Origin of the sequence: Variovorax sp. 160MFSha2.1, from assembly GCF_048305075.1 — a bacterium.
Taxonomy (GTDB): Bacteria; Pseudomonadota; Gammaproteobacteria; order Burkholderiales; family Burkholderiaceae_C; genus Variovorax; species Variovorax guangxiensis.
The window spans coordinates 507,143-562,359 of sequence record NZ_CP157625.1; the positions used below are offsets into that span (position 1 = coordinate 507,143).

At 66.5% G+C, this 55,217-nt stretch carries 53 protein-coding genes and 1 pseudogene (1 of these 54 cut by a window edge); 21 read left to right on the plus strand and 33 right to left on the minus strand.

Annotation, left to right across the window (positions count from 1 at the left end):
* Window positions 1-14: 14 nt before the first annotated feature.
* Entirely contained in the window at window positions 15-287 is a 273-nt protein-coding gene (locus ABL838_RS33835; RefSeq protein ID WP_418126117.1) for a hypothetical protein, read from the plus strand.
* Between the two features lie 215 nt (window positions 288-502).
* Complete coding sequence (locus ABL838_RS33840; RefSeq protein ID WP_418126118.1) at window positions 503-721, plus strand: hypothetical protein; 219 nt, start codon at window positions 503-505, stop codon at window positions 719-721.
* A gap of 291 nt (window positions 722-1,012) precedes the next feature.
* Here ABL838_RS33840 and ABL838_RS33845 read toward each other — a convergent pair whose 3' ends face one another.
* Entirely contained in the window at window positions 1,013-2,596 is a 1,584-nt protein-coding gene (locus ABL838_RS33845; RefSeq protein WP_418126119.1) for a tannase/feruloyl esterase family alpha/beta hydrolase, read from the minus strand.
* Window positions 2,597-2,698: 102 nt separating this feature from the next.
* On the opposite strand from ABL838_RS33845, the gene ABL838_RS33850 reads away from it, so the two are divergent.
* Both ABL838_RS33850 and ABL838_RS33855 read left to right on the plus strand, forming a co-directional pair.
* The gene (locus ABL838_RS33850) at window positions 2,699-3,394 is read left to right on the plus strand and encodes a Crp/Fnr family transcriptional regulator (RefSeq protein WP_184642476.1); all 696 of its coding nucleotides are present in this window, start codon (window positions 2,699-2,701) and stop codon (window positions 3,392-3,394) included.
* A gap of 253 nt (window positions 3,395-3,647) precedes the next feature.
* Window positions 3,648-4,505, plus strand: coding sequence for a lysostaphin resistance A-like protein (locus ABL838_RS33855; RefSeq protein ID WP_418126120.1), 858 nt, complete (start codon window positions 3,648-3,650; stop codon window positions 4,503-4,505).
* 345 nt (window positions 4,506-4,850) lie between these two features.
* Here ABL838_RS33855 and ABL838_RS33860 read toward each other — a convergent pair whose 3' ends face one another.
* Window positions 4,851-5,363 carry a type II toxin-antitoxin system RelE/ParE family toxin gene (locus ABL838_RS33860; RefSeq protein WP_418126121.1) on the minus strand — a complete coding sequence of 171 codons (513 nt, stop codon included), beginning with the start codon at window positions 5,361-5,363 and terminating at the stop codon, window positions 4,851-4,853.
* Window positions 5,364-5,579: 216 nt separating this feature from the next.
* On the opposite strand from ABL838_RS33860, the gene ABL838_RS33865 reads away from it, so the two are divergent.
* The gene (locus tag ABL838_RS33865; protein WP_184642472.1) at window positions 5,580-5,990 is read left to right on the plus strand and encodes an Imm70 family immunity protein; all 411 of its coding nucleotides are present in this window, start codon (window positions 5,580-5,582) and stop codon (window positions 5,988-5,990) included.
* Between the two features lie 20 nt (window positions 5,991-6,010).
* Here the strand turns inward: ABL838_RS33865 and ABL838_RS33870 are convergent, their stop codons facing one another.
* Window positions 6,011-6,919: a LysR family transcriptional regulator gene (locus ABL838_RS33870; RefSeq protein ID WP_418126122.1), complete on the minus strand. Its 909-nt coding sequence runs from the start codon at window positions 6,917-6,919 to the stop codon at window positions 6,011-6,013.
* A 97-nt stretch (window positions 6,920-7,016) separates the two neighbouring features.
* On the opposite strand from ABL838_RS33870, the gene ABL838_RS33875 reads away from it, so the two are divergent.
* Together ABL838_RS33875 and ABL838_RS33880 are read left to right on the plus strand one after the other, a co-directional pair.
* Window positions 7,017-7,904, plus strand: a complete 888-nt coding sequence (locus ABL838_RS33875; RefSeq protein WP_418126123.1) for an aldo/keto reductase family oxidoreductase — start codon at window positions 7,017-7,019, stop codon at window positions 7,902-7,904.
* 974 nt (window positions 7,905-8,878) lie between these two features.
* Window positions 8,879-9,859, plus strand: coding sequence for a response regulator (locus tag ABL838_RS33880; protein ID WP_418126124.1), 981 nt, complete (start codon window positions 8,879-8,881; stop codon window positions 9,857-9,859).
* Here the strand turns inward: ABL838_RS33880 and ABL838_RS33885 are convergent.
* The gene (locus ABL838_RS33885; protein ID WP_418126125.1) at window positions 9,808-10,107 is read right to left on the minus strand and encodes a hypothetical protein; all 300 of its coding nucleotides are present in this window, start codon (window positions 10,105-10,107) and stop codon (window positions 9,808-9,810) included. The two genes, ABL838_RS33880 and ABL838_RS33885, sit on opposite strands and share 52 nt — an antisense overlap.
* Before the next feature lie 327 nt (window positions 10,108-10,434).
* On the opposite strand from ABL838_RS33885, the gene ABL838_RS33890 reads away from it, so the two are divergent.
* Entirely contained in the window at window positions 10,435-10,986 is a 552-nt protein-coding gene (locus ABL838_RS33890; protein ID WP_184642469.1) for a DUF6714 family protein, read from the plus strand.
* A 172-nt stretch (window positions 10,987-11,158) separates the two neighbouring features.
* Here ABL838_RS33890 and ABL838_RS33895 read toward each other — a convergent pair whose 3' ends face one another.
* Window positions 11,159-11,290 carry a hypothetical protein gene (locus tag ABL838_RS33895; protein ID WP_418126126.1) on the minus strand — a complete coding sequence of 44 codons (132 nt, stop codon included), beginning with the start codon at window positions 11,288-11,290 and terminating at the stop codon, window positions 11,159-11,161.
* Window positions 11,291-11,489: 199 nt separating this feature from the next.
* Here ABL838_RS33895 and ABL838_RS33900 point away from each other — a divergent pair, with 199 nt between their 5' ends.
* Together ABL838_RS33900 and ABL838_RS33905 are read left to right on the plus strand one after the other, a co-directional pair.
* A complete protein-coding gene (locus tag ABL838_RS33900; protein ID WP_418126127.1) occupies window positions 11,490-12,191 on the plus strand; it encodes a DUF6088 family protein in 702 nt (233 codons plus the stop codon).
* A pseudogene (locus tag ABL838_RS33905) lies at window positions 12,188-13,226 on the plus strand (nucleotidyl transferase AbiEii/AbiGii toxin family protein). Before ABL838_RS33900 ends, ABL838_RS33905 begins: the two are co-directional and overlap by 4 nt.
* Before the next feature lie 153 nt (window positions 13,227-13,379).
* On the opposite strand, the gene ABL838_RS33910 reads toward ABL838_RS33905, so the two are convergent.
* Genes ABL838_RS33910 through ABL838_RS33935 form a run of 6 tightly spaced genes read right to left on the minus strand, consistent with a single transcriptional unit; the run spans window position 13,380 to window position 21,495 of the window.
* The gene (locus tag ABL838_RS33910) at window positions 13,380-15,668 is read right to left on the minus strand and encodes a molybdopterin-dependent oxidoreductase (RefSeq protein ID WP_418126128.1); all 2,289 of its coding nucleotides are present in this window, start codon (window positions 15,666-15,668) and stop codon (window positions 13,380-13,382) included.
* 9 nt (window positions 15,669-15,677) lie between these two features.
* Window positions 15,678-16,655 carry a Bug family tripartite tricarboxylate transporter substrate binding protein gene (locus ABL838_RS33915; RefSeq protein ID WP_418126129.1) on the minus strand — a complete coding sequence of 326 codons (978 nt, stop codon included), beginning with the start codon at window positions 16,653-16,655 and terminating at the stop codon, window positions 15,678-15,680.
* A gap of 45 nt (window positions 16,656-16,700) precedes the next feature.
* On the minus strand, window positions 16,701-17,558 hold the full coding sequence (locus tag ABL838_RS33920) for a sulfurtransferase (protein WP_418126130.1): 858 nt from the start codon (window positions 17,556-17,558) through the stop codon (window positions 16,701-16,703).
* Window positions 17,559-17,610: 52 nt separating this feature from the next.
* Window positions 17,611-18,603: a Bug family tripartite tricarboxylate transporter substrate binding protein gene (locus ABL838_RS33925; protein WP_418126131.1), complete on the minus strand. Its 993-nt coding sequence runs from the start codon at window positions 18,601-18,603 to the stop codon at window positions 17,611-17,613.
* Window positions 18,604-18,660: 57 nt separating this feature from the next.
* Complete coding sequence (gene purB, locus ABL838_RS33930; protein WP_418126132.1) at window positions 18,661-20,022, minus strand: adenylosuccinate lyase; 1,362 nt, start codon at window positions 20,020-20,022, stop codon at window positions 18,661-18,663.
* 15 nt (window positions 20,023-20,037) lie between these two features.
* The gene (locus ABL838_RS33935) at window positions 20,038-21,495 is read right to left on the minus strand and encodes an FAD-binding oxidoreductase (protein WP_418126133.1); all 1,458 of its coding nucleotides are present in this window, start codon (window positions 21,493-21,495) and stop codon (window positions 20,038-20,040) included.
* A gap of 157 nt (window positions 21,496-21,652) precedes the next feature.
* Here ABL838_RS33935 and ABL838_RS33940 point away from each other — a divergent pair, with 157 nt between their 5' ends.
* Window positions 21,653-22,399, plus strand: coding sequence for an IclR family transcriptional regulator (locus ABL838_RS33940; protein WP_418126134.1), 747 nt, complete (start codon window positions 21,653-21,655; stop codon window positions 22,397-22,399).
* Window positions 22,400-22,412: 13 nt separating this feature from the next.
* Here ABL838_RS33940 and ABL838_RS33945 read toward each other — a convergent pair whose 3' ends face one another.
* Complete coding sequence (locus ABL838_RS33945) at window positions 22,413-23,783, minus strand: MmgE/PrpD family protein (RefSeq protein WP_418126135.1); 1,371 nt, start codon at window positions 23,781-23,783, stop codon at window positions 22,413-22,415.
* A 36-nt stretch (window positions 23,784-23,819) separates the two neighbouring features.
* On the opposite strand from ABL838_RS33945, the gene ABL838_RS33950 reads away from it, so the two are divergent.
* Window positions 23,820-24,704 (plus strand): MBL fold metallo-hydrolase, encoded by an 885-nt coding sequence (locus tag ABL838_RS33950; protein ID WP_418126136.1) that lies wholly within the window; start codon window positions 23,820-23,822, stop codon window positions 24,702-24,704.
* Between the two features lie 256 nt (window positions 24,705-24,960).
* Here the strand turns inward: ABL838_RS33950 and ABL838_RS33955 are convergent, their stop codons facing one another.
* The 6 genes from ABL838_RS33955 to ABL838_RS33980 all read right to left on the minus strand — a co-directional run bounded on the left by ABL838_RS33955 (window position 24,961) and on the right by ABL838_RS33980 (window position 31,485).
* Window positions 24,961-25,161, minus strand: a complete 201-nt coding sequence (locus ABL838_RS33955) for a hypothetical protein (protein WP_418126137.1) — start codon at window positions 25,159-25,161, stop codon at window positions 24,961-24,963.
* A 672-nt stretch (window positions 25,162-25,833) separates the two neighbouring features.
* Entirely contained in the window at window positions 25,834-26,766 is a 933-nt protein-coding gene (locus tag ABL838_RS33960; RefSeq protein WP_184642440.1) for a LysR family transcriptional regulator, read from the minus strand.
* Between the two features lie 27 nt (window positions 26,767-26,793).
* Entirely contained in the window at window positions 26,794-28,248 is a 1,455-nt protein-coding gene (locus ABL838_RS33965; protein ID WP_418126138.1) for an efflux transporter outer membrane subunit, read from the minus strand.
* Window positions 28,245-29,231 carry a biotin/lipoyl-binding protein gene (locus tag ABL838_RS33970; RefSeq protein WP_418126139.1) on the minus strand — a complete coding sequence of 329 codons (987 nt, stop codon included), beginning with the start codon at window positions 29,229-29,231 and terminating at the stop codon, window positions 28,245-28,247. Before ABL838_RS33970 ends, ABL838_RS33965 begins: the two co-directional genes overlap by 4 nt.
* Window positions 29,232-29,257: 26 nt before the next feature.
* Entirely contained in the window at window positions 29,258-29,464 is a 207-nt protein-coding gene (locus ABL838_RS33975) for a DUF1656 domain-containing protein (protein ID WP_184642437.1), read from the minus strand.
* Window positions 29,461-31,485 carry an FUSC family protein gene (locus ABL838_RS33980; protein ID WP_418126140.1) on the minus strand — a complete coding sequence of 675 codons (2,025 nt, stop codon included), beginning with the start codon at window positions 31,483-31,485 and terminating at the stop codon, window positions 29,461-29,463. Before ABL838_RS33980 ends, ABL838_RS33975 begins: the two co-directional genes overlap by 4 nt.
* Window positions 31,486-31,699: 214 nt before the next feature.
* Between ABL838_RS33980 and ABL838_RS33985 the strand changes: the two genes are divergently transcribed.
* Window positions 31,700-32,482, plus strand: a complete 783-nt coding sequence (locus ABL838_RS33985; protein ID WP_260319639.1) for an AraC family transcriptional regulator — start codon at window positions 31,700-31,702, stop codon at window positions 32,480-32,482.
* 17 nt (window positions 32,483-32,499) lie between these two features.
* Here ABL838_RS33985 and ABL838_RS33990 read toward each other — a convergent pair whose 3' ends face one another.
* Both ABL838_RS33990 and ABL838_RS33995 read right to left on the minus strand, forming a co-directional pair.
* Window positions 32,500-33,279 (minus strand): SDR family oxidoreductase, encoded by a 780-nt coding sequence (locus ABL838_RS33990; protein ID WP_369662764.1) that lies wholly within the window; start codon window positions 33,277-33,279, stop codon window positions 32,500-32,502.
* Window positions 33,276-34,439: a 2-methylaconitate cis-trans isomerase PrpF family protein gene (locus tag ABL838_RS33995; protein WP_184642433.1), complete on the minus strand. Its 1,164-nt coding sequence runs from the start codon at window positions 34,437-34,439 to the stop codon at window positions 33,276-33,278. Before ABL838_RS33995 ends, ABL838_RS33990 begins: the two co-directional genes overlap by 4 nt.
* A 187-nt stretch (window positions 34,440-34,626) precedes the next feature.
* Between ABL838_RS33995 and ABL838_RS34000 the strand changes: the two genes are divergently transcribed.
* The 6 genes from ABL838_RS34000 (at window position 34,627) to ABL838_RS34025 (ending at window position 40,006) form a co-directional block, all read left to right on the plus strand.
* Window positions 34,627-34,983 (plus strand): Zn-ribbon domain-containing OB-fold protein, encoded by a 357-nt coding sequence (locus ABL838_RS34000; protein ID WP_418126141.1) that lies wholly within the window; start codon window positions 34,627-34,629, stop codon window positions 34,981-34,983.
* A gap of 6 nt (window positions 34,984-34,989) precedes the next feature.
* Entirely contained in the window at window positions 34,990-36,126 is a 1,137-nt protein-coding gene (locus tag ABL838_RS34005) for a thiolase family protein (RefSeq protein WP_418120729.1), read from the plus strand.
* A gap of 9 nt (window positions 36,127-36,135) precedes the next feature.
* A complete protein-coding gene (locus tag ABL838_RS34010; protein ID WP_418126142.1) occupies window positions 36,136-36,915 on the plus strand; it encodes an SDR family NAD(P)-dependent oxidoreductase in 780 nt (259 codons plus the stop codon).
* A 13-nt stretch (window positions 36,916-36,928) separates the two neighbouring features.
* Window positions 36,929-38,119: a CaiB/BaiF CoA transferase family protein gene (locus ABL838_RS34015; RefSeq protein WP_418126143.1), complete on the plus strand. Its 1,191-nt coding sequence runs from the start codon at window positions 36,929-36,931 to the stop codon at window positions 38,117-38,119.
* Between the two features lie 13 nt (window positions 38,120-38,132).
* Entirely contained in the window at window positions 38,133-38,909 is a 777-nt protein-coding gene (locus ABL838_RS34020) for an enoyl-CoA hydratase/isomerase family protein (protein ID WP_369662768.1), read from the plus strand.
* A 113-nt stretch (window positions 38,910-39,022) separates the two neighbouring features.
* Window positions 39,023-40,006 (plus strand): Bug family tripartite tricarboxylate transporter substrate binding protein, encoded by a 984-nt coding sequence (locus ABL838_RS34025; RefSeq protein ID WP_418126144.1) that lies wholly within the window; start codon window positions 39,023-39,025, stop codon window positions 40,004-40,006.
* Between the two features lie 19 nt (window positions 40,007-40,025).
* Here the strand turns inward: ABL838_RS34025 and ABL838_RS34030 are convergent, their stop codons facing one another.
* The 13 genes from ABL838_RS34030 to ABL838_RS34090 form a co-directional block, all read right to left on the minus strand.
* On the minus strand, window positions 40,026-40,898 hold the full coding sequence (locus ABL838_RS34030) for a LysR substrate-binding domain-containing protein (RefSeq protein ID WP_418126145.1): 873 nt from the start codon (window positions 40,896-40,898) through the stop codon (window positions 40,026-40,028).
* Between the two features lie 121 nt (window positions 40,899-41,019).
* Window positions 41,020-41,742, minus strand: a complete 723-nt coding sequence (locus ABL838_RS34035) for an ABC transporter ATP-binding protein (protein ID WP_184642426.1) — start codon at window positions 41,740-41,742, stop codon at window positions 41,020-41,022.
* Window positions 41,723-42,490: an ABC transporter ATP-binding protein gene (locus ABL838_RS34040; RefSeq protein ID WP_418126146.1), complete on the minus strand. Its 768-nt coding sequence runs from the start codon at window positions 42,488-42,490 to the stop codon at window positions 41,723-41,725. The genes ABL838_RS34035 and ABL838_RS34040 overlap by 20 nt, the downstream gene beginning before the upstream one ends.
* Window positions 42,487-43,500 carry a branched-chain amino acid ABC transporter permease gene (locus tag ABL838_RS34045; RefSeq protein WP_184642424.1) on the minus strand — a complete coding sequence of 338 codons (1,014 nt, stop codon included), beginning with the start codon at window positions 43,498-43,500 and terminating at the stop codon, window positions 42,487-42,489. The genes ABL838_RS34040 and ABL838_RS34045 overlap by 4 nt, the downstream gene beginning before the upstream one ends.
* Complete coding sequence (locus ABL838_RS34050) at window positions 43,497-44,366, minus strand: branched-chain amino acid ABC transporter permease (protein ID WP_184642423.1); 870 nt, start codon at window positions 44,364-44,366, stop codon at window positions 43,497-43,499. Before ABL838_RS34050 ends, ABL838_RS34045 begins: the two co-directional genes overlap by 4 nt.
* A 15-nt stretch (window positions 44,367-44,381) precedes the next feature.
* Window positions 44,382-45,560 carry an ABC transporter substrate-binding protein gene (locus ABL838_RS34055; protein WP_184642422.1) on the minus strand — a complete coding sequence of 393 codons (1,179 nt, stop codon included), beginning with the start codon at window positions 45,558-45,560 and terminating at the stop codon, window positions 44,382-44,384.
* Between the two features lie 91 nt (window positions 45,561-45,651).
* Window positions 45,652-46,296 carry an isochorismatase family protein gene (locus ABL838_RS34060; protein WP_184642421.1) on the minus strand — a complete coding sequence of 215 codons (645 nt, stop codon included), beginning with the start codon at window positions 46,294-46,296 and terminating at the stop codon, window positions 45,652-45,654.
* Entirely contained in the window at window positions 46,293-47,336 is a 1,044-nt protein-coding gene (locus ABL838_RS34065; protein WP_184642420.1) for a 2,5-dihydroxypyridine 5,6-dioxygenase, read from the minus strand. The genes ABL838_RS34060 and ABL838_RS34065 overlap by 4 nt, the downstream gene beginning before the upstream one ends.
* A gap of 24 nt (window positions 47,337-47,360) precedes the next feature.
* Window positions 47,361-48,356 (minus strand): amidohydrolase family protein, encoded by a 996-nt coding sequence (locus ABL838_RS34070; protein ID WP_184642419.1) that lies wholly within the window; start codon window positions 48,354-48,356, stop codon window positions 47,361-47,363.
* A gap of 17 nt (window positions 48,357-48,373) precedes the next feature.
* Window positions 48,374-48,889 carry an aromatic-ring-hydroxylating dioxygenase subunit beta gene (locus tag ABL838_RS34075; protein WP_184642418.1) on the minus strand — a complete coding sequence of 172 codons (516 nt, stop codon included), beginning with the start codon at window positions 48,887-48,889 and terminating at the stop codon, window positions 48,374-48,376.
* Complete coding sequence (locus tag ABL838_RS34080; protein WP_184642417.1) at window positions 48,886-50,196, minus strand: aromatic ring-hydroxylating oxygenase subunit alpha; 1,311 nt, start codon at window positions 50,194-50,196, stop codon at window positions 48,886-48,888. Before ABL838_RS34080 ends, ABL838_RS34075 begins: the two co-directional genes overlap by 4 nt.
* Before the next feature lie 9 nt (window positions 50,197-50,205).
* Window positions 50,206-51,477 (minus strand): NAD(P)/FAD-dependent oxidoreductase, encoded by a 1,272-nt coding sequence (locus ABL838_RS34085; RefSeq protein ID WP_184642416.1) that lies wholly within the window; start codon window positions 51,475-51,477, stop codon window positions 50,206-50,208.
* The gene (locus ABL838_RS34090) at window positions 51,474-51,791 is read right to left on the minus strand and encodes a non-heme iron oxygenase ferredoxin subunit (RefSeq protein ID WP_184642415.1); all 318 of its coding nucleotides are present in this window, start codon (window positions 51,789-51,791) and stop codon (window positions 51,474-51,476) included. Before ABL838_RS34090 ends, ABL838_RS34085 begins: the two co-directional genes overlap by 4 nt.
* Window positions 51,792-52,220: 429 nt before the next feature.
* On the opposite strand from ABL838_RS34090, the gene ABL838_RS34095 reads away from it, so the two are divergent.
* On the plus strand, window positions 52,221-54,602 hold the full coding sequence (locus ABL838_RS34095; RefSeq protein WP_184642414.1) for a xanthine dehydrogenase family protein molybdopterin-binding subunit: 2,382 nt from the start codon (window positions 52,221-52,223) through the stop codon (window positions 54,600-54,602).
* Window positions 54,599-55,217 carry the 5' portion of an FAD binding domain-containing protein gene (locus ABL838_RS34100; RefSeq protein WP_418126147.1) on the plus strand. It continues 233 nt past the right edge of the window, so only the first 619 of its 852 coding nucleotides appear in the window; the start codon lies at window positions 54,599-54,601; its stop codon lies off the right edge, out of view. Before ABL838_RS34095 ends, ABL838_RS34100 begins: the two co-directional genes overlap by 4 nt.

Sequence of the window (55,217 nt, forward strand, 5' to 3'; positions counted from 1 at the left end):
GTACTGGAGGAGCCATGGAAGGCGAGACTTTTGCCTATGACGGCATATCGGGACAGTGGCTCTGTTCCCTGAGTTTCTCAAAGGGACCTGAGGGCACTTTCTGCGCCGTGGCGGATATTGCTTTTTGCGGCGAGCCACGTTGCAAGCTGGTGCTCAGCGCGCCGCATGTCGACCATGGCGAGGGCATCGAAGCATTGAAGCGCAAGTGCATCGAATGGATCGACAAGGCCGAGGACGAAGCCGTGCGCGAGATCTCCTCCAAAAGAAAATCCCCCGAAGCGGGCTGAAGGGACAGCCGGTGGAGGGAGGAAGGAGAGAAGTGGCTGCCCTGACTAAAAGTGTAGTAGTTTGGGATTCAAGGTAAAGCAATCTGCGGAGAGTGGGGAGTGCGACTGACCACGTTCCCTTCGATATGTCGGTCCATCGAACGGCTCAGTGCTTGAGGCCGCAGGAATCTATCCTTGTATGGGTAGCCCTTCGGACGAACTGTGGAGGAATTGCAATGCCCATGGACTTCCTGCGAAGCATCGAGGAGGCCTCTTTCCCTCTGGCCATCCATGACGAGGCCGATGTGCAGCGTGCCGCCGTTCTGGTGGCCGCCAAGCTGATCGAGGCGAACCTGCCTGAGCCGGACGACGACATGGGGCGGTCCGGCGTGATTCTGCGCATCACGCCGCTCGGACGGGCTGAGCTCGCACGATTGCGACAGCCGCGCGTATGAAAAATCCGAGGCCGTAGCTGCTTGCAGCTATGCGAGTCGGCCGTCGCGGTTCTGCTGCCCGAGAGACACCGAGGAAAGCGCATCTGCCCGGGTCACAAACCAGAAGAGGATGTTTGATCATCGGGATGTGGCGCAGAGGCCTTGAAGGCATTGCGCAGCCGGTTCAAGAACTCCGTCGCATCACAGTGCGCGATAGGCAGCAAGCGCCAGCGAAACATCGCTTCACGCTCGGCCGATGTCCGTCGAGCCCTTGCCACGGCGGCTCCGACCGACTCCAGGTTGCCAAGTCGCTCAAGAACTCTGGCAGCTGTAGCTGTCCGCCGAATTGATGTCGCCGCTGCCTTTGAATTTCGGGAAGCTCGGGTACTTGCACAGGGGCCGCGCCAGCACGGGCGCCTTGGTCGTTGGATCGAGCTTCGTTGCCACGACATTCTGCGTGGAAGGCTTTGCGCCGCCTTCTCGCCACTTTGCGACAGCATCCACGAGGTCGACCGTGTCGGGGCCGACGCCCCCAGCGCAATGTTGAACGCCGGGCTGGAGGAAGAACTCCATCGAGGCATCGCGCGTGGATGCACCGCCGACCGCAGTCGCGACGTCCTTGAAGTATTTGACCGAGCCCTTGTAGCTGATCGCCCAGTCGTTCGTTCCATGAGCAAGGATCATCTTGCCGCCTTGTCCGAAGAAGGAGCGCAGGTCCGGCGTCGCATCGAGCGTGGTGGCGGCCAGGCGCAGTCCTGCGGAGTAGAACTCCGGGTCGAAACCAAGCACGTTGAAGGACGGATCGCCGGTGACCCAGTACTTCACCAAGCCGCTGCCGAACTGGAACTGCAGGCCCGTGCCGCCGATGGCCGAGCCGGTCACCCAAACCGGCCAGCCCAGGTCTTCACCGCCGGGCCCCCAGCCCGGATAGACGGTGGTTCCGTCCGCACGCTTGAGCTCGGAGTAGATCGTCTTGGCGGTTGTGATCTGCGGGTCGGTCAGGCAGGTATCGGCATCGCCTGCGGTGCAGCGCAGCACCGAAGGGGCGAAGGTGCAGGTGTCCTGATTGCTCACGATGCCGTCGGCAACACCATCCAGGTTGTCGCATTGCGCAGTGACGGCCTTGCCGATGAGCGAGACCTTCGCATCGCTGAGTTGCCCGCCCGGCGCGGCGAGCGCCTTCCCGTTCGCCACGAAAGCCTGGAACAGTTCGGTAAACGAGTAGGCGGGCGCACGCACGACGATCCCGTCGAAGTCGTTCGGAAAGCGCGTGGCCTGGATCAATGCCTCCCTCCCGCCATTGGAGCAACCCTCGAAATAGCTGAACTCGGCATCCGAGCCATAGCGCTTGCGAACGATCTCCTTGGCGATCTCATTGACCGAATGGATTGACAGGTAGCCAAAGTCCGCCTGGGTTGTGGGATTGTTCAGGAAGACCGATGCATCCAGGGCGTCCCCTTGGCGACCACCGTCCGAGGCGACGAGCACGTAGCCGGCGGTTGAACCGCTTGGCGAGATGGGGGTGATGTTGATGCTGCCGTCCCAACCGCCGCCGCCGGCGTACAAGAGCCTGTTGTTCCATTCGGTGGGTAGATGCACCTCGAAGTTGAGCGTGCCATGAAGGGTGCCCGTGACCTTGCAGTGCTCCGCGGCTGCTGCGGCAGCGGGGACGAGCGTGGCCTCCTTCAGCGTCGCACCGGCGAGCGAAACGCCGGCGAAGACGGCGCACTTCTCCTGCGCCGACGCGACCGGCGAGGGCGTCGGCGATGGCGGAGTTTGCGTGGGCGTGGATGTCGGAAACAGCATTGGCAAGCTGCTTCCACCACCGCCCCCGCCGCAGGCCACCAGCAGGCTGATGGACAGTGCGCAGGTTGTCATCGAGAGAGGGTTTTTCATGATTTGTCTCCTGTTCGTGCTGCCACATAAACTCGGGCGCCCCAGGCATGTCGCCTGCGCAGCGCATGCTAGGCAGTAAGGCCGAGGAAGAAAGTCTTTCCAATGACAAAGCACGTGCAGACCATCTCGACGTTGCGCGCGGCTGCCTGGGCTCGCGGACTGACGCAGGAGCAACTTCAACGTGTCGAACTGGAGACGCAGGACCGGTTCTATTCAGCCGGCGAGATCGTCTGCCACAAGTCAAGTCCTGCGACGCACTGGATCGGCGTTGTCGATGGGATGGTCAAGGTCGACGTCCTGGCGGCGGACGGCAGAAGCACCACCTTGACGGGGGTTTCCAATGGTGGCTGGCTTGGGGAGGGTTCTGTGCTCAAGGGCGAATTGCGTCCCTATGGCGTTGTCGCCTTGCACGACAGCCGCATCGCGCTGATGCCCAGCCAGACCTTCCATTACCTGGTCGCCCATAGCTTGAGCTTCTGCCATTTCATGATGCACCAGCTCAACGCGCGGCTTGGTCAGTTCATTGCGCTTGCCGAGAGCTATCGGATGCACGACATCAACTCGCGCGTGGCGAGTTGCCTGGCTGAGCTCTTCAATCCTCAACTCAACCCGCAGACCCATCCGGTGCTTCACATATCGCAGGAGGAGATTGGCCGGCTCGCCGGCATTTCTCGTCAGGTCGCCCACCGTGCGCTGCACGAACTGGAGGAGGCGGGTCTGCTTCGCATCCGCTACGGCAGCATCGACGTGCTCAACGTCGAGGGTCTTCGGTCATACGTGCGCGAACACGCGGAGTGAGCGCGTCGTGCGGTCCGATCGTCGTCACCTCCAAGGCGGCACGGAAAATGGTCGCGACAGCGAATCTGGTCGGAGCAGTTCCGGCACGCTGGTCCCGGCTGATGTAAGTCCTTGGGCCCGACACCTTTAACCGCCCGTCAGGCACCAGGCAAACCACTCTCCAATCGGCGGGGGCAGGGGAGGCAGGTTGAACCGTGCTGCGAGCGAGGTTCGTACGGCTGCCCGGCGGGGCCAGTTGTCGCGTGTCAGTGCCTTGAATGTTCAAGATTTTCTGCGCGTCGCTTCGGCAAGCTGGGAGGTCGATCAAGCCGCCTCGATCGATGTACGCAGCCACGGAAGTCGTTCGCCCTCAGGCGGAATCGGCGTGGAAGACATATGCTCCATCCCGATGGCCTCATCGTCTTCTCTACTCTTCGACTATCTCATTTCGATTCTGCCGCCGGGGCTGCTCGCGCTGACTCTGCTGCTGGCCATTCCGCGCACTTTGGTTGCGGCACGGCTTGGCGTCCACATCCTGTTTTTCATCTTCGCGCGAGATGCGATGAGCCCTGCAGGCTTCTGGCAGCTGGGTCCGGGCTCCATGCGGCTGGCAGCGCCGACGCCTGTGCTGTTCGCATTGGCGGGCATGTCGGCCGTGTTGTTCACGAGCGTGGCCTGGCTCGAGCACCTGACATGGTGGAGGGGCGTGCGTCCGGCGGCCTCGGTCCTGTATGGCGTACTTGGCGCGTTGGTCATCACTGGGGTGGCTGCCGCGTTGAAAACGGCCCTGGGTCTGTCCTCTCTGCCGAAGCCTGATCCGGCATTGCTCGGCCCGATCCTTGTCTTCGCACTGCTGGGTAATGCCTATGAGGAGTTGCTGTTCCGGGGCATGCTTCAGCAGCGACTGAGGCAGCACATGGCACCGATGCGTGCAGTCGTCGTGGCAGCCATACTCTTCAGCCTGTGCCATGTGTGGCTGGCGGTGATCGTCACGCGTGTGGGCCTGCCAGTGTTGGTCTTCACGTTGATCGAAGGGCTGGTCGCGGGCCTCGTGTACCAGCGTGCCGGACTGCCCGCTGCCGCGCTGACGCATGGCTTGGCAATCGCTGCACTCGCGAGTGGACTGTATTGAGCTTTTAAGGAAGATCTAAATGGGCGCCTCCCGGATCACAAACAGCTCATGGCGTGAAGAAGCAGGAGGCGGCAGGGCTGCAGTTTTATATCCGGCCTGTTGTGCAGGCTGATACGCCCGCTGGCCCTGATGGTTTTCGCTGACAAGGTTCCCATCTGAACATCGAGCTTGGTGCCCTCATTCCCTATCGGGGCGTCCTCGTCCCGGTCCGATCTGTCTGGCCCATCACACACGTGGTCGCTTGCTCTCCTTCAAACTTGTTGTTGCGTACGCTTTATCGTGACCGCACAGCCTGCCACGCCTCGGGCCGCCAGCCTTGTCCGCATGGGTTCAGACCAGATCGATTCAAAAGCAGCGGCACAGGGCCACGTAGCCACGGCTGCCCTTGCCGACGACCAATTCTCGCTTTCCGTCCCTCACGGGGCGGCCGATGAGGGGGCTGCGTGAAAGAATCTGGATGGCTTCGAGAATTTCCTGGACTCGAGCCGCCGCATCGACGATCTTGTGCCGTGCCAAATGGTCGATGAAGCGATCGATGTCATCCAGAGTTTCCGGCGCCAATTCGATGCGAATCATCAAACGCTCGACCCCCTGGCTTGCGTGCCGAGGGTCGCGCAACCTTCTTGCCGGCTGCACGTGCCTGGATGTAGGCCTTTGCATCGTCCCAGGCAAGCGATTCACCTGTGCGCTGCAAGGCAGCCCAGCGCCTGTCGGCGATCCCATGCAGTTCCTCGTCCATTTCACTGCGCGCGACCATGTCGGAAAGCGCGTCCAGAATGAACGCATGTGAAGACCTACCGACCGCGCTGCTGCAGCAGCAAAGCGGGCCTTCAGTTCATCTTCAAGGCGGATGGTCATCGTTGACATGCTGATTGACCTTCTGAGATGAGCGGCTGCAGCCGTGTAGCACACTTGTAGCACAGCGAGATTGTTGAGACGATGCGCGGCAACTGGACTTCGCGCGCGAGACCGGCAGTATCTGGGGCAGGAGACGCTTCACTCCCGGGCCATGCCACCCGTCGATAGCAGTCATACGGCGACGCACTGGGCGACGCCAGTTCACGAGGAGCTCTGATGGCGGTGGGAGTGACGGTCGGGTCAATCACGGACGAACTGGGTGCGCCGTCGTTCGTCCACTCGTTCTTCTCGACCGTCAGCGCGCACTGCGAACCCGATGGGTGGGGCAGTCGGTTCCCTCATCTGATGAAAGAACTCTACCAAGGCCGCCTGAAACATCGGAACGCCTTACTGGCACTTGGAGAACTGCGGCAGGCCAAAGCCGCATTGAGCAGCTTGCCTCCCTCGGCGGTGGTGTGGGAGATCGAGAATCGCCAGTCGAAGCCGCCTTGGGGAAACAACGTCGCGGCAGAAGTCACAAACCTCGGCAACTACTTCGTGTCAAGCGCAGGCCGCGACGTGTTCAGCATTCTCGAGGAAGCCCTTACGGCTTCGGCCGCGGAGCAACACGATGCCATTCTTCAGTGAGGTGAGTCGACTGTGATCGGTCAGTCCCTGTACCCGGCGGCTTTGACGAAATCAACGAAGGCCCGCAAAGGAGCGGGAACGAGGCGCCGCCCCGGGTAGTAGAGGAAAGGACCAGGAAAACTGGGCCACCAGGGCCGCAGCACCGGCTCCAGTGCACCGCTTTCGAAGATGGGGCGCAGCCAGTCCTCGAACAGGTAGACGATGCCGGTGCCTGCGACAGCCGCATCGACCGCAAGATCGGCTGCAGCGCCGATGCGCACGAGCAGCGGTCCCGAGGGCTCGACCCGCAATTTCTCCCCATCGCGCTCGAATTCCCACGGTGGCATCGCGCCGCTGGGGAACTGGCCGCGCAAGCAGGCGTGGTTCAGCAGGTCGCGCGGATGCTCTGGCTTGCCGTGCTGTGCGAGGTAGCGCGGCGCGGCGGCGGCCGCGAAGCGCTGGACGCGAGGGCCGATCGGCACAGCGATCATGTCGTTTTCCAGGCGCTCGTCGTAGCGGATGCCCGCGTCGCAGCCGGAGGCGAGCACGTCGACGAAGTCGTCTTCGGCAATCACCTCGAGCCTGATCTCGGGGTAGGCCGCAAGAAAGTGCGGCACGATCGCAGGCAGGACCAGCCGGGCCGCACTGATGGGGACGTTCAGGCGCAACGTGCCTGCCGGGCGATCGCGATAGCCGTTCACCACGTCGAGGGCCGCGTCGACCTCGGCCAAGGCCGGTTGCAGCCGCTCGATCAGCCGCGCGCCCGCTTCGGTGGGTGCAACGCTGCGCGTCGTGCGATTCAGCAGCCTGACGCCGACCTCGCGCTCCAGTCGGCGGACTGCGTCGCTCACTGCGGAGGCGCTGCTGCCGATTGCGCGCGCCCCGCCGCGAAAGCTGCTGGCTTTCGCGACCGCCAGAAACGCTTCCAAGTCCGAGACGTTGGCTCTCATTGTTCGCCCACCCGTACAACCTGTGCCGATTGTGACGGCTTATCAAGCAAGCAGGGTCGGCCTATCTTCCCGTCATCCCCTCCAACTGGAAACGAAGATGAAGACAGGAATTGAGAAATCTGGCTCTTACAAGCTCGGCAGCCGCAGCGTGCGCCGTCTCGGCTATGGCGCGATGCAGCTCGCCGGCCCAGGCGTGTTCGGTCCGCCCAAGGATCCGAAGGCCGCGCTGGCGGTGTTGCGCGAGGCGGTCGAAAGCGGCGTCAACCACATCGACACCGCCGACTTCTACGGGCCCCACATCACCAACCAACTGATCCGCGAAGCCCTGTCGCCTTACCGCGATGACCTCTTGATCGGCACCAAGATCGGTGCGCGTCGTGATGCTGACGGTGCGTGGCTGCCAGCGTCCTCGCCGCTGGAGCTGACCCAGGCCGTCCACGACAACTTGCGCAATCTGGGACGCGACGTGCTCGACGTGGTGAACTTTCGCTGCATGCTGAATGCGCACCACCCCGTCGAAGGCTCCATCGAGGAGGCCATGTCGACCTTGGCCGAACTTCAGCACCAGGGGCTCGTGCGCCACATCGGTGTGAGCAACGTGACGCCGGCGCAGGTCGCGCAGGCGCGACGGATCGCCGAGATCGTCTGCGTACAGAATCAGTTCAACCTGGCGCATCGCGCCGACGACGCGCTTGTCGATGGACTCCTGCGCGACGGCATTGCCTACGTTCCGTTCTTTCCGCTCGGGGGCTTCACCCGACTGCAGTCGGACACCCTCACGGGGATTGCCAGACAGCTCGGAGCTTCACCCATGCAGGTCGCGCTTGCGTGGCTGCTTCACCGTGCGCCCAACATCCTGTTGATCCCGGGGACGTCCTCGACAATCCACCTGCAAGAGAACTTGGCCGCGGGCGAACTGGTGTTGCCGGAGGATGCGCTGGGGGTCTTGGACGCCGTCGGGCAGCAGTCCGAGCTCGGCCACTGAAGGAGCAAAGCGGCCCCCAGCCAGAAGTGATTCAGTTGGCCCTGTGAGGGGAACGGACAAAAACTTGGACCGGTTTATGTCGCAAGTCCTAAGCTACCCGCTATTCGACGCTATTCGGTCGGGCTGATTAAGCCAAGGGAGGCCTTGACCCGCTTCTCACTGTACCGGCGGACATAGGCATCAGCGGCCTCGATGCGCCTTGCAATTCTTACCGTAAAACTGCGGGGGTGGGCGGCCTCGCATTGCGTTTGCGTCGGGCACGCCGATGGCCGTGGCTCACGCATGCGCAAGTATCAGAGCCTATTCGAAGCGAGGCTGAATCTCGGGCTTCAAGCGGCGCTCGCCCTTTCGCGCGCGAGACTGGTGCAAGTAGCGCTCGCTGAAGCGCTTGCTCAAAGTGCTAAGAACCGAGGTGTCGCTCCCCCCACAACCGGTTGCCAGGGTGCGAATTCCGACTTGATCGATGCCTTCCGCCAGAGAGGGCGCAGGGTTGATGATGGCCGCGTTAGGGCCTATCCTGCTTCCATGTCTGCTGAGGCGACCACGATCAACTTGCCTGAAGGATGGACCTGCTCGCTGGAGTTGAGGCGAGGGTTGGACGGGACGTTTGGAGGCCGGGCCGAGTTGCTGCAAGGGCATAGTGTCCGTTGTGTGCTGATGCTCACTCAACGCCCTACCAGGGACGCTGCGATTGAGCAATTCCAGCGCCGGATGGAGAGCTTCATCGCTGATCAGATGGTCAGACGCGGCGTGCACATGGGGCGCCCCTGAAAAAGCCCATACGAGAATGGCGAGGCTGTCGGCGCACCAAACCTGACCGCCGAAGATGGCATCAACCTGATGCCGCACAAGAACGTGCCTGCGTGGATTGCACGGATCAAGAGGCCCTTGGCTTCATTCCAATGGTGGCATTGCAGCTGCAATCTGAGACGCGGGACGCTGGCGGGCTGCCTCACGTGCCGGGAGCCGTGCGCATGCCGCTTCGGCCGTTGATGATGGATTTGATCCATCATCGGGTGCGCCCATATAAACCAAAGGTCGTCATTCCGCTCGAGGTCTGTGCCGATCCGAGTGGATGGGCCGATTTTTCCATGAATCTGAAATCACTCTGGCGCCAAGCCAATGACGACCACGGGGAGGGCGAGCTCGAGGCCCTGCCGCGGCAGGCGCCCGCGCAGGACCTGCTTTCCTGGTCGCGACGCTCTGTGGGCACGGCGGCCCCGCAACGGGTCGACACGATCGCCCTCATCGACGCCGATTTGCGTGCGCGCGAGGTGCTCGCCGACTGCCTTTCCAAGGCGGGCTACGAGGTGCTCAAGGGCAGCGGCGGCGCATCGCTGTCGTCGATCCTGTCTCGCCGCGTCGTCGACCTGATCGTGCTGGACGTTCTGCTGCCGGGCGAGGATGGCCTCTCGGTCTGCACGCGGCTGCGTGCCACGGGCGTGCGCACGCCGATCATCATCCTGAGTGCGCGGGCCGGGGACGCCGAGCGAATCAGGGGCCTGACGATGGGGGCCGACGACTATGTCGGCAAGCCTTTCAATCCTCAGGAGGTGCGTGCGCGCATCCAGGCGATCCTGCGGCGCAGCCCCCCGAAGGAGGTACCGGGCGGCCCGTCGATGGGCAACGAGGTCGTGCGCTTCGGGCCGTTCGAATTCAACCTGGGCACGCGCACGCTGCGCAAGGATGGCCAGGCCCTGGGGATCACGACGGATCAGATCGCGCTTTTGAAGGTGCTGGTTCGCCATGCAAGACAGCCGCTGTCGCGCGAAAAGCTCGCCAAGGTGGCGCGGGAGCGCGAGCTCGGTGTCTTCGAGCGCAGCCTGGACGTGCAGATCTCGCGACTGCGCAGGCATCTGCAGGACGGCGAGTTTTCCTATATCCAGACGGTCTGGGGCGTGGGCTACATGTTCGAGCCCAGCGGCCAAGGCGACGTGGTTCGCCTGCATCGCTGAGCGGCAAGGCGGCAGACCTCGGCCGGCTCACTGGGCACCTCCCCGACCTCGCGGGCAAACCAGCGGAAGATATTGGTCTGGCTTCGTCGTCCGTTGCTCGGCCGCACGAACAGAAAGCCGTGCTCGGCATTGCCCAGGGCATCGACCGGGATGCCGGCCTCCCGCAGGGCGGTGAGTTCCGCGCCAGCGCCGATGTCGAACGGCAGCTTCAAGGTTACGGTCGCGTTGTGGATGATCCGTTTGGGCATGCGCTGGTTTCCTCTGCGTGGGGGGAACAGTGGACTCGCAAAGCGCGGTGTCCGGAATACCGTGTTCATAGGAGGTTGCAGTTGCCGGTTGATCCGGGTCTCGCGCTGCTCGTGAACATGTCGACTGCTTGGAGGTGACAGATGTCTTCGGAGCGCGGATTCGCCGTCGCCCGGTGCCGGCGGGCATTGCATTCACCAAAGCGGGGGACGTCTGCGGCGTGCTGCTGGCCGTTGGCCCGGCGGGTGTCCTATATTTCCGCCTCACTTACCATTCCACGCGATCTGCCTTTGCAATCTGGTTCACGTCACACGCTGGGCCAAGGCGCCATGAAGAAATACCCCACCTCCTCGGACATCGAGAACATGCGGGATCGAGGTTTTGACCCCTCGGTTCTTGCCGAACAACTGGAGCTCGCGAAGCGGGGCGCGGTGCTGGAGCGCCTCGTGGGAGAGGTGCATCTGGCCTTCTCCGGCGTGACTCTGGGCTCCGGCGTGGGCCTGCTTGAAGCCAATGGGCGCGATGACTACGCAAACGATCAGAAGCTAGCGGCTTATCGCGAACAGGACGAGAAATTGGACTGGAACGTGATTCCCGTCGAACTCCTCAATCGGTACAGCAGCAGCCTCTCGTTCTTCGATGCTGAAGGGATGCGATTTCACCTCCCGGCATTCCTGATTGCCGACATGCACGGCCTGTACGCATTCGATCTCGTCTACAACCTCACTCAATCAACACTCACCGAGCAACAGTGCAAGCTGCTGACTGAACCGCAAAGAAGGGTCGTTCGCGGATACCTTCAGTTCGTGGAAGCGGAGGATGATCGTGGTTTCGAGCGTGCGCACATCCGCCGGGCGCTCGAGGGCTATTGGGCAGAATAGCTCGCAGTCGACACATCCCGTCGAGGTTCTCGTGGGTCACACAGACGGCATGGAGCGAAGACTTAAGCCCAGCCTTGGCGCGCCGCCTCGAGCTCCCGCGCTTGTGGATCTGTGCGAGATTGGCAGCGTCCAGGCGATCCCCGTCCGGGTGGGCGGCGAAGTAGGGCTCCAGTCAACTGTCCTCGGGCGTGAAGGCCATCGTCCAGGCGAGGTTCGGCGCCGTGACCACGCGGGCGCCGCCGTCATACAGATCGATGTGGAACAGACGAGCTCCGCGCGAAGCGCCCTTGCCATGGAACATCAAGGCGGGGAGTAAGCGGGGTTCCTCGGGATGTGGCGCAAGTGATATTGCGACATGGCTACAAATAGATCTCGATTCGGCTCACGCTACGCTTCTCGCTCGTTTGGATCGCAAAGGTGTCCGAAATATGTATATAAATTTCGGACAGATGCACTTGACTTTTGTCCGAAAAATGTATATATTTTTCGGACAGGAGCTGTTCATGTCCGACATTGCGACCCGTATCTCATCGCTGATCGACGCTTCCGGCCCCGGCCATGTCTGGGTTCCGTCCGATTTCGCGCAGCTTGGCTCCCGGGATGTCATCGACAAGACCTTGCAGCGCATGACCCAGCGCGACCAGCTCCGCCGCATTGACCGGGGGCTCTACGACAAGCCCGTCACAAACAGGCTTACCAAGCGCACGACCACCCCCGACTATCGGGCAATCATTGACGCGATTGCCCGCCGCGACAACCTGCGGATCCTGGTTGACGGCATGACGGCCGCGAACGATCTGGGCCTGACCGATGCCGTCCCAGCTCACGTCACCATCTATACCGACACCCGGCGCCGCTCCATCCAGCTCGACAAGCTGCTGATCGAGTTCAAGCTGTGCGCGCCAAGCCGGTTGTATTGGGCGGGCCGTCCGGCCATGCGCCTGGTGCAAGCCTTGCACTGGCTGAAGGACACGCTGCCTTCGGATAGCGACCATATCCGGCAAAAAATCGGCAGGCTTCTGACGGACAAGAAGCAAGGCGATGCCATTCGCGATGACCTGACGCAAGGATTTGGCGCGCTTCCAATCTGGATGCAAGACTATCTGCGCCCCGTCCTTGACCTCATGCCAGACGCGGCAAGCGTCAGCAAGCCAACGCCCGTCCAGAAGAAATCGCACAGCGACATACCGGCAGGCGTGAAATGAACGAGGCCTATCAGACCGTCATCACTGCTGGTGACGAAGAACGCCGCGATCTGTTTCTTGGCACGGCGGCTCGTCTTGGCACTGCCGTCCAAAACGTCGAGAAGGACTTCTGGGTCTGCTGGACGCTCGATGCGCTTTTCAATGGAATGGAGCCCGGTGGTCCGCGCCTTCTCTTTAAAGGCGGGACATCGCTCTCGAAAGCCTTCGGCCTGATTTCACGGTTCTCGGAGGACATCGACATCACGGTGTTCCGCGAAGACCTGCGTCAGTACGTAGACGTGGCGGAACTTGAGGCCATGAGCGGCAAGAAGCGCCGTGCGCGGCTCGATGAAATCCGTGATGCATGCCGGACCTACATCGACGGCCCCTTCTTCTCGCAGTTGCAGGCTCGTGCAGCAGCAAACATTCCGGATGGCCGTTTCAGGCTTGAGAGAGATCCCGATGATGCAGACGGGCAAAGTTTGCTCCTTTGGTATCCGGCAGTCACAGCGCGCGAAGGCGACTACATCCGATCGGCGGTCAAGATCGAAGCGGGCGCGAAATCTGCACTCGATCCGCATACCCCAGCGACGGTGCGTCCTTACGTCGATGACGACCTCCCTGATCAGGATCTGGACTGTCTCCAATGTCGTGACGGTGAAGCCGGAACGGACCTTCTGGGACAAGATCACGATCCTCCATGGTCTCTACCAATGGCATGAGCGCCGGGGTGTCTTGCGCCACGGCGGCCAGCGCATCTCGCGTCACTACTACGACGTGCATCGCCTGATGCAAACGGCGGATGCGTCGCAATGGCTGGCAGACAAAGCGCTAGCGGAAGATTGTGCGCGCCACGCGCGCCTTTTCTTCGGAAGTCCTGATCTGCGCCTTGAGACGGCCAAGGCGGGCAGCTTCACTCTGCTCCCTGCCCCCGCCATGATGGACGCCCTGCAACGGGACTACGACGCGATGACGGGGATGATTTTTGGACCGATCCCAACGTTAGATGAGGTGCTCGCCAGCGTGCGGAAAGCACAAGCTGCTGTCGATGCCTAGGCGGCCCCCGCTGGCTGTTTCCATGTTGATCGAGATGGTTGTGGAGAGACTGAGACCGGCCATGAGCCGAGCGATCGTGTGAGGGTGCGACGCGCGTCGAAGTAAGCTGGGCAGCGACGCGGGGTGCGGCAAACGGGGGACTGCATTCCCCGTTCAGAAGCGACCCGCGGGCACCGGGGGCTCGTAAGCCCGGATCGGCGGCAGCTCCTCGTCGAAGCGCTCGACCTGAACGGTGCTCAGCTGCCCCGCGCAGCCCTGTGCCAGCGAGGAGGTTCCGATGTCGCGCGTGAGCACGTTCGGATTGCCGTGCGCGCACATCGGCCTGTTGCTGGCGTCCAGCACGGGGTCGTACCACGCGCCGGTGGGCAGCTGCACCACGTCCTCGCGCATGTCCGCGCACAGGTGCGCGCTGGCCAGGCAGGCGCCGATCTCGTTGAAGAGGCGGACGATGTCGCCTTCGCGGATGCCGCGCGCGCTGGCAGCCTTCGGGTGCATGGTGCAGACCTCGCGCCCGTTGCGCTTGCTGGCCTGGCTGTGGGCGCCGAAGTCGAGTTGGCTGTGCAGCTTGGTGTGCGGCTGGTTGGCCACCAGCCACAGCGGATGCGCGGTGTCGGGCGCGAACTTCGGCGGCAGCCATGCCGGGTGGCCGGGGCAGTCCGCGTAGCCGAAGCCCGCCACGGTCGGCGAGCTGACCTGGATCTTGCCGCTGGGCGTGGCCAGCCGCGCGCCGTCCGGGTCGTTGCGGAAGGCGCGCAGGATGCCACCGTCGTCGTCGCGCTGCGGCAGCGTGATCTCGCCGCGCTGCCAGAAGCTCTGGAAGTCCGGCGCTTCCAGGCCCAGCGATTCGAGGCCCGTGCGCGTGCGCTCGTACAGGTGCGCGAGCCATTGGCGCGTATCGCGTCCCTCGCTGAAAGCTTCGAGTCCGCCCAGGCGCTTCGCCAGGTCGCAGAAGATGTCGTAGTCGTCGCGCGCGAGTCCGTGCGGCTCGCAGATGCGGTGCATGGCCACCATCAGCGGATCGGTGGGCGTGGCGCCGATGTCCTCGCGCTCCAGCGTCATCGTGCAGGGCAGCACGATGTCGGCGTGGCGGGCCGTGGCGGTCCACGCGATCTCGTGCACCACGAAGGTGTCGAGCGTGCGGAAGGCTTCGCTCAGGCGCCGCAGGTCCTGGTGGTGGTGGAAGGGGTTGCCGCCGGCCCAGTAGGCGAGCCGGATGTGCGGGTAGGTGTGGCGCCGGCCGTTGTAGTCGAAGGGCTGGCCGGGGTTCAGCAGCATGTCGCTGATGCGGGCCACCGGAATGAACGCCTTCACTGCGTTGTCGCCCTGCGGCAGCGCGGCCGTGGGCACGGCGTTGTTGCGCTTGCCGTAGTGCGCCAGGGTGCCCAGCGCGTAGTTGTAGCCGCCGCCGGGCAGGCCCGGTTGCCCGAGCGCGGCCGCCAGTACCGCGCCCATCCACACGGGCTGCTCGCCGTGCTCGGCGCGCTGTAGCGAATGCGAGACCACCACCAGCACGCGCTTGCCGGGCAGCTCGCGCGCCAGGGCCTTCAGCCGCGCCGCCGGAAGTCCGCAGATGGGCGCGGCCCACTCGCAGCTCTTCGCAACGCCGTCGCTTCGCCCCATGAGGTAATCCTCGAAGCTGTCCCAGCCGTCGCAGCAGCGCGCGATGAACTCGCGGTCATGCGCGCCATCGCTGACGATCTGGTGCACCAGCGCGAGCATCAGCGCGGTGTCGGTGCCGGGAACGGCTGGCAGCCATTCGAAGGCGGCTTCCTCGGGGAGGTCGCTCTTCAGCGGGCTGATGCTGACGAAGCGGCAGCCGCGCGCGGCTGCCGCGCGCATCGAATCGCGCTCGACGTGCCGGCTGATGCCGCCTGAGGCCACGCGCGAGTTCTTGAGCGCCATGCCGCCGAACGCAAGCACCACGTCGGTGTGCTCGACGATCTGCTCCCAGGTCACGTTGCGCCGCGCCACTTCCTCCATCGTGCCGATGACGTGCGGCAGCATCGGGCCCGAGGCGCCGGCGCTGTAACTGTTGACCGAGCGCACGTAGCCGCCGAGCGTGGTGTTCAGGAAGCGATGGACCTGGCTCTGCGCGTGATGGAAGCGCCCCGCGCTCGACCAGCCGTAGGAGCCGCCGAAGATGGCCTCGCAGCCGTGCTCGCGTTGCACGCGCCGCAGTTCCGTTGCGAGCCGGTCCAGCACCTCGTCCCAGGCCATGGGGACGAAGCCGTCCTCGCCGCGCCGCGCATCGGGGCCCGGTCCGCGTTCGAGCCAGCCGCGGCGCACCATGGGCGTGGTGACGCGGGCGCGGTGGTGGATGGCGGTTGTGAAGTTCTCGATCAGCGGATTCGGGTCCGGGTCGCCGGGATGCGGGCGGACGACGAGTGCGCCGTCTTTCCAGCCGGCGGAGAAGACGCCCCAGTGGGCGCTGTGCGGGCGCATGGCGTTGTGCTACTCCACCTTGAGGTTGCCGCGCTCGACGCCGCGCTTGTAGTTGGCGATGTCCTTCAGCACGAAGTCCTTGAAGGCGGCGCCGGTGCGCGTCGCTTCCTGGGCGCCGTCCGCGCGGTACACGCGCAGTACCTCGGGCGCCTGCATGGCCTGCTTCACGGACTGGGTGATCTTGTCGATGACGGGCTTGGGCGTGCCCTTGGGCGCGGCCAGGCCGTACCACTGCGTCATCACCACGTCGATGCCTGACTCCTTGAGCGTGGGCACGTCGGGCATGCTGGGGATCCGCTTCTCGCTGCTGACCGCCAGCAGCCTCAGCTTGCCGCTGCTGATCTGTCCCATCAGCGGGGTGTAGGGCGCGAAGAAGCTGTCGACCAGCCCGCCCATGAGGTCGGTCATGACCGGGCCCGATCCCTTGTAGGGGATGTGGAGCACGTCGAGGTTGCCCTGCTGCTTGACCATTTCCATCACGATCTGCGCCGCCCCGCCCGCGCCGGTGGAGGCGTAGGTGAGCTTGCCGCCCTTGGCCGCGGCGACGTAGTCCTTGATGGTCCTGATCTTCGAGTCGCCGCTGACCACCAGCCCGTAGGGTGTCTCCACCAGCTGGCTGATGAAGACGAAGTCGTCAGGCACCTTGTAGGGCAGGTTGGGGCGTATCGCGGGCGCGCTGCCGACGTTGCCGCTCATCGCCAGCAGCAGGGTGTAGCCGTCGGGCTTGGCCTGCGTCATCAGTTCGGCCGCGATGTTGCCGCCAGCGCCCGGCTTGTTGTCGACCACGACGGGCTTGCCGATGTGCTTGCCCAGTTCGTTGGCGATGGTGCGGCCGTAGAGGTCGCCGCCGCCGCCAGGAGGAAAGCCGATCAGCAGCCGGATCGGCTGCTCCGGGTAGCCGGCGGCCGTGGCCATCGTTGCAGCGCCTGCCAGGCAGGCCGCGGCCACCATGCGGACGCAGCGCCCGATCGAAGAAGTTCTTTGCACGGAGTGTCTCCAGTCTGTTCTTGTGATCTCGTGATGGGGCGCGGTTCAGGCCGCGCCGGTCGCGATGGGCGCGCCCGGCTGGGCACTCCATTCGCTCCAGGAGCCGGGGTACAGCGCCGCGCCCTGCAGCCCGGCGACTTCCATCGCCAGCAGGTTGTGGCAGGCCGTCACGCCCGAGCCGCACTGGTTGATCAGCTGCGCGGCGGGGCGGCCGCCGGTGATGGCGTCGAACTCGCTGCGCAGCCGGGCCGGGGCCTTGAAGCGGCCGTCCGGCCCCAGGTTGTCCCTGAAGAGCCGGTTGCGCGCGCCGGGGATGTGGCCGCCCACCGGGTCCATCGTTTCGTTCTCGCCGCGGAAGCGGTCGGGCGCGCGGGCGTCGAGCACCAGCCGCTCGGCACCGTCGATGTTGGCCCGGACATCTGCGTAGGACACCGTGGCGACCAGCGGGGCCTTCAGGCTGAAGCTGCCCTCGGGTCGCTGCGCGGGCCTGTCAGTGCTGAGCGTGTGGCCGGTGGCCTTCCAGGCGGCGATGCCGCCATCGAGCACCGCGACCTGCCGGTGCCCTGCCCAGCGCAGCATCCACCACGGGCGCGCGGCGTACATGCCGCCGGCGTTGTCGTAGGCCACCACCTGTGCGTCGGCGTTCAGGCCCATCGCGGCCATGGTCCTGGCGAAGACTTCGCGCGAGGGCAGGGGGTGGCGGCCGTTGCGGCCGGTCTTGGCGGCGGACAGCGCGTGTTCCAGGTGCAGGTAGAAGGCGCCGGGAATGTGGCCTGCGTCGTAGGCGCGCTGGCCCGCCTGCAGGTCGGTGAGTTCGAAGCTGCAGTCGAGCAGCAGCAGCGCGGGGTCGTGCTTCCGTGCGGCGGCGAGCTGGTCCGGGGAAATCAGGGTATCGAAGATCATGGATCGGGAAGAGTCGAGGAAAGGAGGGAAGGAAGGAGCCTGCGCGCCTCGCCTAGGGCGAGATCTCCTTGAGCAGGGCCGGCGTGGCGGCGCCCTTGTAGCGCGCGATGTCTTCCTGGATGAACTTGCCGAAGCGGTCCATCGGGAGGTTGTGCTCGGTGGCCGCGTCGCGGCGGATCGCGTCGCGCACTTCCGCCGTGGCGAGCGCGCGGCCCAGGTGGTCGGCCAGGTACTTCACCACCGGCGCGGGCGTGCCGGCCGGCGCCACCAGCCCGTACCACTGGGTCACGGGAACGTTCACGCCCAGTTCTTTGAAGGTAGGCACGTCGGGAATGGCCGGGTTGCGCGCGTTGCCCGTGATGGCGAGCAGGCGCAGCTGCCCCTGGCGAACCTGCCCCACCAGCGGCGAGGCGGTCGCGAAGAAGCAGTCGACCTGGCCGCCCAGCATGTCGGTGATGGCGGGGCCCGAGCCCCGGTAGGGCACGTGGAGCATCTCGATGCCGGCTTCCTTCTTGACCATCTCCATGCCGATGTGCGCGGCCGCGCCGGCACCGGTGGAGGCGAAGCTGAGCTTCTGCGTGCGGGCCGCGTCGAGCAGCTCGCGTGCCGTCCTGAAGCGCGAGTTGTGGGCCACGAACAGGCCGTGCGGCGCCTCCAGGATCAGCCCGACGGGCGTGAAGTCGTCGGGCACCTTGTAGGGGATGGCCTGCGGCCTCAGCGCGGGTGCCACCGCCAGGTTGCCACTCATCGCGAGCAGCAGGGTGTAGCCGTCGGGCTTCGCCTTGGCCACCGCGTCGGCGGCGATGTTGCCGCCGGCGCCTGCGCGGTTGTCGACGATCACCGGCTGGCCCAGCGTCTTGCCGAGCGCGTTGGCGATCAAGCGGCCGTACAGGTCGCCGCCCCCGCCGGGAGGAAAGCCCACCACCAGCCTGACGGGCTGTTCGGGATAGGCGGCGAATGCCGGCATGGCCGCCAGGCTCAGCAGGCCGGCCAGGGCCAGCGCCATGCGGCGGCGGCGCATGGTTGCGCTTGCGAAGGTTGTCATGGACTGTCTCCGTTTTGCTCTTGTGGGGCGCCGCTTTGCGGTTCGGGCTCGGCGGGCTCAGGCCTGCAGCCAGGCCTTCTGCTGCTCGACGACGCGGTCGACGCTTGCGCCGCACTGGCCTAGGTACTGCAGCGGATCGGTGAGGTCGCGGATCTCGGCGTCGCTCAGCAGCTTGGAGAGGCCCGGGTGCCCGCGCATGGCGTCGGCGAAATCGAGCCTCGAGGTGATGCCGTGCATGGAGGCTTCGTAGATCCACTCGTGCGCGGTCTGCTTGCCCACGCGCTCCGACAGTTCGAGCATGACGCGCTCGGACAGGAGGTAGCCGCGCATCCGGTCGAGGTTGGCGGCCATCGCGTCGGCGTTGACCTTGAGGCCCGCCAGCAGGTTCTTCGCCTGGAACAGCATGGCGCCGGCGATCATGCAGCACTCCGGCAGCGCCTTCCATTCCATCTTCCAGGCGATGCCGTCGCGCTCGCTCTCCTGCACCATGCCCTCGACCATCATCGCGGCGTTGTAGCGCAGCGGGCGCGAGAGCCCCGCCAGGTTCTCGGCCGACGTCGGGTTGCGCTTGTGCGGCATGGTCGAGGAGCCCAGCTTGCCGTCGGAGAAGCCTTCTTCCACCTCGCCGAATTCGTTGCGCTGCATGTTGAAGAGCTCGTTGCCAATCTTCGAGAGCGTGGCGCCGAGCATGGCCAGCAGGTTGGCGTATTCGGTGAAGCGGTCGCGCGCCGGTGCCCAGCTGATGGCGGGTGTGCCCAGGCCCAGCTTGTCGAGCATGAGGCGCTCCAGCTGTTCGGCTTTCGGGCCCAGCGACGCCTGGCTGCCCACGGCGCCGGCCAGCATGCCCACCAGCACGCGCGGCGCCGCCTGCGCCAGCCGCTCGTGGTGGCGGCCCAGCTCGTCGAGCCAGACAGCGCACTTGTGGCCGAAAGTGATCGGCAGCGCCTGCACGCCGTGCGTGCGCCCGGCCATCGCGACGTCGCGGTGGGTGGTCGCCAGGCGCGCGAGTTCGCGGCCGACCGCCTTGATGTCGCGCAGCGCCACCGCGTGGAACTCCTTGAGCTGCAACGCCACGCCGGTGTCCACCACGTCCTGGGTGGTGGCGCCGTAATGCACCCACTCGCCGTTCTCCTTCGAGCAGCGCGACTGCAGCTGCTTGAGCGCGGGCACCAGCGAGTGCTTGATGCGGCGGATCTCGGCCGACATCGCGCCGAGGTCGATGTTCTCCACCTGCGCCTGCATCATGATCTCCTTCGCGGCCGCCGGCGGGATGATGCCCAGCTCGGCCTGGGCCGCGGCCAGCGCGGCTTCGAAGTCGAGCCACTTCTGCACGCGGTTCTCCTCGCCGAAGATGGTGCGCAGCTCGTCGGTGCCCCACAGGTGCTGGAGCGATTGCATGTCGAATACGGAAACGGGCATGGGGGTCCTGAAGTACTAGATGGAAGAGCGGCGCGGGGCGTCGACGGAAAGGGGCAGCACGCGCCCCGGGTTGAATGTGTTCGCCGGGTCGAGCGCCTGCTTGATGCGCGCCATCAGCTCCAGCGCGACCGGCTGCTTGTATTGAAGGAAGGCCTGCTGCTTGAGGCGGCCGATGCCGTGCTCGGCGGAGATCGAGCCCTGCATGCGCGCCGTGACCGCGTGCACCACTTCGTGCACGGCTTCCTCGCGGGCACGGAACTCCGCGTCCTGCATGCCGTGGGGCTTGCTCTGGTTGTAGTGCAGGTTGCCGTCGCCCACGTGGCCGAAGCAGACCACGCGGATGCCAGGCAGAAGGCTCTGCAGCGCGGCACCGGCTTCGGCGATGAACTCGGGAATGCGCGACACGGCCACGGAGATGTCGTGCTTGATCGAAGGGCCCTCCAGCCGCTGGGCCTCGGGCACGTGCTCGCGCAGGGACCACAGGGCGTGGGCCTGCTGCTCGGATGCGGCGAGCACCGCGTCGAGCACGAGACCTTGCTCCATCGCTTCGGCCAGCGCCTCTTCCACCGCGGGCGTGGGATCGAGCAGGGCCGATGCCTCGGAAACGTCGAACAGCACGGCCCATGCGTGGCTGCCCGCCAGCGGGTCGCGCATGCCGGGCGTGCCGTGGGCGAGCACCTGGGCCAGCGCCTCGCGGCCGATCAGCTCGAAGGCCGTGACCCGTTCGCCGACGGCGCCGCCCAGCCGGGCCAGCAGCGCGACGGCAGCCTCGGGATCGCGCACGGCCACCCAGCCGGTGACCGTCTTGCCCGGCTGCGCATGCAGCTTGAAAGTGGCGGCCGTCACGATGCCGAGCGTGCCTTCGCCGCCGATGAACAGCTGCTTCAGGTCGTAGCCGGTGTTGTCCTTGCGCAGTGCGCCCAGCGCGTCGAGCACGCGCCCGTCGGCCAGCACGACTTCGACGCCGAGGGTCAGGTCGCGCGTGTTGCCGTAGCGCAGCACCTGTTCGCCGCCCGCGTTGGTCGAGATCACGCCGCCGATGGTGGCGCTGCCTTCGGACGCCAGCGAAAGCGGAAAGAGCCGGCCGGCGGCGGCAGCGGCTTCCTGTGCCGCGAGCACGGTGCAGCCGGCTTCCAGCGTCAGGCTGTTGTCCAGCGGGTCCGCGCGGCGCACGCGGGTCATGCGGTCCAGGCTCAGCACGATCTCGCGGCGCGAGGCGTCCGGCGTGGAGCCGCCCACCAGCCCCGTGTTGCCGCCCTGGGGCACCACGGGAACGCCGCGCGCCGTACATGCCGCGACCACGCGCGATACCTCTTCGGTGCTCGCCGGCCTCACGACGGCGCGCGCGGCGCCCGGGTAGTTGCGCCGCCAGTCGCTGACATAGCGCGCCGTGTCGGCGTCGTCCGTGAGCACATAGGCCGCGCCGGTGATGGCGCGGAGCTCTTCGACGAATGGGTCGGCTGGTTTCGACATGGAATGCGCGGTCTTGCGATGGCTGCGCCGCTGGGGCGGCGGGTTGTTTCGTTGTTTGTGTTTATTTCAATCAATAAAATAAACTTCAATGAATGAAACTTTATGATCGCAGGCGGCAACTGTCAACCCGGATAATCCGCAGCCCGGAGCGCCCACCATGAAAAACCAAGAAACCGATACCGCAGCGTCCGTCGGACCCAAGCCTCCCGCCGGCGTGCTGGAGCGGGGCATTTCGATCCTCGAGTGCTTTCGCGAAGACCGGCTGCGCATGTCGTTGCGCGAGCTGGCGGAATGCACCGGCCTGGACAAGGCCACGCTGCTGCGGCTGCTGGGCGTGCTCACGCGGGCCCGGATGATTCATCGCTTCGACAGCGGCAGCTATGCGCCCGGTCCGGCGCTGCTGCACATGGGCATGCTCTACCGCAGCACCTTCGACCTCGGCACGCGGCTGCAGCCTGTGCTGCACGAGGTGATGCGGCAGACCGGCGAGACCGTGGCTTTCTACATCCGCAGCGGCGAGGAGCGCGTGTGCCTCTACCGCGAGAACACGGCCAAGGAGGTGCGGCATCACGTCGAGGTGGGAACGCGCATTGCGCTTTCCGCCGGCGGTTCCTCGGCCCACATCCTCCTGGCTTTCACTGGCGGTGCGACCGAGCACCAGGCCGAGATCGACGAGAAGGGCTATGCGATGACGCGCGCCGAGCGCGTCGCCGAGATGGCGTCCGTCGCGCTGCCGGTGTTCGATGGCGATGGAACCTTCCTCGGCGCGATGGTGGTCATCGGCCTCGCGTCGCGCCACAGCGTGGCGGCCCAGCGCAAGGCGGCCGAGATCGTGCGGCACGAGCTGGCGCTGCAGGGCTTTTCCAGCAAGGCACCGAGCGGCTGGAGTCCGGTGCCGGCCTGACGCTGGGGCGCGGTCAGCGGCCGAAGAGTTCGGGCGACGGCAGGCAGGGGTCGTCGTCCCGTGTTGCGTCGGCGAATGCGGCGCACCAGCGGGAGAGGCTGTCGGCCTGCGCATCGGTCATGGCCGGTGCGAACGCGCGCATGCGTGCCTGCAGCTGAGGCCAGTCGAAGGGGTCTTCGGGGTCGCCCCGGCGCAGTTCGCGCAATGCTTCGAAGCTGCGCCCGTCCTTCATCATGATGGTCACGCGCGCGGGGCGCTTCTGCGGAAAGGCCTGCTGGAAGCCGTCGTGCGTGGACACGCGCACTCGCTCGGCCAGCGCGAGCAGGGCGGGCGAGTGCAGGTCGGGGGCTTCCATGTCCTCGATGCCGAGCCGTCCCTTCGACAGGAGCGTGGCGACCACGTAGCGCAGGCTGAAGGGCGTCTCCGCCGCCTTGGACGGCCAGTGCACGCCCGCGATCTTCAGCGCGTGCGGGAAGATGACCACGTCCACCGATTCGATCTCCTGCGGCGCGGGGCGGTGCCTGTCCATGATCTCGCGCGTGGCGTCCAGCGGCGTGAACAGCTGTGCGCAGCAGGGCCAGGCCTTGATGGTGGCGCTGTTCAGCCGCTCGGGGGCGTCGAGCTCGCCGTCGAGCGCGGCCAGCGGGCCGTCGCCGGCGAGCAGCGCGTAGAGGCCGCGCCGGCCGGTGACGAAGGCGCGCGCCCCAGGAAAGCCCGCCTGCGCGGCCCACGCGGCCGTCATGCCGTTGCGCACTGCGAAGGCCGGGTGCAGCGATTTGGATTCGTGCGCTTCGTCGTCCACCAGCTGCCACAGGCCGGCGGACTGCGTTGCCGCGATCCCCATCGCGTGATGCAGTTGCGCCTGCGGCAAGCCCAGCGCAACCGCGCTCGCTGCCGCCGCGCCCACGCAGCCGGCGGTGGCGGTGGCGTGGAAGCCGGCGGCGTGGCGGGTGCCCAGCGCTTCGCCCACGCGCAGCGCCACTTCGTAGCCGGCAATGATCGCGTCGGCCACGCGCCGCATCGGCATCGCCTGCACCGCGGCCAGCGCCATCACCGGCGAGATCGCGACCACGCCCGGGTGCAGCATCGCGGCCCGGTGCGCGTCGTCGATCTCGCGCAGGTGGGCGATGCCGGCATTGGCAAAGCCAGCGGCCAGCGGCTGCATCGAGGCCCCGCCGAAGACCGGGGCCGTGCCTTGCCCCGGCATGCTGGCCGCGGCAAGCTGCCGCAGCGCGGTGGCGCCGGCCATGCCGATCGCGGACCAGCCGGCGGTGAACCAGTCGAGCATGGCCTGTGCCAGGCGGTCTCGCGTGGCTTGGGCAAGGGGGCGGTCCTGCATGGCCACGAGGTGGGCTGCCAGGACCGATTCCGGATCGCGGGTCATATAATTTATTTCGTTCAATGAAATTGCTTTCATTATATGAACCTAGCCAAGCTGGTGATCCAGCACTTCTTCGACCCCGCCACCTCGACCTTTTCCTATCTGGTGGATGACGGCGCGGGCTCCTGTGCCGTCATCGACCCGGTGATGGGCTACCGCGCGAACTCGGGCCGGACCGACGCCGCCCCGGTGGAAGCAGTGGCCGAGGCGATCGACCGGCGCGGGCTGACGGTGCAGTGGCTGCTGGAGACGCACGCGCATGCCGATCACCTGTCGGGCGCGCCGTACCTGCGCGAGCGCTTCGGCGGCATGCTGGCCGTAGGCAGCGGTATCACGGCGGTGCAGCGCGTGTTCCGGGGCGTCTTCAACGCCGAGGACCTGGCCGTGGACGGCTCGCAGTTCCAGCATCTGTTCGCCGACGGCGAGGCATTCCGCATCGGTCTGCTGCAGGCGAGGGCCCTGCACGTCGGCGGCCATACGCCAGCCGACGTGGCCTATCTCGTCGAAGACCCGGCGGGCGGACCTTCGGCGGTGTTCGTCGGGGACACGCTGTTCATGCCCGACGTAGGCACCGCGCGCTGCGACTTTCCCGGCGGCGATGCGCGCCAGCTCTATCGCTCCATCCGGCGGCTGCTCGCGATGCCAGGCGACACGCGTCTCTACCTCTGCCACGACTACCCGCCGCCCGCTTCGCGCGAGCCGGTGTGCTGTACCACCGTGGCTGCGCAGAGGGAGGGCAACATCCATGTGCGCGACGGTATCGGCGAGGACGAATTCGTGGCGCTGCGCCATGCGCGCGACGCCACGCTGGCGATGCCGGCGCTGATGCTTCCTGCGGTCCAGGTCAATGTCCGCGCCGGAAGCTTTCCAGGCGCGGAGGCCAATGGCGTCGTCTACCTGAAGATCCCGGTCGACCGCCTGTAGTCGCCTGGCGGAGACCGACGTTCGGGCAAACCGTGGTGCGTGCTGCGCGCGGTGGCTTCGCGTTGCATCGAGGACTGCGGCCATCCGAGCGCCTTGAACTTCGGAGTTGCCCTGCACCGACAACGCACTCCTGAGGTTTAGCAAAAAATATGAAGAGTCAGGCCTCGACCGGTTTTCGCCGCGGGTAGCAGTGCGATCTCGCGCAGCGGAAGGCGGCAGCCCACGACGGCGGCGATGTCCTGAGGCACCGTGGCGATCAGGTCGGTGCCGGCAGCGGCGCCAGCAGGCGCATGAAGTGCGAGGGTCCCAGCGTCACGTTGCGCCGCCAACGCTTGCCGTCCAGGAATTGCTCGAGCAGGTGCTCGCGCCCATCGGGGCGCACCACCACCTGCCACGCCGCGAGATACTGCTTGAGCGTCATGCGCGCACCGACGGTGCCGTTGGAGTGAGTGGGCAAGACATTTCCGCAAGGCCAGGAATAGACAGACCAACTGTGCAATAGCACTGCCAGCGGTCCGGATCCAAGCGTGTCTGCATGGCCCACCGCCGCCGCATGACAGTGCTGGCGGACGCGCCAGGCTTCAAGCACTGCTGCTCTTGCGAAGCGTGCGCGCGTTCCGAGCGCACACTTTGCGGAATCCGGCGCTGATGCGCTCGTTGTCCGCCGGGCGCCGGCGCAGCTCGGTGGCGCGGCAGATCCCACCGTGCGAAGGGCCGGCCAGCCCCGGGGCTCAGGGCAGCATCTCGAACTTGACTCGGTCAGTGGCGTGACCTTCTCTTCGCGGACCATCTTATATTCGGTGCTCGGGCCCAGCCATTTGGCCCAGAGGCGGTCAAGCTCGCCCGCCTTCTCCAGCGCAGCGGGTCGCGTTCACTTGGACAGCGGCACGAGCTCGTCCTTCTTCATGCCGATGCCCACAGGGCTGCATAACCGGGTCCCGGAATTCCGCCGCCGCAGTCCCGCTGGGTCAGGACGCCACGAAGATCAACGCGGCCGACCCCAAAGTCTCCCGCTTTGCGCTTCTGCCGGCCTATGGTGCCCAAGCCGATGATGAAACCCGACTCAGGATCTCCTGGTCTTTGAGCGTGCCGCCGCGGCAGGTCGAACCGAAGAGGCCTTGGTTCGCCCTCAAAGAGGTGCAGGTGCAGCATCTCTCGAGACAGCGAGGGGCGTCGGGCTGTCCCGCATTCGAACTTCCAGCATCGCGAGCATTGCACGTAGCGCGGCGCTGTTTTGGCGGCGCTGCGTGTAGGCTGCGTAGAGCCATATATCGCTGGGCATGAAGTTTTGGAGAACCGGGACCAGCTGCGCACTTTCCACGTAGGGTTGCGCGAGCAGGTCGGGGACGCATACTGCGCCAATGTCGGCCAACGCCGCGCCGATGAGCGCACTCGCGTCGTTGGCGTCCATGCGTCCGTGAATGGAAACGTTGTAGGGTTGGCCATCCACTTCGAATGCGATTTGTGGCGGTCCCGGCATGACCGAGTAGGCGAGCACGTCATGCTTTCGCATGTCGTCGGGCTGCGAAGGAATGCCGCGCCGAGCCCAGTAGCGCGGCGTTGCGCAAAGGGTCAGTCCCATTCGCCGCAGGCGGCGCACGATCAGGTTCTCGTCGCCGATGCGTCCGAACCGCAAGGCGATATCGACCCCCTCGTCGACCAGATCGATCATGCGGTTGCTCAGCTTCAGGTCGAGCTGCACGTCGGGATAGCAGGTGAGGAAGTCGCCGAGCAGGCGCGGGAATGCGGTCTGGACCATTCCGTGCGGCGCCGTGATCAGCAGGCGGCCGCTGGGGTGCGAGCCGCGTGCCTGCAGTTCGCTCGTGGTCTGTTCGATCATCTCCATCAGGGATGCACAGCGCGCTTGCAGCAGGCGGCCTGCATCGGTCAGCGACACCGAGCGGGTCGAGCGGTTGAGCAGACGCACATTGAAGCGGGACTCCAGCGTGGCGATGTGCTTGCTCACGCTGGCCTTCGAGATGCCGAGCCTGCCCGCTGCGCGCGAGAAGCTGCCCTGGAAGGCAACTTCCGCGAAGGTCCTGAGATGCTCGAAGCCATCCATCTTCCGCCCTGTCGCTCGCTGTCCGTGTCATTGGGGCGGCGCCGTCGGGCTGGCCTCCCAGCCGCCACCCAGGGCCATGAATACGGCGATCTGGCGCTCTGCCAACCGGGCTTCTGAGGCGGCCAGGGCCGCCTTGCTGGAAGCCAGCGTTCGCTCGGCGTCCAGGGCATCGAGCTGCCCCAGCTTTCCATTGATCTGCAGCGCACGCACTTGATCGACCGCAGTCAGGCTCTGATCGCGCGCGGCGGCGAGAGCCGCATGGCGCTCGAGTTCGCGGGCATAGGCGTTCAACGCGGTTTCAGCTTCTCGCAAAGCGCCGAGCACAGTGCCTTCGAAGTGCGCAGCCGCCACTCGGGTCGCCGCTTCGCTCTGAGCGATGCGTGCGCGAGCGATACCTGTTTCGGGCAGGGTCCAGCTGAGCAGCGGACCCAGGCTGTAGCTGAAGGTCTCGCGGTTGGCGAAGCGGTCGAGAAAGCCGGCAGAGCCCGATGAAAGGCCCAGCGTCACCTTGGGATAAAGGTCGCCGGTTGCGACACCGATGCGCGCAGTCGCTGATGCCAGGCTTCGTTCAGCCTGCCGCACATCGGGCCGCCGGGCGAGCAGCGCCGCGCCGTCGCCGACCGGCAGCAGTCCAGCGACGCGTGGAGGCTGCTCGCAACGGCCTACGGCGCCAGGAAAGTCCCGGGGCACGGTGCCGGTCAACGTGGCGAGCCGGTACAGGGATTGCTGCCGCACAGCCTCCAGCGGGGGGATCGCGGCACGCAGGATTTCGAGCTGTGCGCGCGCACGCACAGCGTCGATCGCCCCAGCCCGGCCCGCACGCTGTAGCCGTTGCGCAAGCTCGAGCGCTTCTTCCTGCAGGCGCACCGATTCGCGCGCCACGCGCAGCTGCAGGCCGCTGGAGCACGCCGCGGCGTAGGCCTGCGCGGTGCCGCCAGCAACGGTCACGCGCACAAGGTCCACCGCGGCGCGCGTGGCGCCGGTATCCGCTTCGGCGGCCTCGAGGGCACGGCGCAGTTGGCCGAAGAGGTCCACCTGGTAGGACACGGCGGCTCCCATGCTGTAGCCGAGCCGGCCCGGCGGCGCCTGGTCGCGCTGCAGCAGCGACAAGCCCGAAACGTGACCGAAGCTCGGGCCGACATTCAGCGTGATGGCTGGCTTTTCGGTCCCATGGACCTCGGCTTCCACCGCGGTTGCGCGCTCGAGGGTGGCCAGTGCCTGCCGCAGGTCGGTGTTGTGCTCGAAGGCCTGGGCGATCAGGCCGTCGAGTTGCGGATCTTCGAAAAGGTGCCACCAGCGCGGTGGCACGCTTGCTTCCGACGTGGCGCCGCCGCTGGAGAGAAACGGCCCGCTCGAAGCGGCCTGCGCTGCGGTGAGCGCAGCCGGTGCTGTGTAGTCGGGCCCGACAGGTCCGTGGACGCAGCCGGCCAGCAGAGCCTGTGCGGCAGCGGTTGCCAGGACAAAGGCGCGAGCGAGCTTCATGTCCGCCGCTCCTGGACGCGAGCTGCGGCCGCGGTGGGCCCTCCCTGAGGACCCAGCACCTCCACCGAGACCGTCTGGCCGACGACCAGGCGAGCGTCGGCCGGTAGCGGGTCCAGCTTCACCCGCACGGGGACGCGTTGCGCGAGCCGCACCCAGTTGAACGTCGGGTTCACGCTGGGCAGCAGGTTCGCACCGGTGCTGCGGTCGCGGTCGACGATGCCCGCGGCCATGCTGTCGACCTTGCCTTCGAGCGCTGGCGCGTCCATGGGGGTCACGCGCACACGGTCGCCCAACTGGATTCGCGCCAGCTTGTTCTCCTCGAAATAGCCCTCGACGTAAATCGAACCGGTGGCAACGAGCGCCAAGGCAGGATGGCCGGCCATCGCATAGGCACCCTGGCGCAGGTCGAGGTTGGTGACGCGTCCCGAAGCGGGTGCCCGTATCTGCGTGCGCTGAAGGTTCAGGCGTGCCGTGTCGACCGCGACCTCTGCCTGGCGCAGTGCCGCTTCGGCCGCCAGCAGCGAGCCCCGGGCCTGCTCGAAGCGCGAACGGGCCTGTTCGCGCACTTCCTGGGCGACCAGTCCCTGCAGTTCGTCGTTGCGGCGGCTCTCGCGCTGCGCCTGACCCAGCGCGATCCGCTGGTTGTCGATGACGATCCGCTGCGCAGCCGCGGCGGCCTCGGCCTGCTGCAGGGCCAGCATGAAGCGAGCTTCGTCGATCGAGAAGAGAAGCTCACCCGCCGTGACCGGCTGGTTGTCACGCACCGCCACGGCGGCCACCATGCCGGAGACATCGGGCGCCACCTGGACGATGTCGGCCCTTACCCGACCATTGCGCGTCCATGGGGCCAGTTCGTAATGATCCCAGAGCTGAAGCGCGGCCCAACAAGCTGCTGCAGTGACCAGCGCCGTCGATAACAGGCGAAGGGGGGCAGGGATCGGGCGCGAGGTCCAGGCGGCGAGAAGGGATAGTTTGGATTTCATGGTCGTGCAGCAGGACAAGTGATCGGTCAGATGGAGATGGCCCCGGTGAGTCGGACCAACGCATGGAGCACCACGATGTAGAGGCCCAGATCGAACAGGGCGGGATGCCATATCCACCGATAGGCGCCGATCAGCGACAGCAGGCGGCGAAGCCACCAGGCCAAAGCCATCGCACCGCCTGCCAGCAGGAGCAGGCCTGGGACGTAGACGCCGAAGAAGCTTGTTTCGATCATGGTTGCAGGTCGGTGGAGGCCGAAGGAAAAAGGTCTCTGCGCAAGCCCACCAGGCCAGAGATTGCGGGCGCGCAGTTGGCATTTGCGAGGGAATGCAACAACAGCCGGTCGATCTGCGGCAGCAGTGCCCCGACTTGCGCCGGTGCACCGGCGGCCTGGGCGCGGAACGCGCGAGCGAGCTCGGCCATCAGCCGGGCCGAGGGCGCTTCGGGCAGTCGGTGCCGTTGTTGCTGAAGGACGCAGATGCTGGCCCCGATGCGAAGCTCGCGCAGCGCAAGCCGCGCCGCAGTTCCTTCCTGCGGCCCGGGATCTCCAGCGGTACGTGGAACCAGGAGGGCCATGCGGTCGAGGATGCGGCCGCTGAAGGCATCGCGTTCGGATGCGCGTTGGGGGTGTGACGCCATGTCGGCCAGGTCACGCCAGCCGCTGCGGCGGATGCGCTGTGCGCTCCATTCGCTGCTCACGCTGCGCACGACGGCGGTGGTGCGCGCGGCGATCACTCCACCGGCGAAGAGGGCCAGATTGCCTTCGAGGAAGCTGGTCCAGTCGGCGCTCGCGATGTCCTGGAGCGCCAACGTGCCCGCCACGCCGAAGAACATGCCCAGTGCCGCGAGGCTGCTGGCCGGGCGAGCGAGGTAGCCACCGACCAGCAGCAGCAAAGGTGCAGTGCACAACATCAGCATGCCGAAGTCTTGAGCCAGCGGCATCACGCCAAGCACGTAGAAAGCCGACACGGGCATCGACCACAGCAGCGCGACCAGGAACTTGTGCATGCCCGGAACGGGGTCGTCCATGGTGGCGAAGAAGCTGCAGAAGACTGCTGCGCCCATCGCCATCGACGACCCGGATCGCCAGCCGCTGATGATCCACACCGCGCATGCCGCGCAGGTCGAGAGTGCGACGGTGAAGGCCGAACGCAGCGCCAAGCCTTTGTCCACGTGAAGGATCGGCGACCGTGCGGCCATTCTTCGCTGCCGCCGCGGCGATGCGCGGCCATCCAGGCCGGCGGCGATGTCGTCGCGAAGCGTCCTGCAGCGGCGCCATCCCGCGATCAGCTCGTCGAGGTGCGCGGCAACGTCGATCTTCAGGGCCCGTACCCAAGGGGAATCGCTCGGATCCGCCGCTCGCGCATGGAAATCGGCATGCACTTCGCTCTCGGTGCCCGACGGCGCGGCGACATCCAGCCATGCAGCATCGCGTTCGAGGGCTTTCGTGACCTCGGCTGGTACTTCCCCCGTCGCCTCGCGCAGCGCATCGAACCGGTCTTCCAGCGCGGACAACGAAGGGGTCAGTACCGCGAGACAGTCAGGCAGGCTTCTTACGGCACCATGGGCCCATCGCAGGCTGCTCGTGTCGAAGGGCACGTGGGTTGCAGCCAAGCGCAATTGGCTGATGTCGACCGCGAGCTGCCGTCGATCCTGTGAGAGCCGCTCGCCGGTGTCTTCGTCGGCGCTTGTATCAACGAGATTGTCCAGCCATCGCCGGACATGGCCCAGCGTGCGATCGACCAGTCCGAGCAGCGAAGGCCCGAGGCCGGTCGGCAGTACGAGGCTGTGGACGAGGCTGGCGCACAGGATGCCGAGTGCGATCTCTTCCGCCCGGGCGATGGCCGTATCGAACATTCCCGCAGGCGTTTCCACCAACGGAAAACCGATCAGTGCCGCGGAGTAGCCTCCCAGCATGAAGGCGTACGAGCGTGCGCTTCGGTCCAGCAGCGACAGGTAGAGGCAGGCCCCGACCCACAGCGCCAGGGCCAGCGACAGAAGCTCCGGTGATGCCGACAGCGACGGCACCAGCACCACGGAGGCCGTGCATCCCAACAAGGTGCCCGCCAGTCGATAGAGCGACTTCGAGCGAACGTGCCCGGCGAGAGGATGCGCCACGATGTACGCGGTCATCACGGCCCAGAAGGGCCGGGGGAGCCCGAAGCGGCTGGACAGGTACAGCGCGAGCATCGAGGCAGCGAAGCTCTTGAGAGAAAAGAGCCACTCCTGCCTGGAGAAGCGAGGTGGTGCGATCACGCGGTTCCTTTCGGAACGAGGTCTGATCCGGTCGATCCGGCCTCGATATGGTTGCGAATCATTTGCATGCGGGAATGCTATGGCGCCCCCCGCAAGACTAGAATTGCAAACTTGGACAGATGATTTCTCTTTTTGGCCATCCAGCGTGAAGCGCTCCGACCGAACATCCTCTGGCGCGAGCCTCGACCTGGACTACGAACCGTCCGTGCCGGTGATGGCCCACCGCGTGGATGTCGAGGCGCGCGAGCGAGAGATTCCGATCCACGTGCACCGGTCAGGCCAGCTGGTCATGGCGTTGCGCGGAGCCGTCTCGTGCGACGTCCCCGGCGCGATGTGGATGGTTCCGCCGCAGGCCGGCGTGTGGATTCCGGGCGGGACGCCGCACAGCAACCACAGCACCGCGAACGCCGTGATCTTCTATCTGTTCGTGGCGCCCAATGCCGCACCGCTGCCCGCGAGCTGCTGCACCTTGCGCATCAGCCCGATGCTCGGCGAGATGATCCAGTACCTGGCGGGGCAGCCGCCTTCCTATGAGGCTGGCGGGCCGACCGACCGGCTGGCCCGCGTGCTGCTGGACCAGCTCTGTGCCATGCCGACGGAAGAGATCTTCCTGCCGATGCCCGAGGATGCGCGGCTGCGCAAGGTTTCGCGCGCCATGATGCGCGACCCTTCGGACCGACGGACGCAGAAGGACTGGGCCGGCAAGCTCGGAATGAGCGAGCGGACGCTGAACCGGCTGTGCACGGCGCTGACCGGTCTGAGCTTCGGACGCTGGCGTCGCCAACTGCACATGCTGGTCGCACTTCGGGAGCTGTCCGGCGGCGCGACCGTGCAGCAGGTCGCGTACGACCTGGGCTACGAATCGCCCTCCGCGTTCATCACGATGTTCAAGAAGGCTTTCGGAAAGCCGCCCGCCACCTACATCAACGACCGGCTGCTCGCTGCAGGCGAGGGGCGCTCGCTGGCCGAACCCGCGCCTGCGCTCTCGCCGACTTGAACCTGCGCGTCACGATTTCACCGGTAGGCGCGGGCCTGGGTCACGCCGCCATCCACCACGAGGGTGGCACCCATCACGTAGTCGCCTGCGCGTGAAGCAAGGAAGATGGCTGCACCCGCGATGTCTTCCGGCGTGCCGATGCGCTTGGCGGGAATGTGTTCGGACAACGCGGGCCCATGGTCGCGGGCATTGCGGTTCATCTCGGATGGAAACGCGCCAGGTGCGAGGGCACTGACCGCGATGTTGTCCTGCGCCAGGCGCAACGCCATGCGCCGAGTCAGATGAATCAGGCCGGCCTTGCTCGCGACGTAGGAGTAGTTCTCCTGGGGGTTGAGCCCGATGCCGTCGGTGGAGGAGATGTTGATGATCTTCCCCACGCGCGTCCGGGCAGCGGCGCGCAGCGGCCCGGACAGCGCCTTCGTCAGGAAGAAGGGCGTCTTCAGGTTCAGATCGACCACCTTGTCCCAGCCGCTTTCCGGAAAGGCATCGAAGGCCTCTCCCCAAGCCGCTCCGGCGTTGTTGACCAGGATGTCCAGCGTCGTTTCATGCCCGGCATAGGCGTCGGCCAGCGCCTGGCAGCCGGCCACGGTGGACACGTCGTGCGGCAGCGATACGCAGTGGCCGTACTTCGCGAGTTCGTGCGCAGCCTGATCGCATGCCTCGGCTTTGCGCGCACTGATGTAGACGCGCGCGCCGTGCGCCAGGAACCCCTCGGCGATCATGCGTCCGATGCCTCTGGAGCCGCCAGTGACGAGGGCAGTGCGGCCCCGCAGCGAGAAAAGATCCGGAGCGTTCATGACAACGTCCCCTCGCCAGTCGCTTCGAGGCGCGACCGCCGCACATAGGCCGTCCCATCGAAAAGGCGCCTGGCCGTGCGAGTGAAGTGCACCTCGCGCACCGTCCAGTCGTTTCCGCCCCCGTGCTCGACATTCGCAAAGATCTTGAGCACCCCGCTCGGATGGCCGATGCGGATGCGCGTCGGACCGGCATGCGTGCCCCGCGCTTCGGCGGGAATGGTTCCCGCGATCTGCGCTGCGACCGAGAGGCACACCGAGCCTCCGCCAGGGAATGCCTTGTGCATGGCGCCACCGGCGAGCACCATGCGCGCGACGAAATCGATCTCCGATGACTGCACGACGCGGTCGCCGGCAATGGTCCGGTAGTCCTGCGCTTCGCTGATCAGTATCTGGTACGGCGTCAGGATCCCCGACGACGGAAGATTGCAGCGTTCGACGACCCAGCGCCTCACCTCCTCGGCCATCTCGTAGATCTCGGGCCCGAGCTGGCCCGGCAGTTCAGTGCCGGTGATGCCCAGGTCCGCCGCGCGGATGAATACGCACGCCGTGCCGACGTCGACCACCGACACCGGTATTTCGCGGCCGAGCTTCGACACGTGGACCCAGTCGCGCGCCTGCCCCGTGGGCAACAGCTTGCCGGTCGTGGAACCACTGGTGTCGGAGTAATCCAGCGCCACCTCTGCGCCGGTGCCGGGCACGCCATCCACTTCGCTGTCGCCCTCCACGCGCGGCTCGCCGTCGGCGCATTGCACCGCCATTCGGAGGATCTTTCCGGTGTTCGTGTTGTGCACCCGAACGGTGGTGACGGGTTCCTGCACCGGAACCAGCTTCTCCTGCAACGCATACACCCCCGTGGCCGACGAAATGTTGCCGCAGACGATCTCGAAGCTGACCGTGGGCTGGTCGATGCCGATCTGCACGAAGGTGTAGTCGATGTCCGCATCCGGGCGCGACGGCGGCCCGATGATGGCGCACTTGCTCGTCAGGATATCGGCGCCGCCGAGCCCGTCGATCTGGCGCACGTCGGGGCTGCCGAACAGAGCGAGAAGAAATCGGAGACGCGCTTGTGGATCGGTGGGCACGTCGTGCTGCGAGAGAAAAACAGCCTTGCTGGTGCCACCGCGCATCAAGGTGACCGGTACGCGAATTTGTTCATTCATCGGCTCAGTATGCAGATCGCGCTGGCCGCTGTCCTTTCAGTTCTGTTGGCCATTGTTTAGCTGGACTGCATGTGTCGAATCGTTCAGTTCCGCTAAAGAATGCCCAGCAGAAATCCAATGACCGCGGGGACCTGGATCTCGATACTTTCCTTCGCTGTGGCGAGCTCCACACGAACAGGAGACACCTTTGAAGATCATCAAGCGAACGGAATCCCCCTTCCGTGAAACCCCCGGCGGCATGGTGCTCGTCGCGACCCGCGTGGCCGGCCAACCGGCCCAGTTCCCGCCCATCGAATTCACCCACGACGACCAGACAGTCGAAGACATCGCGCTCGGACCCATCGGCTCTCTCTACAGCTTCACGATCGTTCACCCGGGCAAGGACAAGCAGCCCTATGGCCTTGCCATGGTCGACTTCGAACCCGGTGTGCGCGCGTTCGGCCGGCTGCTGTACAGCGCCAAGCCGCCGGCCATCGGCGCCTCCCTGCGGGTGGTGCCCTTCGCGTTGCCTGACGGCACGCCCGACTATGCATTCCAGGAGTGATGCACCATGAAGCAACCACTGATCACCGGCGTCGGCATCACTGACTTCGGCCGCTTTCCCGAACTGACCGAAGAGGCGATGGCCCAGGCGGCCATCCTCGATGCGCTGGCCGATGCCGGCACGAAGCTTGGTGAGGTGCAGGCGTTCTACTGCGGCAATGCGCTCGGTGCCATGCTGCCGGGGCAGCGTGCTTTGCGCGAACTGCATGTCGGCGGCGGCGCGGTCTACAACGTGGACAACGCCTGCTCCAGCGGAGCCACCGCGCTGAATCTCGCGCTGCAGGCGCTCAAGGTCGGCCAGTACGACACCGTGGTGGTGTTCGGCATGGACCACCTCAGCAGCCTCGGCGGCGGCCCGCTGCAGCTCAGCCAGAAGGACTGGAACAACCGGCGCGGCATGATCATGCCCGCCCTGTACGCCATGCGTGCCAAGCGGTATATGCACGACCACGGCCTCGCGCTGGAGACGCTGGCGGACATCTCCGTCAAGAACCGCCAACACGGGGCCTTGAACCCGATCGCCAAGTTCGCCAAGCTGGCGAGCCGCGAGGAGGTGCTGGCGTCTCGCCCCGTGGCCGAGCCGCTCACGCTGCTGCAGTGCTGCCCCGCCGTGGTGGACGGGGCCGCGGCCCTCGTGCTCAGCACCAAGCCTGCCAGGGGCGTCGCCAAGCCCGTGCGAGTGCTGGCGTCCGTGGTGCAGTCGGGCCTGTTCGAGACCGCGCCTGTCGACATGACCGAAGCAGAGATCACCGCGCGTGCCGCCAGGCTGGCCTATGAGCAGGCCGGCATCGGGCCGCAGGATCTCAGCCTGCTGGAAGTGCACGACGCGTTCACCATTTCCGAGCTGCTCTATTACGAGGCTCTCGGCCTTTGCAAGCGCGGCGATGCGGCCAGCCTGCTGCAAAGCGGCGCGACCGCTCTGGGCGGCCGCGTGCCGGTCAACCCCAGCGGCGGGCTGATCGCCAAGGGACACCCGCCGGGTGCGACCGGCGTCGCACAGGTCGTGGAAGTCTGCGAACAACTGCAGGGCCGTGCCGGCGCGCGCCAGGTGCAGGGCGCGCGCATCGGCCTCACGCAGGTCACGGGCGGCGGTATCTGGGGTGTGGACCACGCCGCCTGCTCGATCAACATTCTTTCGCTCTGAGGGCCCGCCATGAACCAGACAGACACCATCGCGCCCGCCTCGCTGCAGGGCCTCGTCGCCATCGTGACCGGCGGCGCCAAAGGCATCGGCTTGGGCATCGCCCGCGAGCTTGCACAGGGGGGCTGCCGCATCGCACTGTGGGACTTCGACGACGCCGCGCTGGGCGAGGCCGAGCGGACGTTGTCGAGCGAAGGCGCCGACGTGACGACCTTCAAGGTCGACGTCAGCTCCGTGGACCAGGTGGAAGCGGCGGTCGCCCGGCTGCTGGCATCGCACGCACGCATCGACATCCTGGTCAACAACGCAGGCATCGGCGGCGACAAGCTGGTCTCCAAGATGGATCTCGCGTTCTGGAGCCGCGTCATCGAGATCAACCTGAATTCGCAGTTCATCTGCTCCAAGGCGGTCCTGGCGCAGATGGCGCAGAACCGGTTCGGACGCATCATCAACATCGGCTCTCGCGCGTGGCTGGGCAACCGCGGCCAGGCGGCCTACTCTGCCTCCAAGGGCGCCGTGGTGAGCCTGACCCGCTCTCTGGCGCTCGAATATGCGCGCAAGGGCATCACGGTGAACGCTGTCGCTCCGGGCATCGTGGAGACGCCGCTGTTCGCGACGCTCACCGAAGAAGTGCGCCAGAGCCTGCACAAGACCGTGCCGATGGAGCGGATCGGCCAGCCGCAGGACATCGCCCGGGCGGTGCGCTTCTTCGCGGAACCCGGATCGAGCTACGTCACCGGCCAGCTCCTGTACGTCTGCGGCGGCCGCAGCCTCGGCAGCCCGTCGGTATAGCGGGCCGGATCGCATGCTCGCGAATGCATTGACCGGTTTGAAAGTGATCGACTTCACGCAGGTGATGGCCGGGCCGACCTGCACGCTGTGCCTGGCCGATCTCGGCGCCGACGTGGTGAAGGTCGAGACGCCCACGGGCGATCTCTCGCGGGCCCTTTCGCCATGGGTCAACGGCGAGGGCGTCGCCTTCCTGGCGCTGAACCGCAACAAGCGCAGCATCGTGCTCGACCTGAAGCAGCCGTCGCACCGGCAGGCCGCGCAGGAACTGATCGCGCAGGCCGACGTGCTGGTCGAGAGCTTCCGTCCCGGCGTGATGGCGCGTTTCGGGCTCGACCACGCCACGGTGTCCGCGGACAACCCGCGGCTCATCTACTGCTCGGTATCGGCATACGGCCAGCATGGCAGCAGCAAGGATCTGCCCGGCGTGGACGGCGTGCTGCAGGCCGTGAGCGGCCTGATGAGCGTGACCGGGGCGCCCGATGGAGAGCCGTGCAAGGTACCGGTGCCGGTCGTCGACCTGGTCACCGGCTCTCTGGCGGCCATCTCGGTGCTGGCCGCCCTTCAGGAGCGGCAACGCACGGGGCTCGGTCAGCACGTCGAGGCGAGCATGTTCGCCAGCGCCATCGCACTCCAGCACGTGAGTTTCGCGTCCTACTTCGCGGATGGGCTCGTGCCCGGACCGCAAGGCAATGCAGCGCCGTATTCGACGCCCAACGAGGCCCTGCGCTGCGCCGACGGGTGGATCATGGTCGCGGCCTACCACCCTGCACGATGGCAGGCGCTGTGTGCCGCCATCGGTGCACCGGAGCTCGCCTGCGATCCGCGCTTCGCAGAGAACAAGAGCAGGCTGCAGCACCGCCAAGCGCTGCTGCGCGAGCTGGAAGCTCGCATGCTCGCGCATCCGCGCACCTTCTGGCTGGAGAAGTTCACTGCGGTGGACATCATCTGCGGCCCCATCAACGACTATGCCGAGGTGGCGCAGTCCGCCCCCTTCGTCGAGGCGTCCCTCGCGGAAAGCGTGCAGCACCGCGTCGCCGGCACGTTGACGCTGACGCGCAGCGTGCTCGGCGCGGTGGGCGAGCGGCCACGTGCGCGACGCGCCGCCCCCACGCTCGGCGAGCACACCCGCGAGGTGCTGGCCACACTGGGCATGCCAGCCGGCGCCATCGACTCGGTGGCCGCGGCCAGCCCTTCCCAGACCTGAAGAACAGAAAACCATGCCCATCGTCTACACAGTCCAGGATGGCGTCGCCATCGTCACCCTGAATCGGCCCGAGGCCATGAATTCCATCGACCCGGAATCCAACGAGCAACTGCTCGGCATCTGGGACCAGGTCTGCAACGACGAGGACGTCCGCGTGCTCGTCCTCACCGGCGCGGGCGAGCGTGCCTTCTGCACGGGTGCGGACCTCAAGAAGACGATGCCGTCGGGCGACGGCGTCGCGCGGGAAGTCTTTCGCGGCGGCAACCGGCACTTCAACTTCGGCACGCTGCACACCGACAAGCCCGTGGTCGCGGCGATCAATGGTTACGCCCTCGGCGGCGGACTCGAGCTGGCCCTGCTGGCGGACATCCGCATCTGTTCGGACAACGCCCAGTTCGGCTTGCCGGAGGTGCGCGTCGGCAGCATCCCGGGGGCGGGCGGCACGCAGCGCCTGATCCGCGCGGTAGGCCAGTCCGATGCCATGTGGATGCTGCTGACGGGCGAGCGCATCGACGCCGCCGAAGCGCTGCGCATCGGCCTGGTCAGCAAGGTGGTGCCGCTTTCGGCGCTGCAGGAAACGGCCATCCGGCTCGCGCGCACGATGGCGGCCAATGCCCCGCTGGCGATGACGGCGGCCAAGCGGCTCGCGATGAGCGGGCGCGAGCTGCCGCTGGCCGGCGGGCTGGCGCTGGAACGCCAGGCCTTCGGGCTGCTCAGGGACAGCGAGGACCGGCTGGAGGGGCGCCGCGCCTTCGCCGAGAAGCGCGCCCCGGTGTTCCGAGGCCGCTGAACTCCTCGACTGGAGGACGACGGCGTCGACGAAGACGCCGCCTCCAGCTGATCCGCCCCACCTTGCCCTACTTGCATCCGGACGACCGATCCGGCTTCCTCCTGGAGCATCTCTTGAAGACACTGCCTGCTTCCTGGCGCTGCAGCCTCGCACTCGCCATCGCCGCCTTCGTCGGCGCACCGCCGGCCATTGCTGAGCAAGGCGGCCGGCAACCGGCCAGGATCCTGGTGGGCTTCTCGCCCGGCGGCACCCTCGACGTGGTGACGCGTGCGCTCGCGGATCAGATGCACGACTCGCTGCACCGCACGGTCGTGGTGGAGAACAGGCCGGGCGCTGGCGGAAGGATCGCGATCGATGCGATGCGTGCCGCCCCTGCCGACGGCAGCGTGGCCATGCTGTGCCCCGACTTCCTGACGTCGATCTACCCCTTCGTCTTCAACAAGCTCAACTACGACCCGCAGCGGGACGTCCTCCCGGTGTCGACGGTGGTCGAGTTCGCGATGGCGCTGGCCGTACCCGCCTCCTCGCCGGTGAAGACCTTCGGCGAATACGCCCAGTGGGTGCGCGCGCATCCGCAAAGCGCCAACTTCGGCCATGCGGCGTCGGGTGGACCGACGCATTTCCTGGGGCTGCAGATCGGCAAGATCATCGGAACGCCGCTGCAGGACGTCCCCTTCCAGGGCGCGGCCCCGATGATCGTGAACCTTGCCGGCGCCAACATCGCGGCGGGCACTTCCACGGTCGGCGACTTCGCGCAGCACCACGAGGCCGGCAAGCTGCGCGTGCTTGCCGTCACCTCGGCCCAACGCTCCGCGCTCCTGCCGGATGTGCCGACCTTCGCCGAGCTCGGCCGCAAGGAACTCACCACGGTCGGCGTGCTGGCCATCTGCCTGGCACCCGGGACGCCTGCACCCGTCGTCGCTGAATGGAGCGACGCCGTGCGAAAGGCGGCCTCGACCGAGCAGTTCGCGAAGAAGGTCGGCGCGCTCGGTTTCGTGAACACGGGAAGCTCACCCACCGCTGCACGCGCCAGGTTCGCAGAGATGCACGCATTCTGGGAGCCCGTGGTCAAGGCCTCGGGCTTCAAGGCCGACTAGCAGGCCCCCGGGGGCACGCCTAGCGGACCGACCGGATCCACTCCCTGAACAGCCGCACCGGGGCGGTGGCCGCCTTCATCGGGTCGCAGACGAGGTAGTAGCCGAGTTCCGTCCGTGCCATGTGGTCGACAGCGACCACCAGGCGGCCGGTTCGAAGGTCGTCTTCCACGTAGGCACGCTGGGCCATCGCGATGCCCAGGCCATCGGCCGCGGCCTGATAGCACAACGCGGCGTTCGCCAGGGTGATGCCGCGCGGGCGGGCGGGATCCGCAAGACCGGCGGAGCCGAACCAGAGCGGCCACGCTTGCGGCCGCATCATGGAGTGCAGCAGGTTGGCCTGCAGCAGGTCGCGAGGTGTCTGCAACGGCCCCGCCTGGCCCGGTGCGCAGACCGGGACGAACTCGTCGTCGAAAAGGTGGTCCAGCTCGACGTCGGCCCACTCGCCCATGCCATGGCGGATCGCGCAATCCGCGCCTTCGAGCCGCATGTCGTCGGCCATGGCGATCGTTGCGATCTCCAGTGCGATGTCGGGGTGCTCCGCGTAGAAGCCATGCAGGCGAGGAACGAGCCAGCGGATGGCCAGGCTCGGTGTCACCTTGAGGCGAAGCCTTCTTTCACTCCGATGCTCCGCCAGGTCGCCGAGTGCGTCCTGCAGGCGGTCGAAGGCATCGCAGACGCGGTGGGCGAGCCTTTCGCCCGCCGCCGTGAACCCGATCTCGCGGCCTGACCGCTGGAACAGCTGCACGCCCAGCCCGGCCTCGAGCTGCTTGATCTGCTGGCTCACGGCTCCGGGCGTGACGTGAAGCAGCTGGGCTGCCCGCGAGACTCCCTTGGCCCGGTACACCGCATCGAAAGCCCGCAGCGGACTCAGGAGCGCGCGAAGGTTCTGCATGGCGGATAGAAGCCGTGCCGCATTCAGCCGCTGCTGCCGCTGCCGCTGCCGCTGCCGCTGCCGAAGAAGGCGCGAGCCGGCGACGGCACACCGCACCCCGATCGCGCAGCAGGCATCGGCCTTAGCACTTCTGGATCCCGATGGTGCGGTTCAGGAGTTGCTCGTCCTGGCGCAGCGCGGCTGCCGAGCCGGCATACGCGGCGACGCCGCGCTCCAGCACGATGACGTTCGTCGAGAAGTCAAGCACGACGTCCACGTGCTGTTCCACGAGGATGCACCCGACCCCGAGCTTGTCGCTCATGCGGACGATGGCATCCATCAGCTCCTCGCGCACCATCGGGGCCAGGCCCTCCAGCGGCTCGTCGAGCAGCAGGATGCGCGGCTGCCCGACGAGCGCCCGCGCCACGGACAGCATCTGCTGCTCGCCGCCCGACAGCTGGGTGCCGCCGTTGCGCCGCCGCTCCTTCAACCTGGGAAACAGTTCATAGACCGCGGGAAGCGCCGCGCCGGCCGAGCGCCCCTGGAGACCCGACAGCAGGTTCTCCTCCACCGTGAGCGAAGGGAAGATGTCGCGGCTCTGCGGCACGTAGCCCAAGCCGGCGCGGGCGCGGGCGAAGGTGCTGGCGCCGCTGATGTCCTTGCCGCCGAAATGGACGCGCCCCTTCATCAGATCGGCCAGGCCCGTCGCGGTCGCCAGCGTCGTCGTCTTGCCGGCGCCGTTGCGCCCGATCAGCCCCAGCCGCTCGCCTTCGCGCACGCTGAAGCTCAGATGTTCGACCACGGGCACGCCGGCGTAGCCGGTCGTGACGTCGTCGAACCGAAGTTCAATGGGAGTGCTGGGCATGGTGGCCGTCTCGTCCGAAGTAGATTTGCTTGACTTGTTCGTTGGCCGCGACTTCCTGCGGAGTCCCCTCCACCATCACCGCGCCGGCAACCAGGACGATGATGTGCGAGGCGAAGCGGAACACCAGGTCCATGTCGTGCTCGATGAGCAGCACCGACAGGTCCTTCGGAAGGCTCTCGATGGCGCTCATGATGCGGCCGCCTTCTCCCTGCGGCACGCCCGCGCCGGGCTCGTCCAGCAGCAGCACCTCGGGTTTCATGGCGAGCGCGAGTGCGATCTCCGCAAGCCGCTGCTCGCCGAGCGCCAGCCGTCCCACCACCCGGTTCGCATAGGGCTGCAGGCCCAGCATGCCGAGCGTCTCGTGGACCTCGTCGTGCACACGCGCCGAACGCGCCGGCGAAGGCCACCACTGCATGGAGGCGCGCAGCCGCTGGAGCACCGCGACCTTGACGTTCTCCGCCACGGTCAGGTCCTTGAACAGGCGGCTGATCTGGAACGTGCGGACGATGCCGCTGCGCACGCGTGCGTACTGCGGCAGCTGCACGATTGAGCGGCCGTCGAGCTGGATGTCGCCGGACTTCGGACGGATCGCGCCGCTGAGCAGGTTGACCAGCGTGGTCTTGCCGGCGCCGTTCGGCCCGATCAGTGCCGTGCGCGCGCCCTGCGGGAGCGACAGCGTGACGTTCTGCGTGACGGCCAGGCCGCCGAAGGAGTGGCACAGGTTGCGGGTTTGCAGCCGGGGGGTCATCGGGCTCCTCCCTTGCGGCCCAGACGCCTGGCGTACGCCGCGGCCCGGTCCAGGAGCCCGATCAGGCCCTCGGGCAGGACGATGAGCACGAAGATCAGCATCGAGCCGATCACGAAGAGCCAGTGGTACGGGTTCAACGTCGATGCGATGTGGTGGATGGTCATGTAGGCGACGGTGCCGAGCACCGCACCCGACAGGCGGCGCGTGCCGCCCAGGACGATCATGACGACGACGCCCGCCGACGTCGTGAAGTCCAGCATGAAGAGATTGGCCACCTTGCTGGTCTGCGCGGTCAACGCGCCAGCCAGGCCCGCCACGACGCCGCCGACGGTGTAGACGGCCAGCAGGTGCAGGTACACGCGCCCGCCCAGCGCCTGGACGCGGCCCGGGTCCTGCCGGATCGCCCTGGCCGTCAGGCCGAAGGGCGAATCGACCAGGTTGCGCACGAGGAAAAACACCAGCACCAGCGCGCCCAGCGCGTAGAAATAGCCGGTGTGGCCCATGAAGTTGAACTCCCAGATGCCGAACAGCGGGGCGACCTCGAAGCCGGCAAGTCCGTCGTCGCCGCCCGTGAGCCATCGGGCCCAGTTGGCGAGCTCGAGCAGCAACTGCGCCACGGCGATGGTGAGCATGACCAGCGTGAGCTTGGTCGAGCGCAGCATGACGGCACCGCTGAGCAGCGCGATCAACCCTCCGCCCAGGCCGCCGAGCAGCAGCCCGACGATCGGATCGGCCGTCAGGTACAGCGCTGTCCAGCCCGCGACGTAGGCACCGGCGCCGTAGAGCGCGGCCTGGCCCAGGGTCGCGATGCCCGCCTGCCCGAGCACGAGGCTCAGCGACAGCGCGAAGATGGACATCGTTGCCATGTTGGTCAGCAACCCCAAGTCCTGCGGGAACAACGCGAAGGCCAGCAGCCCCGCCAGCGTCAGGACGATCTCGGCGCGCAACTGCGTCCACGGGCGGGCGCGGGGCGGCACAGCCATCACCATGGGTGGAATCACCGCACTCATGCCTGCCTCCCGAACAGCCCCTGGGGCCGCAACAGCAGGACGACGATCATCGTCAGGAAGAAGGCAGCCGATGCGAGCTGCGGAACCATGTATTTCATCGAGGTCTCCACGATGCCGAGCAGCAATGCTGCGAAGAAAGAGCCAAACAGATTTCCGTTTCCACCCACGGCCACGACGGCCAGGAGGATCACGAGGTACTTGGAGGCATAGGTCGGCTCCATCGGCAGCAGCTCGGCACCGGCGATGCCGCCCAGCGCCGCGAGCGCGGCACCGATCGCGAAGGTGGCTGCGTAGATCTTCGTCGTGTCGATGCCGATGGCCCGGGCGATGGGCGCGTTGTCGACCGCAGCGCGCACCCGGATGCCGAAGGACGACCGGTCCACTGCGAACCACAGGACGACGACGACCAGCAACCCGCAGGCGACGACGATGAGCCGGTGCCGGGGAATGGAGCGAAAGCCCAGGTCCACCGAGCCGCCGAACGCCTCGGGAAGCGCGACGGAGGTCACCGACGATCCGAACATCAGGTTGACCGCCGCGGTGGCGACGAACATCAGTCCGATCGTCACCAGCATCTGGTCGAGATCGTCGCGGCGGTAGAAGCGGCGCAGCAGGGTGCGCTCGAAGATCAAGGCCAAGAGGGCCACCAGGGCGATCGCCAGCACGAAGCCCAGCCCGATGGGTACGCCCAGGCGCTGCGGAATGCTCGCTGCGAGAAAACCGCCGAGCATCGCGAAGGCGCCATGGGCCAGGTTCACCACACGCATCAGGCCCATGGTCATCGACAGGCCCACGGTGATCATGAACAGGATCATGGCGTACGTGACGCCGTCGACCAGGACGCTGCTCAGAAGCGCGAAAGACATGCTGCAGTCTCTGCGTTACTTGGCCGCGCCCTGGATGCGCCCGTAGTCGGGCTGCATCTCGAAGGTCCTGAACTCGCGGTTGACGAAGCGCCCCGAGGCGTCCTTCTCGACCACACGCATGTAGACGTTCTGCACGAACTCGCGGGAAGCCGGGTCGATCTTCACCGGGCCGCGCGGGCTCTCCCACGAAAAGCCCTTGGCGGCGGCCAGGGCCTTGGGCCCGTCGCGCTTGCCGTCGGTTGCCTTGACCATGTGATAGATCACATGCAGGCCATCGTACGCATTTGCGAGCTGGACGGTCGGAATGGCCTTGGGCGCCACCTCTGCCAGCGCCTTGACGGCAGCATTGTTCAGCGGCGAGTTGTGCGTCGCCGAATAGAACATGCCGGTCTCGATGCCGAGCAGCTCGGGGCCGATCGCGCGCAGTTGGTCTTCATCCGTCTCGCCCGTGCCCAGGAAGCGCACGCCTGCGGCCCTCAACCCCGCTTCGTTGTAGGCCTTGATCATTGCGTAGGTGGCCGGCCCCCCGGGTCCGAAGACGTAGAGCGCGTCGGGCTTGAGTGCCTTCACGCGCTGCATCAGGGGGCCGAAGTCCGTCGTCTTCAGCGGCGCACGGATCGCCTCGAGCAGCTTGCCGCCTCCGGCGACGAACGCGGTGTTGAAGGCCTTCTCGGCGTCGAGGCCGGGACCGAAGTCGCTGACCAGCGACACGACGTTCTTCACGTTCTTCTCGAGCGCGTACTTGGCCACCGGCACGGCCATCTGCGGCAGCGTGTAGGAGGTGCGCAGCAGGTAGTCGGACTTCTCGAGAAGCGACGAGGTCGACGCGTTGAAGATCACGACAGGTACCTTCGCCTCCTGCGCGAGTGCGGCGACAGCCAGCGTATCGGGCGTGAAGTACAGGCCGGCGATGTACTGGGCGCCTTCCTTGATGATGAGCTCCTGGGCCAGTGCCTTGGCCTGCGCGGGATTGATCTCCGGCAGGTCGCGGTAGACGACCTCGATCGTGTGCCCGCCTGCAGTGGTGCCGTTGAGCTTCTGGTAGGCCTTGGTCGCTCCTTCCCAGGTCTGCCCCACCGCGGAGAACGGTCCGGACATGGGCGCGATCACACCCACCTTGATGACGTCGGCGCGGCTTTGCAGCGCGAGCGATGCGAGTGAAACCGCGATCGCGGCAATGAGTTTGAGGGTCATCTTCTTCTCCAGGTAGTGGGGGTCGCTGGCGGGTTCATTCGCCCGGGTTTTGACGAGAGGTCGGTCGGGAGTCGTGGGGTGCGGCCAGGCTTCAGGCCGGGACGCCGCGCGGCTGCACTGCTTCGGTCGCCTGCAGTGCGGCGTCGCGAGGCATCAAGGTCGCGTACTTCTGGTCCATGTCGAAGAGGTTGGCCTCGTGCGCCTGCAGCGACCGGTCGCCCACGCAGTCCGTGACGACCAGGGGGCGAAAGCCGTGGCACATGGCATCGACCACGCTGGCACGGACACACCCGCTGGTGGTGCATCCCGCGATCAGCAAGGTCTGCACGCCGCGTTGCGACAACCAGGAAGCCAGCGAGGTGCCGAAGAAGGCCGACGGATGGATCTTGCGCAGCACCAGCTCGCCGTTGCGTGGCTGCAGCTGCGCGACGATCTGGCTCTGCGGCTCGTCCTCGCGCAGGGCCAGGATGGGCGGCACCTTGAGGGCGAAGATGTTCGCATCGGCGCCGTCGTCCTGGTACACGACCCGCGTGTGCACGATGGGCCATCCGCGCTCGCGCGCAGCGGCCAGCAGGCCGCGGGTGCATTCGATGGCCGGCTCGATGTTGCCGCCGCCGAACGTGAGCGGATCCGCGAACCCGTTGACGAAGTCGATGATCAGCAGGCCGTATGGCGCCTTCGGGGCGACGGCATTGCCAAAGCCCTGCTTCTGGTAGATGTCCGGATCGGCGCTCATCGGAAGGCCTCGTCGATGACCTTGCCGTCGCGAACCACGACGACGTCGTCGAGCTTCACCGTGCAGTTGCGCAAGGGAATGTCCAGGTGGCAGGGCGTGGTGCGAGGCCCTCCGGCCTCGTTGTTGGGGCCCAGCGAGAACAGGAAGTTGCCTTCGAACGCACGCGCGTCCTGCCCGGACGTGGCTTCGCGGTCCACCAGCGACAGCGTGTGCCAGTAGCAGCGCGGCTGCATCCCCCAGCCGATGTGCGCGATGGCGTAGGCCTCGGGGTCCTTGTAGGCCTCCATGAACTCGCGCAGCAGCGCGGCGTCGATGTCGCCCTCGATGCTGCGCACGAAGCCTTCGCGCAGCTGCATGGTGATTTTGTCCGAGACGTAGTTCTTCTGCGGCAGCAGGATGTCACCGCGATCGATCACGATGGTGCCGTCGCTGCCGCCCTCGTTGGCGAAGGTGAAGAGGAAGCCGCTGGGCCAGTGGTCCCAGCGCCCGGGCTCCTCGCAGAAGCCGTACTCGGAGATGGTCGGGTAATCACCGAGCTTGAAAGTCACGTCCGTGCCGGCCGGCGAGGTCACGTGCATCTTCCTGGCGGCCTTGAGCAGCTTCGATGCGGCGAGCACGCGCTCGCGATCGGCCTCGGTGGGTACCGCCCGCACCAGCACCTCGGGCGGCTCGACGGCCAGGAGGATCTTCGTCCCCGACTCGAGAATCTCCATCTGCTCGGGCGAGAACAGCAGCAGCATCAGGTCCAGCACGATGTCGCTGTTCTTCATCGCCGCGAGCGCGACCGGGTTGTTGGTGAGGGGCGTTTCTCCCAGGTAGTTCATCAGGTCGCGGCTGGGGGCCTTCTCCGCGTTGATGGGCTGCAGTTCGATCCTGGTGACGACCGCGCCCGCGGCCTGCGCCGCGATCGTGGCGGTCTGCAGCGTCTGGGGGTGGGTGTGGGGGCCGCACAGGATCGAGACCTTCTGGCCCGGCTCCACCTTGCTGAGCTTCAGAACCTCGTTCCAGGCCTTGACCATCTGGTAATCGCTGACTGGCATGTTTCGTCCTTTGTTTGAAAAGTTTCAGATCTGCAGGAGCGCAAGGTCCTGCGGGCTGCCGAGCTTGAAGAGCCGGCGCGCATTGCCGTGGCAAACCAACTCGCGGGTGCGCGCGTCGAGCGGCGCCTGCTCGACGAAGGCGCAGGCTTCGGCGGTGGACTCGTAGGGGTAATCCACGGAGAAGAGCACGGCATGGGCGCCGAGCTCGCCGATGGCGCCCAGCAGTGCCGGCGCGGAGCACACCCCGGACGTCGTGATCAGGATGTTGCTGCCGATGTACTCGCTGGGCTTGCGCGCCAGCTTGATGCCCGAGGGGTACGCGGCGAAGCGGCTGTCGATGCGCCAGCGTTGATACGGCAGTGCCTCGCCCATGTGGCCCAGCAGCAGGGTCAGTCGCGGGAAGCGGTCGAACACCCCGCCGAACAGCAGGCGCAGCGCGTGCCCCGCGGTCTCCACGCCCCACCCCCAGGTGGCCCCCTGAAGCACAGGCATGCCCTCCAGCAGCGCCGGCGGCTGGCTGAACGCGTTGGGGTGCAGATAGATGGGCACGCCGAGTGCCTCGGCGCGCTCCCAGAACACGTCGAACTCGCTGCCTTCGTAGTAGCGGCCCAGGGTATGGCCGTTGATCAGCGCGCCCTTGAAGCCGCACTCGACGACGGTGCGCTCGAGTTCTCGCGCTGCGGCCGCCGGGTCCTGGAGCGCGACGTGCGCGAAGGCGCCGAAGCGCTGCGGATGGCGCGCCACGCGCTCGGCGAGGAACTCGTTGTTCTCGCGTGCGCGCCGCACGGCGGCGGCGCCGTCGGTCTCGGCCTGGACGCCGGGCATCGTCTGCGACAGCACGGCGTACTCGATGTTGCCCGCGTCCATCTCGGCCAGGCGCTGGTCGTCGAAGTCACTGAGCCTGGCGTCGAGCCGCGCCACGAAGTCGGCCGGCAGCGCTCGCGTGTACTTCGCGGAATAGGCATCGAAGCCGGGGGCGCTGAAGTGCTCTTCGAGCGCGATCTTGGGTGTTTGATTCATTGTCGTCCTCAATGGATTCAGGCCGGGTATGCCAGGGCCGTGTCGAGAATTTCCGTGTCGTGCACCACTTCGCGGCTGGCAATGAGCAGCCGTTCGCCGTCGCGCACGAAGCGGTCGTGATAGATGCCCGCGAGATGCACGGTGGAAGGCCCCTCGACCAGGGTCTGCATCAGGATGAAGGGGGTCTGCGAACTGATCGTGTCGCCCGTCTCCTGCAGCACGCGCGTGATTCCCAGCACATGCAGCATGTGCCGTGGCGCGAACATCTGCGAGTGCGCCACCGCGAGCGCGCGGTCGGTGATCATGTCCAGGCCCTCGCAGTAGACGAGGCCCACGGGCATGTCCAGCAGCGCGTTCTGGCGCGAGGTGATCCGGTAGGTCGCGTCCTTGCTGAAGAACTCGGGCCAACGCTCGATGTCGTTGGCATCGAGTGCTGCGCAGTACTCGACATGGAACGAGTCGACCTCGGCGCGCAGCTCGGCCGCGCGGCGCGGCGAGATCGTGGACCTGGCGTAGGCGAGCCGCTCCTTCATGCTGCCACCTCCGCGACACGGATGCCCATGACGTCCCGGTAGTACTGGTAGAGCGACCGGATGCACGACTCCGAGATCAGGTTGCGCGCCGTTCCCTGGTGGCCCGCGTCGAGCTTGACGACGTTGTTGTCGGTGGACGAATTGCGGATGCCTTCCTGCACGAACTTCAATGCCTCGTTGTCCTCGAGGCCCAGGAAGCCGGACGGGCCCATCAGGTTGCCCTGCCGAAGGCGGTGCCGCGTCATCTCGGGCGTGTCGTCCTCGTAGCCGAACATGGTCCACTGCATCACCATGCTGTTGGGGCCGTTCGGAATGATCTGGCGCACACCCATCGTGTTCATCTGGCGCTGCACGATCAGGTTCGGCCACATGGTCATCATGTTGGCGGACCAGGGCGAGTCGAACTCGCGCACGTAGTCCAGGAACCGCTCGTCGCGCAGACGGAGGTTGTCGCTGAACGACCGCATCTCGGCCTTGTCGTCGGCGGCGACCGTGGCATAGACCTGGTCGGGCTTGGACGATGCCATGTAGCCGTGGCGACCATGTTCCTTGTCGGCGAAGACGATCGACTTGATGCCGGGCACCAGAAGGCCGAACACCACGAGGAACGAATGCAGCAGCGTCGCGTGGTACGGGTCCTTGAGGTTCTCGTGGTACATCTTCCAGTTGCACGGAAGCTCGTTGCGGCAGTAGCCCAGGATCTTGAGCTTCCTGCCCGAGAACGGAACGTCGAACTCCTCGACGATCTCCTTGGTCATGTACTCCTCCAGCGGCGGCGTCTTGTCGGAGTAGGTGGCGAACACCACGCCGTTGCGCGTGGCCACGCGCAGTTGCCGGGTGCCGTGCTCTGCGTTCTTGAAGTCCGGCGGCATGCCGCCGACCTTGTTGATTCCGCGCTTGAACGGCACGCCCTGCAGGTTGCCCTTGAGGTCGTACGACCACTGGTGGTAGGGGCAGACGAACTCCTTCGCGTTGCCGTGGCTGGAGCGGCAGAACTCGGCGCCGCGGTGGGCGCATCGGTTCTCGAAGACGGAGATCGTGTTGTCTTCCGCGCGAACGATCACCACGGCCGTGGCGCCGACGTAGCCCCGCTTGTAGTCGCCGGGGTTTGGGATCTCGGCTTCCAGTGCGACGAAGTTCCAGGTGTCGCCGCGGAAGATGCGCTCGATCTCCTGGTCGTAGATGGCCTGGCTGGTGTAGACCCAGTCCGGAATGTTGTTGAGCGCGTCCGCGGGCCAGACGCACTGTTCCAGGGGCGGGTTCTTTCGGGCATTCGTGATGCCGATGACCGCCTGCGATTGATACATGAAAGCTCCTTAGGCTCTGAGGGGTGGTTGAACGGTGGAAGGGGGGCTGCCTCGCATCTGCCTGGCCCATGCACGCAGATCGGTGGCGTCGCGCTGGAATTCGTCGAGCAACACCGGCTGCCGCTGCTCGAAGAGGGGCCGGATGGCGCGCAGATCGGCCCCGGCGTTGATGGCCACGCCGTGCAGCGGCACGGCGCCGCGGTGGCCGATCCACAGCACCTTGCCGGTGGCCGGATCGCCCCGGCGCACATAGTCGAGACCGGGGGCCGGCAGGCCCAGCATCTGGATGTTGTGCCGGCCCTGGTCGGTCCAGAACCAGGGCACCGCCGGTGTCGGGCCGGTCGCACCGAGCATGGCGGCCGCGGCGGTGCGTGCCTGCTCGTTGGCGTTCTGCCAGGATTCCAGGCGCGTCGGCGCCGCGTGCCCCGGGCGTTGCTGGCTGGTGCAGTCGCCGCACGCGAACACGTGCTCGTCGCTGGTGCGGCACTGCGCGTCGACGAGAACGCCGCCGCCCGCCGCGATCTGCAGGCCCGCATCGCGGGCCAGTGCGTCGTTGGGCGAAAGGCCGATGGCCACGACGATCTCGTCCGCCTCCAGATCGCCGGCATGGGTCGACAGGCGCATACGGCCATCAGGCAGAGCGTTGACGCCTTCGAGGGCAGTGCCGAGCAGCAGTCGCGCGCCTGCCTGCCGCAGGCCGGACTCGAGCCACGCCGATGCTTCGGGCGGAAGAAATCGATCGAGCACGGACGTCGCGCGTTCGATCACGGTCACCGCCGCACCGGCCGACAACGCGGAACTGGCGATCTCGAGGCCAAGAAAGCCGCCACCCAGGATCGCGACCCGCGGCTTGCCCTGTAGGGCCGCGCGCAGCCGCCGCGCATCGTCGAGAGTGCGCACGTAGTGCACGTGCGGTCGGCCCGCCGGTGCGCACGCCAGCGTGCTGGCCTCGCCGCCCGTGGCGATCAGGCACATGTCGTACGGGAGCACCTGGCCATCGGCAAGGCGAACCTGCCTCTTCGAGAGATCCAGGGCTACCGCATCGCTGCAGCTTCGAAGATCGATGTCGCCGAGTGCCCAGGCGTCCTGCGCGAGGACGTCGAGGCGCGGCTCCTCGGCCGCGACCAGCACGGCCTTGGACAACGGGGGCCGCTCATACGGCCTGTGACGCTCGCGCCCCAGCATCGTGATGCGTCCGCGGTAGCCGTGTTCGCGCAGCGCATGGGCGGCGACCGCCGCGGCCTGGCCCGCACCCACGATGACGATGCCGGGCGAAGTCATTTCGCGGCCGGCGACATCACGTAGATGTCATCGCCTTCCTGCTTCACGGCGTGGGTACGCAGGTCCACGGTGACCGGCGCGCACAACGCCTTGCCCGTGCGGATGTCGAAGCGCCCCTGGTGCAGCGGGCATTCGACACAGCCGTCCTCGACGTAGCCTTCCGAGAGCAGCGCGGTGGCATGCGTGCACATGCTGTCCGTGGCGAAGAACTCGTCGTCGACACGAAACAGCGCGACGCCGTGGCCTGCGACGTTGAGGGTTTTCGCTTCATCGTTTTTCAGCTCTCGCGCCGAAGCGACTTTGATCCAGTTCATGGCTCCATCCGGGGATTTCCGGACCTTTCAAAAATAGTCAGTGAACTGTCATATTAGTTGGGCGTGGCTGCGATTTCAAGTACGGGTTTTTACTGTCCGAAGCTGCACCAGATTGGATTTGAAAAGGGGCGAACAAACGCCAATAAAGGGCGATATGCCAATGCAGATGCACCACTTTCGAGATGTATCGTCGTTAGGGTTTGCATCGACAGCAGCCGGCTTCCATTGCGCCGACATCAGTCATATACTTGTGCATGTGAACTGTCATATCGTGCGATGCAGGTGTCGAAACGCACATTGACGATCGAGGCCCTTTTGCGGGGTTCGGCGAACAGACCTGTTCTTGCGCGTCGATCACCTGGGCATTGCCGGGCATGGGCGGATTCGATGAAGTCCGGCACCAGGAAACCAGTCAAGAAAAGGAAACGCATGGACCGAGCAGACATTCCGGCGAGGCTGTTGAAGCGCGAGGGCATCGGCGCCCGGGTGCCTCGCAAGGAGGACGCGCGCCACCTCGTGGGAAAGGGCAACTTCGTGGGCGACTTCGTGCTGCCAGGCCTGCAGGAGGTCGCGTTCCTGCGCAGCCCGCTCGCGCATGCGGTGGTCACCGGCGTCGAGATTCCCGAAGCGCTTGCGGGGAAGGTGTTCCTGCGCGACATGATGTCGGATGCGGTGGACATCGGGTCGCCGTCTTCGGTGCCCACCTACCAGTATTCGGCGCTGCCGCCATTGGCGTCGGGCAAGGTTCGTCACGTCGGCGAGGCGATCGCGATGGCAGTGGCCCCCACGCGCGCCATGGCGGAAGACCTGCTGGAGGAAGTGGAGGTCACGTACGACGAACTGCCCGTGTACCACAGCACGGACTCCGCGCTCGCGGCCACGGGGGAGTTCATGCACCCCGAATGGAAGGACAACGTCTTTCTCACGCTGCGGGCCAATCGCGACTTCGAAGAACTCGCCGCGAAGGCCGAGGTGAAGGTCAGCCGCACGGTCGAGCTGTCGCGCCAATGCATCGTGCCGCTGGAGGGCAAGTCCGTCCTGGCCTACTGGGATTTCCAGACCGACCAGCTCGTGGTCGTCAGCGCCACCCAGGTCCCGCATCTGCTGCGCGTGGGCATCGCCCAGCACCTCGCGATGAACGAGGAAGCCGTGCGGGTCGTGTCCCCGGACGTCGGCGGCGCCTTCGGCTACAAGGGACAGCTCTATCCCGAAGACCTCTGCGTCGCCTGGCTGGCCAAGACCTATCGCACGCCGTTTCGCTACCTCGAGGATCGGCGCGAGCACCTGATCGTCGGCGCCAACACACGCCAGCATCACTACCGGCTCACGGCCTATGCGGACCGCACGGGCAGGCTGCTGGCGCTGGATGCCGTCATCACCATCGACGGCGGCGCCTATTCCTACTATCCCTTCTTCGTCGGCCTGGAACCTGGCCAGGCGATCGGCAACCTGCCGGGGCCCTACAGCTTCCGCGGCTATCGGTGCGAGACTCTCTGCGTTGCGACCAACAAGCCCGGGTTCATGGCCTACCGCGGCGTCGCGCGCACGGGCGTCTGCTTCGCGATCGAGCTGCTCATGGACGCCGTGGCCCGCGAGGTGGGACGGGAGCCGTGGGAGGTGAGGCTGGAGAACCTGGTGCCGGCCTCGGCCATGCCCTATGTGAACGTGGCCAACAAGCACTTCGACAGCGGCGACTTCCCGGCGAGCCTGCGCCGCGCCGTGGAGATGATCGGGCTGCAGGCCGTGCGTGAGCGCCAGGCGCGCGGCGAGCCCGACGGGCGGCTGATCGGCTTCGGCACGGCCACCTATACCGAGCAGTCCGCCCACGGCACGACGGTGTTCGCGAACTGGGGGCTGCCAGTGGTGCCCGGCTTCGACCAGGCGGTCGTCAGGATGACCGCGGACGGCGGACTCGAAGTGCGCGTGGGCGTGCACTCGCACGGCCAGGGCATGGAGACCAGCTTCGCGCAGATCGCCAACGACGTGCTCGGCATTCCGGTGTCGAGGATCCGGGTGGTGCACGGGGACACGGCGCTCACGCCGTTTTCTTCGGGCACCTATGCCTCGCGCGCCACCGTCATGTCGGGAGGCGCCATCTCGGTCGCGTGCAAGGAACTGCTGCCGCGGATCCAGTCGATCGCCGCCTACCTCATGGGGGTGGATGCGCAAACCGTGGCGTTGATCGAAGGACGCGCGGTGTCCGGCGACAAGTCGATCCCGCTGTCGCAGGTCGGGGGCGCGTGGTATCTCACGCCGCAGGACCTGCCTGCCGACGTTCATCTCGGCGGCCTGGAGGTGTCCCGTGCGTACAAGCCCAACGTCGATACCGGCACATTCACCTATGCGACGCATGCGGTGGTGGTGGCCGTCGACACCGAAACGGGCGAGGTCGAGATCCTCGACTACGTGGTCGTGGAGGACTGCGGGACCATGGTCAATCCGATGATCGTGGAGGGCCAGACCATCGGCGGCATCGCACAGGGCATCGGCACCGCGATGTACGAGGAGAGTCCGTACGACGAACAGGGCCAGCCGCTGGCTTCCACCCTGGCCGACTACATCCTGCCGGGCGCCACCGAGGTGCCGCGCATCCGCATCGACCATTTCGAGACGCCTTCGCCGCACACCGAATTCGGAGCCAAGGGCGTCGGTGAAGGCGGTGCGATCGCGCCGCCTGCGGTGATCTTCAACGCGGTGAACGACGCCCTGCGCGGTACCGGCGCTGCCGAGGTGCTCATGACGCCCCTGACGCCGCGCCGCCTGCTCGCGGCCCTCGAAGGCGCCAATCGCGAAGAGGAGCACGCCCGATGAAAGCGCCCAAGTTCGCATACACGCGCGTCCTCGATGTCGGCGAGGCGATCGCTGCACTGGCGGCAGGCGCAGGCGCCGCGAAGGCGATGAGCGGGAGCCAGTCCCTCGGCCCGATGCTCAACCTGCGGCTGGCGCGGCCTGCTCAGGTGGTCGACGTCGCGCAGATTCCCAGCCTTCGCACCGTCAGCCGCAAGGGCGACTGGATCGAGATCGGCGCCGCCGTCACCCATGCGGAGATCGAGGACGGCATGCACCCGCCGCTGGCCGCGCACCCCATGCGCGAGGTCGCAGGCGGGATCGCCTACCGCGCGATCCGTACCCGCGGCACCGTGGGCGGCAGCCTGGCGCATGCCGATCCCGCGGCCGACTGGGTGGTGGTGCTGGCGGCACTCGGCGCACGCATGGTGGTCAGATCGCCACGCGGCGAACGCACGATCGACGCCGACGCATTCATGCTCGGCGCCTACACGACCGTGCTCGAGTCCGATGAGCTGATCGTGTCGGTCGCCGTGCCTTCGGAGACATCCTTCATGCACTGGGGATATCACAAGGTCTGCCGCAAGCCGGGCGAGTTCGCGGAGGCCAGCGCCGCGGTGTATTTCGACGCTTCGCGCG

Excerpts from the sequence above, each read along its gene's own strand:
- ABL838_RS33975 (WP_184642437.1), bottom strand. The coding sequence starts at position 29,464 with ATGATCGAAACAAGCTTCTTCGGCGTCTACGTCCCAGGCCTGCTCCTG.
- ABL838_RS34040 (WP_418126146.1), bottom strand. The coding sequence starts at position 42,490 with ATGACCCCCCGGCTGCAAACCCGCAACCTGTGCCACTCCTTCGGCGGC.
- ABL838_RS34090 (WP_184642415.1), bottom strand. The coding sequence starts at position 51,791 with ATGAACTGGATCAAAGTCGCTTCGGCGCGAGAGCTGAAAAACGATGAA.
- ABL838_RS33865 (WP_184642472.1), top strand. The coding sequence starts at position 5,580 with ATGGCGGTGGGAGTGACGGTCGGGTCAATCACGGACGAACTGGGTGCG.
- ABL838_RS34045 (WP_184642424.1), bottom strand. The coding sequence starts at position 43,500 with ATGAGTGCGGTGATTCCACCCATGGTGATGGCTGTGCCGCCCCGCGCC.
- ABL838_RS33995 (WP_184642433.1), bottom strand. The coding sequence starts at position 34,439 with ATGAATGAACAAATTCGCGTACCGGTCACCTTGATGCGCGGTGGCACC.
- ABL838_RS33890 (WP_184642469.1), top strand. The coding sequence starts at position 10,435 with ATGAAGAAATACCCCACCTCCTCGGACATCGAGAACATGCGGGATCGA.
- ABL838_RS33870 (WP_418126122.1), bottom strand. The coding sequence starts at position 6,919 with ATGAGAGCCAACGTCTCGGACTTGGAAGCGTTTCTGGCGGTCGCGAAA.
- ABL838_RS33860 (WP_418126121.1), bottom strand. The coding sequence starts at position 5,363 with ATGACCATCCGCCTTGAAGATGAACTGAAGGCCCGCTTTGCTGCTGCA.
- ABL838_RS34065 (WP_184642420.1), bottom strand. The coding sequence starts at position 47,336 with ATGCCAGTCAGCGATTACCAGATGGTCAAGGCCTGGAACGAGGTTCTG.
- ABL838_RS33935 (WP_418126133.1), bottom strand. The coding sequence starts at position 21,495 with ATGTCGAAACCAGCCGACCCATTCGTCGAAGAGCTCCGCGCCATCACC.
- ABL838_RS34050 (WP_184642423.1), bottom strand. The coding sequence starts at position 44,366 with ATGTCTTTCGCGCTTCTGAGCAGCGTCCTGGTCGACGGCGTCACGTAC.
- ABL838_RS34020 (WP_369662768.1), top strand. The coding sequence starts at position 38,133 with ATGCCCATCGTCTACACAGTCCAGGATGGCGTCGCCATCGTCACCCTG.
- ABL838_RS33985 (WP_260319639.1), top strand. The coding sequence starts at position 31,700 with ATGGCCCACCGCGTGGATGTCGAGGCGCGCGAGCGAGAGATTCCGATC.
- ABL838_RS33950 (WP_418126136.1), top strand. The coding sequence starts at position 23,820 with ATGAACCTAGCCAAGCTGGTGATCCAGCACTTCTTCGACCCCGCCACC.
- ABL838_RS34075 (WP_184642418.1), bottom strand. The coding sequence starts at position 48,889 with ATGAAGGAGCGGCTCGCCTACGCCAGGTCCACGATCTCGCCGCGCCGC.
- ABL838_RS34080 (WP_184642417.1), bottom strand. The coding sequence starts at position 50,196 with ATGTATCAATCGCAGGCGGTCATCGGCATCACGAATGCCCGAAAGAAC.
- ABL838_RS33925 (WP_418126131.1), bottom strand. The coding sequence starts at position 18,603 with ATGACAACCTTCGCAAGCGCAACCATGCGCCGCCGCCGCATGGCGCTG.
- ABL838_RS33885 (WP_418126125.1), bottom strand. The coding sequence starts at position 10,107 with ATGCCCAAACGGATCATCCACAACGCGACCGTAACCTTGAAGCTGCCG.
- ABL838_RS34010 (WP_418126142.1), top strand. The coding sequence starts at position 36,136 with ATGAACCAGACAGACACCATCGCGCCCGCCTCGCTGCAGGGCCTCGTC.
- ABL838_RS33920 (WP_418126130.1), bottom strand. The coding sequence starts at position 17,558 with ATGATCTTCGATACCCTGATTTCCCCGGACCAGCTCGCCGCCGCACGG.
- ABL838_RS33840 (WP_418126118.1), top strand. The coding sequence starts at position 503 with ATGCCCATGGACTTCCTGCGAAGCATCGAGGAGGCCTCTTTCCCTCTG.
- ABL838_RS34035 (WP_184642426.1), bottom strand. The coding sequence starts at position 41,742 with ATGCCCAGCACTCCCATTGAACTTCGGTTCGACGACGTCACGACCGGC.
- ABL838_RS34030 (WP_418126145.1), bottom strand. The coding sequence starts at position 40,898 with ATGCAGAACCTTCGCGCGCTCCTGAGTCCGCTGCGGGCTTTCGATGCG.
- ABL838_RS34055 (WP_184642422.1), bottom strand. The coding sequence starts at position 45,560 with ATGACCCTCAAACTCATTGCCGCGATCGCGGTTTCACTCGCATCGCTC.
- ABL838_RS33850 (WP_184642476.1), top strand. The coding sequence starts at position 2,699 with ATGACAAAGCACGTGCAGACCATCTCGACGTTGCGCGCGGCTGCCTGG.
- ABL838_RS33990 (WP_369662764.1), bottom strand. The coding sequence starts at position 33,279 with ATGAACGCTCCGGATCTTTTCTCGCTGCGGGGCCGCACTGCCCTCGTC.
- ABL838_RS33880 (WP_418126124.1), top strand. The coding sequence starts at position 8,879 with ATGCCGCTTCGGCCGTTGATGATGGATTTGATCCATCATCGGGTGCGC.
- ABL838_RS33940 (WP_418126134.1), top strand. The coding sequence starts at position 21,653 with ATGAAAAACCAAGAAACCGATACCGCAGCGTCCGTCGGACCCAAGCCT.
- ABL838_RS34095 (WP_184642414.1), top strand. The coding sequence starts at position 52,221 with ATGGACCGAGCAGACATTCCGGCGAGGCTGTTGAAGCGCGAGGGCATC.
- ABL838_RS33910 (WP_418126128.1), bottom strand. The coding sequence starts at position 15,668 with ATGCGCCCGCACAGCGCCCACTGGGGCGTCTTCTCCGCCGGCTGGAAA.
- ABL838_RS33970 (WP_418126139.1), bottom strand. The coding sequence starts at position 29,231 with ATGAAATCCAAACTATCCCTTCTCGCCGCCTGGACCTCGCGCCCGATC.
- ABL838_RS33845 (WP_418126119.1), bottom strand. The coding sequence starts at position 2,596 with ATGAAAAACCCTCTCTCGATGACAACCTGCGCACTGTCCATCAGCCTG.
- ABL838_RS34085 (WP_184642416.1), bottom strand. The coding sequence starts at position 51,477 with ATGACTTCGCCCGGCATCGTCATCGTGGGTGCGGGCCAGGCCGCGGCG.
- ABL838_RS34015 (WP_418126143.1), top strand. The coding sequence starts at position 36,929 with ATGCTCGCGAATGCATTGACCGGTTTGAAAGTGATCGACTTCACGCAG.
- ABL838_RS33965 (WP_418126138.1), bottom strand. The coding sequence starts at position 28,248 with ATGAAGCTCGCTCGCGCCTTTGTCCTGGCAACCGCTGCCGCACAGGCT.
- ABL838_RS34060 (WP_184642421.1), bottom strand. The coding sequence starts at position 46,296 with ATGAGCGCCGATCCGGACATCTACCAGAAGCAGGGCTTTGGCAATGCC.
- ABL838_RS34070 (WP_184642419.1), bottom strand. The coding sequence starts at position 48,356 with ATGAATCAAACACCCAAGATCGCGCTCGAAGAGCACTTCAGCGCCCCC.
- ABL838_RS34005 (WP_418120729.1), top strand. The coding sequence starts at position 34,990 with ATGAAGCAACCACTGATCACCGGCGTCGGCATCACTGACTTCGGCCGC.
- ABL838_RS33945 (WP_418126135.1), bottom strand. The coding sequence starts at position 23,783 with ATGACCCGCGATCCGGAATCGGTCCTGGCAGCCCACCTCGTGGCCATG.
- ABL838_RS33900 (WP_418126127.1), top strand. The coding sequence starts at position 11,490 with ATGTCCGACATTGCGACCCGTATCTCATCGCTGATCGACGCTTCCGGC.
- ABL838_RS33835 (WP_418126117.1), top strand. The coding sequence starts at position 15 with ATGGAAGGCGAGACTTTTGCCTATGACGGCATATCGGGACAGTGGCTC.
- ABL838_RS33960 (WP_184642440.1), bottom strand. The coding sequence starts at position 26,766 with ATGGATGGCTTCGAGCATCTCAGGACCTTCGCGGAAGTTGCCTTCCAG.
- ABL838_RS33875 (WP_418126123.1), top strand. The coding sequence starts at position 7,017 with ATGAAGACAGGAATTGAGAAATCTGGCTCTTACAAGCTCGGCAGCCGC.
- purB (WP_418126132.1), bottom strand. The coding sequence starts at position 20,022 with ATGCCCGTTTCCGTATTCGACATGCAATCGCTCCAGCACCTGTGGGGC.